The following is a 47,345-nucleotide window of genomic DNA, read 5'->3' on the forward strand; positions in this document are numbered from 1 at the left end:
GTCCACAGGGGACTTGCACCCCCAAGTCATCCGGCCAGCACCACCTGTACCGGAACAGCGCCCGTCAAGGCGCTACGCGCCATGCCTGGCGCACAACAAAAAAGGCCCGCAGAGCGGGCCTTTTACAGGTTTCACTGTTACCGAAACCTTAGATCTTGCCAACCAGGTCCAGTGACGGAGTCAGAGTCGCTTCGCCTTCTTTCCACTTGGCCGGGCAAACTTCGCCGGGGTTGTTACGAACGTACTGAGCCGCTTTTACCTTGCGCAGCAGGTCGTCAGCGTCACGGCCGATACCTTCGGCAGTGATTTCCATGGCCTGGATAACACCATCCGGGTCGATCAGGAAAGTAGCGCGGTCTGCCAGGCCCTGGCCTTCACGCATCACACCAAAGTTGTTGGTGATGGTGCCGGTCTGGTCGCCTACCATGAAGTAGTTGATCTTGCCGATAGTCTCGGAGCTGCTGTGCCACGCCTTGTGGGTAAAGTGCGTATCGGTGGATACGGAGAATACTTCCACACCCAGCTTCTGCAGCTCTTCATACTTGTCGGCAACGTCGCCCAGCTCGGTCGGGCATACGAAAGTGAAGTCGGCCGGGTAGAAGAAGAAGACAGACCACTTCCCTTTTACGTCGGCTTCAGAAATTTCAACGAACTCGCCGCCTTTAAAGGCGGTGGCGTTGAACGGTTTAATTTCGCTGTTAATCATACCCATAGTAGATATCTCCCGTTGGTTGAGTTTAGGCATTGGCTAACTTGAGTTGGCTAAAGTATTGATTTGATCAAAAACATTCAAATTGATTGTTTTTAGCCGTTCGATAGGAAACCGCTATTTTATTTTTGGGAAGGCTGCAGAGAAGGACTAATCCGTGTTATCGGGCTCGAAGGCGCCCTTATGAAAATCGATGGCAGTGTCCACTTCTTCCATGCCGCAGACCCTTGGTTCCGCCAACGTGCCACCGGCCAGTGCCCGAAGCACTGCGTGCACGCCATGAGACAATGATTCGGTATTGTAACCGCCCTCCAGCACCATGACCAGCCGGCCGTTACAGTGCTTGTCCGCAATTTCCTGCACAATGCCCGTCATGGCTGAGAAGCCTTCGTAGGACACATTGAGCGCCAGGTCGTACCAATGGGCATCAAAGCCGGCGGAAACCAGTACCAGGTCCGGTTTGAAGTAGTCTGCGGCGGGTACCAGTATCTCCCGCAGCGCTTTCAGGTAAGCGACATCGCCCGCGCCACCGGGCATGGGCACGTTAATGGTGGTGCCCTCGCCCAGGCCGGCGCCTACGTCGGTTAACGCGCCACTGCCTGGGTAAAATGGTGCGGCCCGGTGAATATCAAAAAACATGGTGTCCGGATCCGCCCAGAAGATGTCCTGGGTACCATTGCCATGGTGGGCGTCCCAGTCGACGATCAATACCCGTTCACAGCCCAGCTCCGCCTGCGCGTGTGCAGCCGCAACGGCAACATTATTGAAGAGGCAGAACCCCCTTGCGCGTACTGGCTCAGCATGGTGACCAGGCGGCCTGACCATTGCGAAGGCGCTGTTCGTTCGGCCCTCAACCACCGCTTCCACGGCTGCGATGGCCGTGCCTGCAGCCACTTCGGCAGCTTCAACACTGCCCGGTGAAACGGCTGTGGTATCCACATCCAGCCACGCACTTTCGTCCCGCAATGAGAATATGTCGTCCAGGAACGAAGTCGTATGAACCCGGCTCAACTGATCCGGCGTTGCCGCCTTACCAGGCTCGATCCGGACACCGGGAATGGGATCACGGGCGAGCAAGTCCATGATCGCGGTAATACGGCCTGGATGCTCGGGGTACTTCCACTGCACATTGAGGCCTGAAAGAATGGAACGTACCCGTTTGTCCAGGCGGCCGGGCAGGAAATCCATGTTGGTATCGGGGTGATGGGCCAATACCCGTTCATCGTAAAAGACCGTGACGTCCCGTTGTTGTGCCAAGGCGATGCTCTCCTCTGCCGGGCCTTAGCTCAAGCATAGTCTTCTCAGGGCAAATCACAACGTTGCTCACAACCGCCAACGCGTCGGATTCGAGTGTTTGAGCACTCCGGCATCGTCCCAGTCATTCCAGCCAGTAAAGGGAATTGGCGCGTCCTGTTCAATCCCCGACAACCGGTGCGCCCACTGGTCTTTCAGTGCCTCCAGATGGTCCCGGAACGCGCCTTCCTCCTGATAGCGGATGCCGCCACCCTGCACCCCATAGCTTATGTGCGGTGCCAGCACGTCATAGCCCACGTAATACAGTGAAGAATGAACCGGCCACAGCCATTCCACCATATTGCCAGCGCGGCCAAATGGCATGAACGCCTGCTCCGGCGAACCTGTGGTCACGGAACACATCGCCTGTTTACCGCGAAAATAGCCACGATCATAGCGCATGCTTCCCGAGTAAAGTCCGCCATAGACCAACACACGATCAAACCAGCCCTTCAATATGGCGGGTTGAGAATGCCACCATAGCGGAAACTGGAAAATCACCAGATCGGCCCAATTCAGCCTGGCTATCTCACGCTGCACGTCTTGAGGTAATGCATTGGCATCATAGTGAGCCCGCTGCTCCGTCAGCGGAGCAAAATAGCACTCATCCTGACGCTTGCCATACCACGACGAACGCTCCACCGGATCAAAACCTTCCCCATAGAGATCGTCTATTTCTACCTCGTGCCCCGCCAGATTCAGGGTTTCCGTAGCCACATCCACCAAACCCCCACTGAATGACCGCCTTTCCGGGTGGGCCAGTACAATCAGTACCTTCATGTCTGAATTCTCCTTCGTGTTTCAGTGAATTCAGACTACCCCTTTCAAAAACGAACAGATACTCCACAAATGTGATAGCTGTATTTGCATGAATGAACAGAACCTTCAGTGGAGAATCAACAGACTGGGGTTTCCCCAATGAGACACCTATCAAGTTAATGCCGCGGATGATTAACTATCCTTAATCAATTAACATCATACCGTGCACGACGCACGTGATGTGTGTGAAGAACGCCTGATCCGCGTTCAGTATCGTTGTCCAGTCACTTAAACAGGGAACGTTGTATGCGACATTCTCCAAAGGCGCTGAAAGCGTTCTTTCTGGTGTGTTTTTGCTTTTTTTCGACCGTTTCTCACGCTGCGCTGGTTGATATCGACCAGGACGATGGTGTGATTTATTTCACTTTCGCTGCCCCGAATAAAGTCGTCCGCTACGACATGGTGTCGCAATCCATGTTGTCGGATATTCCCCTCAATAACGTACCAACTGCCGCAGAAATTCAGGGTAACAATCTGTATGTGGCCTATCGGCGCAGTGCCTACGCAATAGATCTCGATTCGCAGACACCGACTTTCATTGCCAACACCGGCGAAGACATGACGGCACTCCATGCGGTAGGAAACGCCCTTTATCTGGTACAGGGTTTCAACCGGGTCATGGCTCGGAACCTGTCAGATTACACACTCATAGAAGAAAAAACGGTTTTCTACAGGGGGACCGGGTCTGTGGGATCACCAGCACAGTCAGCGCTGTACTATCGGTCAGACGGCATTTCACCGTCCGATATTGTTAAAATCCCACTCAATGCGGATGGCACAATGGGGAGCGATATGGACAGCCCCGCCCACGGGGATTATCCCAGTGCCAGTCAACTTTACCTGTTCCCGGATGAAAGTCGCGTACTCGACAATCAGGGCATCCTTTATTTCGCCAACGACCTGACCTACGCCGGCAGCCTTGCTGGCGCGTTTGACGATATGACTTTCTGGCAGGGCGACCTGCTGGTGCTCCGTGGCAATACCGTTCATCAATACAACAACGCCATGCTGGAAGTGGCTCAGATGGGCCTCAACCAGCAACCTCTGAAAATTGCCAGCTACGGTGACGCTGTCTTTGCTTTCTACGAGAACAGCAGTCAGATCAGTGTTGAAGTATTGGACCTCGACAGTCTTGCCACGCCATCGCCAGGCGAGCCCCCCAATCCGGAAACTTCGGATTTCATCCCGGATTTCATCGAGTTCGACAGCCAGGAAGGCCTGTTGTATCTGGCCGACCGGGAGACACTGGCCATTCACATCTGGTCGGCGGAAACGCAAACCTATGTTGACAGCATCGGCCTGCTGAACCCACCCACGTGGATGACGTATTCCCCAGCCCATGGGCGACTTTACCTGGGCTACACTGGTGGAAAGATCAGCCAGATAGTCATGTCCACCGGGACACTTCAGGAAACTCCGTTCACCAACCTACCACAAAGTGTTCTGGGTCTGGAATCCGCAGGCGATTATCTCTTTGCGGTGGATGCCTCCGGTGCCTGGGAGCGGTTCTACAGCTTTGACGCATCCGGAACAATGGTGGACTCCGTTGAATGGCGGCACGCCAGCTCAGAATACCTATGGAATCCTGTCACCGAGCGTATCTATCACTTCCGGTCCGGAACATCGCCCAATGACATTGAATGGTCCGAGCTGAGCTCAACCACCGGGCTTTTGGGCAGCAAGGGCGACTCCCCCTATCACAGCAGCGGCTACGCAGCCGCACCATTGCACTTCGACCCTGCAGGCCAATTGCTGCTGACCGGCGGAGGCAAGCTCCACGACGCCTATTCCCTCGCCGAACTCAACTATCTGTCCAATGAAATAACAGACGCCGCCTGGACGGGAGATACCCTCCACACCATTGCAGCAGTTGATGGCAATGCCGTGCTGCAAACCTGGTCCGACAACTACGAGCTCCTTGAAGAGAACTCTATATTCGATGCCCTGGACACCCGTATTCTGGCCTATGGCGCCCACCTGGTGGCGATTGAAATGGCCGCAAGCGGGGGGCCTGACATCTCACTACTCGATTTCACAGCGGACACTGACGACGACGGGCTGTTTGACCTCGAAGATAACTGCCCCAACACCGCCAATGCCAATCAAGACAATCATGATGGCGATGAGTTTGGCGACGCCTGTGACAATGATTCCGACAACGACGGCATCCCCGACACAGACGAACTCGCAGTGGGACTGGATCCCTTTGACAGTGCCGATGCCCAGGAAGACCTGGACGCAGATGGTTACAGCAATCTGAGCGAGTACCTCAACGGTACATCCATGACCGATGAGGAGGATTATCCTGCAGGGGATCCCAACCGCGATTCCGATGGAGACGGCCTGCCAGACTCGCTGGAAGACCAGTATCTGGCGCTCGACCCATACAATCCCGATGATGCGTCCCAGGACTATGACGGTGACGGCGCCACGAACGCCTCAGAAGTCGCCTCCGGTTACAATCCCGACGTTTCTGACGACTTTCCCACCCACAATACGATGGACTTTTTCCCCTTGGGGGACATCACCTGGGTTTTCTCCGACCCATCGGATGGCTACCAGTTCCGAAGCGAATCCATAAGCGGCGCAGGTATGTTCAAGTTCATTTTCCCAAATGGCGATGACCGCCTGGTACGTCGTACTACTGGCGTCTATCTGCTTGAAAGCCGGTTTGTTGATTCGGAAGGAGATCGGATTCGAATCACCTACGGGGATGGTCTGCTAATGATCCCCAGCTCGCTTGAGCTGGGCACGAGTGTCACTTCACGTGCCACCCTCTCCAGCTACATCAATGGCCGGCAGGGCAATCAGGTCAATTTCACCACGACCATTGAATTGATTGAGGAGTCCACAACCAGCGTAGACGGGGAGCCGCGTGCCGTGTTGGTCACACTCAGACAAACCCGTATCACCATGGATGGACAGCTTCTGGACAATACTATTGAAATTGAGGCCTTTGCGGAGGGTGTGGGGCGGATCTACAGCTCCCTTGATCCGGACGCCGAGCTGTCGGCCTACAACGTCCAGCAAGTGGACAACTCCATTTCCTCCGGCTCGGCCTCTGACGACTCATCGTCAGGCGGCGGTGGCGGTAGCATGTCCTGGCCGATATTGGCCCTGCTGTTTATGATGGGATGGGGTCGGCGCCGGTTCAGGTTCAGCACCAACTAGGCATCGCAAACATCACTCATCCGTTCTGGGAGGTGACCACAAGGGCACCTCCTCACGGCTGGGCGGCTCCCAGTCCTGCTGCATCACGTCACTCAGGGTGTCCTCCAGCTTCATGAACAGCTCACCATAACGGGGGCTAAAGCGGATACCCTCTTCGATTTCCTTCCAGGCGTCGAACAGTTCGTCCTCGTGGGACTTCTCATTATTGATAAATGCCCAGGTCATCTGCCGCGACCGCAATGGGTGAACGCCAAATGCGGTCAGTGCATGGCCACCCAGCTCCACCGCAGAATGGTAGGTTTCGCTCACGACGTCGTCAGCGCCGGCCTGGCGCAACTGATATCCATGGCCCCGATCGAACGCCCGTGCCAGTACCCAGACGCCGGGGTAGTGTTGTTTGACATGGTGCACCAGGGCCACGGCTCTATCCCGGTCGTCAATCGCAACCACGAGCAAGCGCGCGTGGGCGATGCCCGCCGTTTCCAGTAACCCCGTATGGCTGGCGTCACCGAAATAGCTTTTGATGTTGATACGTCGCAGGTTTTCGATCTGATCCAGGGCCAGATCCAGCGCGACAATGGGAATCTTGTTGGCGCGCAACAACCGGCACACAATCTGGCCAAATCGTCCAACCCCGGCCACGATCACTGGCGCCTGCTCCTCGATCACATCGGCTTCCCGCTGCTCATTGCGGGCTTCACGATACCGCGGCAAGATCAGCCGGTCGTAGGCAATAAACAACAGCGGCGTCAGGAACATGGACAGCGCCACCACCAATCCCAGAAGCTGGGCGATGTCCGCGGGGATCACACTGTTCTGCATGCTGTAGGTCAGCAGCACGAAGCCGAATTCGCCGGCCTGGGCCAGCCCGAGGGTGAACAGCCAGCCATCACGGCCCCGCAGCCCGAATAACAATGCCAGGAGCAGCAGAATTGCTGCCTTGACCAGGATAACCGCCAGCGCCAATGTGATCACTGTGCCCCATTGCGCCGCCAGCACCTCAAAGTTGATACCGGCACCCACCGTGATGAAAAACAACCCGAGCAGTAGCCCTTTGAAGGGCTCGATGTTGGCCACGAGTTCGTGACGGAACTCGCTGTTGGCCAGCACCACACCGGCGAGGAAGGCCCCGAGCGCCGGCGACAGATTGACGATGCTCATCAGCGCGGCGATACCGATCACCAGCATTAACGCGGTGGCCGTAAAGACCTCCCGCATACCGGACTGAACCACGTAACGAAACAGGGGCCGGCTCAGGTAATGACCGCCGACGATCACCGTAGTCACAGAGCCGATCACCACCAGGGCGTGAGCCCAGCCTGGCAGATGCGCCACCAGGCTGAAACCGCCCTGGTGCCCGGGGTCCGTCGCCCCAACGCCCGCCAGTTCGGATATCGCCAGCAGGGGAATCACCGCCAGCATGGGAATGACCGCAATATCCTGGAACAACAGCACCGAGAAAGCGCCCCGGCCCCCCTCGGTTTTGCTAAGTCCTTTCTCGTTCAGGGTCTGCAGCACAATGGCGGTGGAAGACAACGAGAAGATAAGGCCAACGGCGACGGTGGTCTGCCATTGCAGCCCCATCCACCAGGCAATCGCCATTCCGGCAGCGGAGGTGAGCACCACTTGCAGGCCGCCCAGGCCCAGCAAACGAATCCGCATGGCCCAGAGGGATTTCGGGTCCAGCTCCATGCCCACCAGAAACAGCATCATGACCACACCAAACTCGGCAAAATGCTGAATGGTTGCGGTTTCCTGGCCCACCAGCCCCGTCACCGGCCCGATGACGACACCCGCCACCAGATACCCCAATACCGACCCCAAACCCAGGCGCTTCGCCAATGGCACCGCGACAACAGCGGCGGTCAGATAGATAAACGCCTGGATAAAGTATTCGGTCATTACAGCCCCATCAGGTCAGCGAAGGATAAACACCTTGATACTAGCTGGATTCCCCCGTGTTGCCATCCACCGGAACCGCAAACCGCTGGGACGCAGGACTGTTAATTACGCCTCCACTGCTGTTCAAGCAACGCACGCTCCTGGTTCGGCCCAACGGGGGGCGTGGCCATCAGCCGGTCCAGTTCCTCGTCAAGCACACTGCCACCGCTCGCTGTCTGGTATACATCAGGTGCCAGGGAAGGCTCTGCTTCGGCAGTGGCCACCTGTTCCCAGGAACCCTCGCCAGTGCGACAGGCAATTTGCTCCGACGCGGACGTTTGCGTCTCCAGGCGGAACTGGCGGCACCATTGGCCGGCCTGGCTTTGGAACGTCAGTCTCGGCGTCAAGCTTACCTGGTCATTAACCTGGTAAACTTCGCCACTGGGCTGGCTATCCAGAACGTTCGCCACCGCGGGCGACATCGGATCGCCGTCCGTTGCTACCGTCAGCCATTGCGTCAGCGCCACCCCCGCGATGATAGCGGCGGCGATCGCTTTACCCGTGTGGCCGGGCAGCCTGCGCCACCACGGAAAAGTGACCACATTGTCCTGCGCGGGCGCAGCACTCCGGGAGGCCTTTTCCTCCAGCATTCGGGTAATTGATGCCGGCATGGGACGGTCATCGATCGAGCCGTAATGGGCCTGTAGTTCGGCATCCACGGACGCCATCTCGGCCAGTCGATCTGCCAGCGTTGGATCCTTCTCAATCTGGTCCCGAACCGCTTCCATCTCCGCGTCGGTCAGTTCGTTATCGAGGAAAGCCGACAGGGTTTCATCAGTCATCTTCATGAATCGGTCCTCATGGTTACAGGCGCCAGGGCCTCGCTTAATGCCGCCCTGGCTCGGGCCAGCCGGCTCATCACCGTACCCTTGGGCACTTCCAGAATCTCAGCCACGATTTTGTAGGGCATGCCCTGGATTGCCACCAGGGAGATAATCTGGCGTTGGTCCTGTGGCAATCTTGCCATCGCAGCGTCCACTCGGTGCCATTCGATCTCTTTGGTGGTCTGGTGCTCGCCATTGATCACCTGGCCATCCGTCAACTCCGGATGTTCCGCGGCGTCCCGCCGAACCTTACGCGCGCGACACTCGTCTATCCAGACGTTACGGCAAACCCGGAATGCCCACTTGGTAAGGTCGGCGTCGTCCGGCATGTCCCGGGTCAACAAACGCTCCACCGTATTCTGTAGCAGGTCGTCGGCGTCTGACAGGGAGCCGGTCAACGAGTAGGCGAATCGTCGGAGCCTTGGTAATAGTTCGGTGATTTCCTCTTTCATAGCCTTCCATTTCCAAAGGTGCTATCGGTAAAACGGTCGTGAAACCGATTTATTCCATGAACGAAGGAATTTTTTTTCCGCCGGGCCGTTGTATCGTATGACACACATCTTTAATCGGACGGGCACGATGAAACCTTTTCTCTTGAGACACTTGTTCCCTGCAATCGCTCTTTGCACGCTTTCCGCACCGGCCTTGTCCATCGGTGTCGGTGACGTAACCAGCGGCCAGATAGATCCAATAACCCGCCAGGTTGAACAGAAGACACAGCGCATGGTGGAGCAGGCCATGGACCGTCGCCTTGAGAAGCAGATCAACACACAGGCCACAGAGCTCATGGAACAGCTCGAAGCGTTACCGTCAGTCCTTTCCATTCTCACGCGTCAGGGACAGAAAGCGTTCAATGATATCCAACTGGACGACGGTTTCCGTGCCGTGGAAGGTCAGTGGCTGGTGACCGGTACCGCTGCGGAACTCGCCCGCCTTGACCAGCCGGAGATCACAGTTCTCGAACGCCGAGAGCTGACCGGCCTGGGAATGACCGTGGTGCGCTTCCGGGTCACTGCCGAGCTGGATTCCCATAATGCCCTACAGGACGCCCTACCAGAACTCGCGGATCGGCTGGACCGCAACCATATCTATGCTCCGCAAACGGGTGCGAAAGAGCCCCTGTCAGAGACCAAAGTGCCACAGTGGCGTAGCCTCTGCACCGCCCCGGTTCGCGTTGGAATGGTGGATACGTCGATTGCCACAGACCATCGGGTATTTGAAAGTGCACAGGTTGTGCAGGAGCGTTTTCTGGCATTGGCGGAAATGGAAGGAAGTCTCGCTGAGCCTATGATTCACGGCACGGCCGTCGCCAGCCTGCTGGTGGGCAACCGGCCTGGGCAATGGCCTGCCCGGCTGCCGCAGGCTACGATCTTCAATGCCTCGGTGTTCTATGACCGGGATCGCACCCTCTCAGGCGCCACACTTGGTCATTTACTGGAAGGCCTGAACTGGCTGGCCGGTCAGGATTTGTCGGTTATCAACATCAGCCTGACCGGCCCGGACAACCAGCTTCTCGCTGCGGCGGTGAGCCGCCTCAGGGAGCGCGGCGTGCTGATGGTTGCGGCGGTAGGCAATCAAGGGCCCTCTGCCCCGCCATTATATCCGGCCGCCTACACGGAAGTGATCGGTGTGACGGCGGCTGATAGTTCCGGGAAGCTCTACCGCTGGGCCAATCGGGGTGAACAGGTGATGTTTGCCAGCAACGGCGTCACCGTTCCGGTAGCACACCCTGATGCCGGCATGGTTGCAGACAGCGGCACCTCGCTGGCGTCGCCAGTGGTTGCCGCTGCACTGGCCTGCCAACGTAATGAACTTTCGGAAGACAAGGCCATTGGTGCCCTGATCAATGCAGCGAAGGATCTTGGCCGTCCTGGCCGAGACACCGAATTCGGTCACGGCTTTCTGGATTTCTGACTGTCGGGTTTCAGAAATCCGCCCTGAGCGTCACCCCCGCCACCGTCTTGTCGTAATCCGCAGAATCCACGTTCGAGGTGTACTGGCCCCAGGAAACACTGGGCTCAACACTAAACACCTCGTTGAGTCCAATCCGCCAGCTGGCCTCCAGAATACGGGCTTTGTCCGCCCGCTCATTGCTTGAGCGTTCGGTAAGGTCACCGGTCAGAGGGTCCGTCAGAACCGGGCTGGTACTGGTGACGGTCACCTCTTCATACTCCCTGTCCTCGTAACGCCAGCCAAACCGCAGGCGGTTTTCCTCGCCGGCCAGGGTAAACCGATGCACCAACGCTACCCGAACGCGAAGCAGGTCATTGTCGTAGGCTTTCGCCTCCGCATCTTCGCGATCACCGTCAAGGCCGAGTAGAAAGTGGCTCTGGGCCTGGTTGAAAAAGAAGAACGCATCCAGACTGGCGCCTTTTATCTTGGCATCCCGCGCATCACTGTCATCAAATTCCTTGTGCTTGTCCTGCAGGCTGCCCCGCAGATAAACGTCCTCCGCGAGCAGGCTGCCCAGGTAGACACTGGCACGCCGGAAATCGAGGAACGGATCTGACCCCAGGGTTGCGTGGGAATAGTAATAACTGGTGCCAACGGTGACCGGGTCGAAGTCATAACTGACATCGGCCGACAGCAGGTGAATGTTCTGATCGAATTCATCAAGGTTCTGGTACTGTCTGCCCGAGAGCGAATAGCCGAGTGTCACGTTTAACCGCTCGGTGGGTTTCAGGATGCCTTCCAGACCGGCGTCGAAAACCCAGGCCTGATCGCTCTCATCGGCGGACGTGTTCAGTTCGTCCACGGTCACGTTGCTGTCGTGCTCAAAACCGCCTTCAAGATATCCGTTCGCCGACGCTTTCTCCTGCGCCTGAGCCATCAATGCCGGTGACGCCAGGCCAATGGCCAGGGGCAAGGTCAAAATACGTTGAATCAACTGCATGTCTGCTCCTTTCACTTGGGCGTCCAAAAGAAAGCCGGGCCCTATGGCCCGGCGAGTCTGGAGGAGTGGTTATAGCAGGCCGCCACTGCCGGACCCTTTCACGGTCCCCTTGACGGTGTTCTGCACTTCACTCCGGACGCTCTCAGATACAGACGTTCCGATCTGCTGATTGGTTTCAGCGCGAATTTCAGCATTTCGGGTCTCGTTCATGCGCTCTTGCGCCTGTTCGCGCTTCTCACCAGCTTCATCGCGAGCCGTGTCCGCTGTAGCATCCGCGGTTGCTCGCACCTTCTGGCCGGTTTCAACGCCAGCGCTGACCGCCTGATCGGCCCTTCCGCGGGCTTCTTCACTGGCCGCCTGGCGTTGGTCGGCAGCTTCGTCTCGAGCGGCTTCGCCGTTGACACTGCCCTCTGCGCTTGCAGAGGCACCACCATTCGCGGAAACACCGTTGCGGGTGCTGGCTTCCGCACTCATGTTGGTTTCAGCCTGCGCGTTTGCATTGGCCGCGCCAGACCCTTCTGCGGCGAAAACGCCGGTGGAAAGAATGGAACAGATTGCGAGTGTCAGTACATGCTTTTTCATGGTTACGTCCTCCTGATTTACCCGTTTCGGGTGGCTTTCATCAGGGAGACGGCTGAGCCTGGCGTTTATTCCAAAAAAAATTTCACCGCCTATGTTTTTGGCACATAGGGTCGAACATCCCAGCAGAAATAGCGTTTCAATGCACTGTTTGCCTCATGGTCTTTCTGGCGCCAGCCATAGACCTTGGGTTTGCTGGTTTCAATGGCGAGTGTGCCAAACACCAGCCAATCGTAGATCGCCAGCGTGGAGGTCACATTCTTGGCTGAATTGGGCCCGCGGGCGTGATGATGGTGGTGCTGAGTGGGAAAGACCAGAATATGCGCCAGTGCCCACATGGTCTTGCGAACCCAGGCCCAGCGGTGGTTGTGGAAATACAGGTCATAATTCCAGTTCACATGAGTATGGGCCGCCCATAGTCCCTTGAAGGCGGTGGCAATCAGGAACACCTCTACCAGCCCCAGATAAAGACACAGCAACTGGAAGGTGTAGTTGGGCATGATCAGCCACCAGGCCCAGCCATTGACGAAGGTCTGCGTTACCGTCAATTGGCCCTTGTTGTCCTGGCCGCCCGACATGTGGTGCGGGCGGTGGCTCATCTTGTAAAATGCCTGAACCCATTGCAGAACACGGTTATTGGGTCGGCGCCGGTGGGCAAACAGGTGGAAACTGCCGTGGATAAACTCTTCCACGCAGAAAAACACGATCAACGTGGGCCAGAAATAGGCCTGCTCGAGCCAGGCCAGTGAACCGGCGCTGCCAGGAATCAGCGTTGACAGACCCAGCGTCAGCAACAGCAACACCAACGGCCTTTGCACCGCCACCATCATGAACGTGGCAAGAAATGCCATGCGCCAGTCCTGCGTGTTCTTGCGACCTTCACGGGTACGGCCGCTGACTACCTCCCAAAGGGCGGTAACCACAATAAAAGCCGTAACCAGCATCGTCAGTTTCTGATCGTCCATTATTGTTCTCCGAGACGAGGGTTTGTACGTCTTCTGAGGCTACTCGGGAGAGCTATATTTTCCTATTCAATATTTGGTATAAGTATTATCCATGAAGCTGAATTTACGAAGCGTCGACCTCAACCTTCTTCCGGTGTTCGACGCCATTATGGAAGCCGGGCAACTGTCCCGCGCCGCCGATTCCCTGGGCATGAGCCAGCCGGCGATCAGTGCCGCATTGCAGCGCCTGCGTCATACCCTGGGTGACCCCCTGTTTGTGCGTACCCATCAGGGCATGGTGCCGACACCCCGCGCCCGTGAGCTGCACAGAAGCCTCAGCCAGCAACTCGGCGCCATGCGCGACACACTGGACCCGGCCAATCGCTTTGTGCCTAGCACCAGCCAGCGACGCTTTCGCGTGCTCAGCAACGATTACTTCGAGATGGTAGTGTTACCAACGTTACTGACACGCCTGAGAAGCGAGGCGCCCAATGTGGTGGTGGAGGTCGCCCTGGCCGGCGATGACATGCCCCAGAGGCTGTATACCGCCGAAGCGGATCTTGCCGTGGATGCCTTTGCAACGGAGAACGATCGATTACGGCGGCAAGTGCTTCTCGCGGAGAGGCTTGCGGTGGTGGCACGACAGGACCACCCAGACCTGCAGGGCGATTGCAGCAAACAGCAGTTTCTGGACGCCGAACACGTCGTACTGCCGGATCGGAACCGGCGCTTGCCCCTGGACCAGATCCTCAACGAACCGGGGTGGCAACGGCGAACCGGGGCCAGGGTCACCCAGTTCGCCAGTATGCTGGCCACCTGCAGCGGCTCCGACATGATTGCCACGGTGCCCGAACGTCTGGCCCAGCAGTACGCCCGGGCATTCGGGCTGAAGACCCTGCCGTTTCCGGTAGAGGTACCCTCGTTGCCGGTCTACCTGCTGTGGGCACCGGTGATGGACAATGACCCGGCCCATATTTGGTTCCGCCAGCGTCTGATGGAAAGTGTCACGGGCTAATGGGCCGGTTTTCACGATCGATGTCATCAAGAGTCTCAAACAACCACACACCGGCAAGAGCCTCCAGCGCCTCTGCAATCACCAGCTCTTCCTCCCGGTCCTTGCGCCAGATAAAACTCAGGGCACAGGGGATACGCACGCCTTCCACAACGACCAGCCCCCGTTCCTGTCGCTCTGCCATCGCCAGGGCATCCCGGGCCAGGCTGAGCCCGACGCCCGCCCTGACCAGGTCCAGCATGCAGGCTTCCTGGTCGACCTGTGCAACGCCATTTGGAACCAATCCATGAGGCTCCATTGCGTCAGCCAATAACCGATTGTGCACTGAATCCGGCGGTGTCACGATCCAGGGCAGCCCGGCGAGGCTCGACCAGCGACTGTCCGCCACCCGTGACGCCCATCCCGCCGGTGCAATAACGTGATAGTCAAACCGGGTCAGCTCTCTGTACATTAATTCTGGCGATGACTGTCCAGCGCCCAGACCTGGCGGGGCAAGAAAAAAACCAACGTCCAGGCTGCCATTACGGACCTGTTCCAGAACCCGGCCACTCATTCCCTGATGCAGCTCGGTTTCAAGTTGGGGCGCGCGAGCCACCAATTGGTGTAGAAACGACCCCAGACGGATAAATTCGGGGTCCACGATGGTGCCAATCTTAAGGCGTCCGCGAACAGTGCTGTGCAATGCCTGGGCGCTTTGCTCAAATGCAGCTATCCCCGCCAACGCCTTTTCGGCCACCGGCAACAGGTTGTGACCATCAGCACTCAGCACCAAACCCTGCGGCTTACGCCGAAAAAGCCTGAGGCCAAGATCATCCTGTAACTGTTTCAGCTTCAGGCTCACGGCCGGCTGTGTCAGATGCAGTCGCTCGGCAGCCCTGGAAACACTCCCCTCACGAGCCACAGACACAAAGGCACGTAATCCCTGCAAGTGTTGCATAGCCGTCTTTCCCTCCTGAGCTCCAATATAAGCATTACTTATATCATGATTTAAAATAACTCAATTGCTTCGGTACCTGACCGACCGTAAATTAACTGTTCAATTCTTATCCAGCGGCGACGAATGCCCCGAATAAAGGCATCCAGAACCCTTACAAAAAACTGAATCAAAAACAGGAAAAGACAACCATGAGCAATCCAACGATCCAGCATTATATCAATGGGCGAATTTCAGAAGGCAGCTCCGGCCAAACTCAGGACGTATTCAATCCCGCTACCGGCAAGGTCTCAGGCCAGACCGCTCTTGCCAACCGCGATGATGTTGATCAGGCCGTGGCCGCTGCGTCTGCTGCCTTCCCAAGCTGGGCGGACACCCCGCCGATTCGTCGCGCACGTGTCATGTTCAGGTTTCTGGAACTGCTTAACCAGCACAAAGACGAACTGGCCGAAGCGATTACTCGCGAACATGGCAAGGTCTTTACCGACGCTCAGGGGGAAGTTGCCCGGGGGATTGATATCGTGGAGTTTGCCTGCGGTATTCCCCAGCTTCTCAAAGGCGACTATACCGAACAGGTCAGTACCGGTATCGATAACTGGACGACCCGCCAGCCCCTGGGCGTGGTCGCTGGTATTACGCCGTTTAACTTCCCGGTGATGGTGCCCATGTGGATGTTCCCGGTGGCAATCGCTGCCGGCAATACCTTTGTGCTCAAGCCCAGCCCGATCGACCCCAGTGCGTCTCTGATGCTCGCTGATTTGCTCAAACAGGCTGGCCTGCCCGACGGCGTGTTCAATGTGGTGCAGGGTGACAAGGGTGCGGTGGAAGCGCTCATTGAGCACCCGGACGTCATGGCGCTGAGTTTTGTCGGCTCCACTCCGATTGCCAATCTGATCTATGAAAATGGCGCCCGTCACGGCAAGCGCATTCAGGCCCTCGGCGGCGCCAAGAACCACATGGTGGTTATGCCCGATGCCGATCTGGACAAAGCCGTGGATGCGCTCATTGGCGCGGGTTACGGCAGTGCCGGCGAACGTTGCATGGCCATCAGCGTGGCGGTTCTGGTCGGTGATGTCGCTGACAAACTCATCCCCAGGCTGGCCGAGAGGGCACGCAGCCTGAAGGTCAGGAACGGCATGGACCTGGACGCCGAAATGGGTCCGATTGTCAGTGCCAGCGCTCACCAGCGCATTACCGGTTATATTGATAAAGGTGTGGCTGAAGGCGCTGAACTGGTGGTCGACGGCCGCGACTTCGATGCAACGTCAACGGGCGAAGGCTGCGGCGAAGGTTTCTGGATGGGTGGCACGCTGTTCGATCACGTCACTCCGGAGATGACAATTTACCGGGAAGAGATCTTCGGCCCGGTGCTGGCCTGTGTGCGGGTTCCCGATGTTGCGACTGCCATCCGCCTGATCAATGATCATGAATTCGGCAACGGTGTCAGCTGTTTCACCGAGAGCGGCAGCGTCGCCCGTGAATTTGGCCGTCGCATTCAGATTGGCATGGTCGGTATCAACGTGCCCATTCCGGTTCCCATGGCCTGGCACGGATTCGGTGGCTGGAAACGCTCAATGTTTGGCGACACCCATGCCTACGGTGAAGAGGGCGTTAAATTCTATACTCGGCAGAAATCCATTATGCAGCGCTGGTCAGACTCCATCGATGCCGGTGCCGAGTTTGTGATGCCAACCGCCAAGTAACACGCAAACCAGTCCGGGAGACAGACCATGTCCAATAACAACAATGCACACGGGCAGCACGAGTTTGATTACATCGTCGTCGGGGCCGGCTCTGCCGGCTGCCTGCTGGCCAACCGTCTGAGCGCCGACCCGGCCAACCGGGTGCTGCTGATCGAGGCGGGCGGTCGTGACAATTACCACTGGATCCATATTCCAGTGGGCTACCTTTATTGCATCGACAATCCGCGCACGGACTGGCGCTTTCGCACCGAGCCGGACCCCGGCCTGAATGGTCGATCACTGATCTACCCCAGGGGGAAAACCCTGGGTGGCTGCTCCAGCATCAATGGCATGCTCTACATTCGTGGCCAGGCCCGGGATTACAACCACTGGGCCGATGTTACCGGAGAGCAGGCGTGGTCATGGGATAACTGCCTACCCGACTTTATGCGTCATGAAGATCACTACCGGTTGGACGAAGAAGGCGACGCCGATCCGGAACACGGGAATTACCACGGCCACGGCGGTGAGTGGCGGATCGAGCATCAGCGGCTGAAATGGACCGTTCTGGAGGATTTTGCCAGCGCCTGCGTTCAGGCTGGCATTCCCCGAACCCGGGACTTCAACCGCGGCGACAACGAAGGCGTTGACTACTTCGAAGTCAACCAGCGCTCCGGCTGGCGCTGGAGCACCTCGAAGGCGTTCCTGCGGCCAGCCAAGACGCGCCCTAACCTGACACTGTGGCATTCCACCCATGTCATGGCGCTGGACATGGCGGCCGGTGAAAAGCCCCGATGCACCGGCGTACGTGTTGAACGACCGGGAGAGGGGGAAATTACCGCCCACGCACGCCGCGAAGTCATCCTCTCAGCCGGCGCTATCGGATCCCCCCAGTTGCTGCAGCTGTCGGGCATTGGCCCCGCGGATCTGCTTCGGGAACACGATATCCCGGTTGTTGCCGACTTACCCGGCGTCGGCGAGAATCTTCAGGATCACCTTCAGATTCGATCGGTCTACAAGGTTCGGGGCGCGAAGACCCTGAACACCATGGCCAACTCACTGATTGGCAAGGCACGAATTGGGCTGGAGTATCTGCTTACCCGCTCCGGCCCCATGAGCATGGCCCCCTCCCAACTCTGTCTGTTTACCCGCAGTTCCGAAGAATATGAGTACGCCAACATCCAGTACCACGTTCAGCCATTGAGTCTGGAGGCATTTGGCCAGCCTTTGCATGACTTTCCAGCCATTACCGCCAGCGTTTGTAACCTCAACCCGACGAGCCGCGGTACCGTGCGTATTCGTAGCCGGGACTCCAGAATCAAGCCCGCCATTGCCCCCAACTACCTGAACACCGAGGAAGACCGCAAGGTCGCAGCGGATTCCCTTCGGGTAACGCGCCGCATTGCAGAGCAACAGGCATTGGCCAAGTACGAACCGGAAGAGTTCAAGCCGGGCCTTCAGTACCAGACCGATGAGGAACTTACCCGGTTGGCGGGAGACATTGGCACCACGATTTTTCACCCTGTGGGAACCACCCGCATGGGGCGGGCAGACGATGACATGGCAGTCGTCGACCCTCACCTCAGAGTTCGTGGCGTCGCCGGCCTGCGCGTGGTGGATGCCGGTGTCATGCCGACCATCACCAGCGGTAATACCAACTCCCCCACACTGATGATTGCGGAGAAGGCGGCAGGCTGGATTCTGAACGGCACGTAAGTGCCGGCCAGCCCGCCGGACTGAAGGTCAGTACGTTGCTACCACTCCAACTGCGCGCCGGTCTGATACTCGATGACCCGGGTTTCAAAGAAGTTTTTCTCTTTACGCAGGGTGGCCTGCTCATCCAGCCAGGGTGAGACGTTCTTCGCGCCCGGGAACGGTTCGTCCAGGCCAACGGTTCTGGCCCGGCGATTGGCCACAAAACGGAACTGCTCGCTGTGGTACTCGGCGGAATAGCCCAGGATCGGGTCCCGCAGGATGTAGTTGGCGTAGGCGGTTTCAGCGGCTTCGGACTCGTCCCACATATCGCGCACGGCTTTGGGGTCCAGCGTGATGTTTTCCTCTTCCAGGATCTGGTTCACCACTTTCAGCCCGAACGAGAAGTGCATGGCTTCGTCCCGCAGGATGTACTGCAGTTGCTCACCGGTGCCCCGCATCAGGCCCCGACGCTGCAGGGCGAAGATGGGGCTGAAACCGTTGTAGAACCAGGCACCCTCAAAGACCGCTGCGAAGAACAGGTAGGACATAATGAATTCCTGCAGGTCGTCCTTGTTGCGCAGGTTCATGTCAGAGCGCATGGCGGCATCCAGCCGGCGGTTGGCCATCTGGATCTTGCCGTTGATCGCGGGGACCACCCGATAGCGATTGTAGATCTCGCTCTGGTCCAGGTTGAGGGTTTCAATGCAGTGCTGGTAGGCCCAGGTGTGCATGGCTTCCTCGTACACCTGCCGCGCTTGGTAAATCTGCAATTCCGGGGCACTCATCTTCTCCATCACCGCCAGGCCGATGTTGCGCATCGCCAGGATGTCGGAGGTGGTGAGGTAGGCCAGCACGTTCTCATACACGTGCTTTTCCGGCGCAGACAGGCGGTGATGGTAGTCGTGAACGTCCTGAGCCATGTTCACGTCCAGCGGCGTCCAGTGGTTCTTGTTGGCATTCATGAAGTATTCCCAGGCCCAGGGGTACTTGAAGGGTGCCAGCTGATTGATGTCGGTTTCGCCGTTGATAACGCGCTTGTCATCGACATTGACCGGGGCCGGACCCTCCTGGGTAGCCGGGCGGGTTTGGGTGTTTGGTTCGTCGTCCCAGTTGAGCATCTTTTAACCTCTAGAATCTTGGTGGCGGTCGGGTTTACTGGCAGGCTTCGCAGTCCGGCTCATCAATGCTGCATACCTGTGGTTGCGGTGCTGCTACCGGCGCGGTTTTCTCGGCACCCGTGGCCCCCAGCGAGCGCAGGTAATAGGTGGTTTTCAGTCCACGTTCCCAGGCCAGCTGATACAACTCATCCAGCTTTTTGCCGCTGGGTTCCGCCATGTAAAGGTTCAGGCTCTGGGCCTGGTCCAGCCATTTCTGGCGCCTGGCCGCCGCCTCCACCAGCCAGCGGGCATCGATCTCAAAGGCGGTGGCGTAGCGGGCCTTCAGTGCTGCCGGTATACGATCAATCTGCTGCACGCTACCATCGAAGTACTTGAGATCGTTCACCATCACGTTGTCCCACAGACCCTCAGCTTTCAGATCACGAACCAGAGATGGATTAACCACCGTGAACTCGCCGGAGAGATTCGATTTCACGAACAGGTTCTGGTACGCCGGTTCGATGGATTGAGAGACACCGACGATGTTGGAGATGGTCGCCGTTGGCGCAATGGCCATCACATTGCTGTTACGCATGCCATTGCGGGCGATGAGTTCCCGCACCGCCGTCCAGTCCAGGCGGCTGCTGGTATTCAGGCTCAGGTCGCCGTCCTGACGGGCCTCTTTCAACAGGTTGATGGAGTCAATGGGCAGAATACCCTGATGCCACAATGAGCCTTCGTAGGTCTCGTAGGCACCGCGTTCACCGGCCAGCGCAGCCGAGGCCCGGATCGCGAAATAACTGATCTGCTCCATCGCCACATCGGCAAACTCCACCGCTTCCGCGCTGGTGTAGGGCAGATTGAGCCGATACAACGCATCCTGAAAGCCCATCAGGCCAAGACCAACGGGCCGATGCTTGAAATTGGAACTCTTCGCCTGGGGCACTGCGTAGTAATTGATGTCGACCACGTTATCGAGCATGCGGACCGCGGTATTGACCGTGCGTTCGAGGCGCTGGACATCCAGCTCACCGTTGTGGACATGGGCCGCCAGGTTGATGGACCCCAGGTTGCACACGGCGATCTCATCCGCACTGGTGTTCAGGGTGATTTCGGTACACAGGTTGGAGCTGTGCACCACGCCCCGATGCTGCTGCGGTGAGCGCAGGTTGCAGGGGTCCTTGAAGGTGATCCACGGATGACCGGTCTCGAACAGCACGGTCAGCATCTTGCGCCAGAGCTGTTTGGCGGACACCGTATTGAACAGAGTGATCTCGCCCCTGGCCGCCATAGCTTCGTATTCCTGGTACCGCGCCCGGAATGCGTTGCCATAGAGGTCATGCAAGTCCGGAGTGTCGTTTGGCGAGAACAGGGTCCAGTCCTGATCACTGCGCATGCGCTCGATCAGCAGGTCCGGTACCCAGCTGGCGGTGTTCATGTCGTGGGTACGACGACGCTCATCGCCGGTGTTCTTGCGTAGCTCCAGGAACTCCTCAATATCCAGGTGCCAGCTTTCCAGGTAAGCGCACACGGCGCCCTTGCGCTTGCCGCCCTGATTCACCGCCACCGCCGTGTCGTTCACCACTTTCAGGAATGGCACCACACCCTGGCTGCTGCCGTTGGTACCCTTGATGTGGGAGCCCAAAGCCCTGACTGGCGTCCAGTCGTTACCCAGGCCGCCGGCCCACTTGGACAGCATGGCGTTGTCACGGATGGCACCATAGATACCCTCCAGATCATCCTGAACGGTGGTGAGGTAGCAGGATGAAAGCTGGGAATGTCGGGTACCACTGTTGAACAGGGTTGGCGTGGAGGCCATGTAGTCGAAGGACGACAACAGATCGTAGAACTCGATGGCCCGGGCATTGGGGTCATCTTCCTGCAACGCCAGGCCCATGGACACGCGCATGAAGAAGACCTGGGGCAATTCCAGCCGGTCACCTTTCCAGTTGAGGAAATAGCGGTCGTAAAGGGTCTGCAGGCCGAGGAAACCAAACTGGTGGTCCCGCTCCGGCTTGAGGGCAGCACCCAGCCGCTCCAGGTCAAACGCCGCCATGGCTTCGTCGAGCAGTTCGTAGTGGATACCCTGCTCAATGAAGGTGCTCAGGGCCTGCGGGTATATTTCCGCCAGCGGCAAACTTAGGGGCAGGCTCAAGGCGGCCGCGGTTTCCAGCCTGAGTTGTTCCAGCAGCAGACGAGCGGTTACGGCACTGTAGTCCGGTTCCTGCTCGATGCGGCCGCGGGCGGTCATGATCAACGCAGACAGCACCTCTTCCTCAGCGATACCGTCGTACAGGTTCCGCAGCGCCCCTTCCACCAGGGACTCGCCATCGATGCCCTCCAATTCCTGGCTGGCACGCTCCACCTGGACTTTCATCAGCCCCAGATCCAGCGGCGCGACCTCACCGTTGGCTTTTTTCACCGTGAGCGTGGGATGGGCCTCCACCGGCGCCAGGCTGGCCCGCTCCTGGGCATGAGCCTCCCGGTAGAGCACATAGGCGCGGGCCACTTTCTGCTCCTCCGCCCGCATCAGCGCCAGTTCCACCTGGTCCTGGATATCTTCAATGTGCACCTTGCCGCCGGCTTTCAAGCGTCGGCTGATGGCCTGCATGACCTGATGGGTAACCTGTTCCACGGAATCGTGGATACGGGCCGAGCCTGCCGCTTCATCGCCTTCGACGGCAAGAAACGCTTTGGTCACGGCAACACTGATTTTGCTGACATCGAATCCAACCAGGGCGCCATTACGTTTAATAACCTGTAGGGAGGCGGTGCTGGTTGAGGCAGATTGGCCGGGCTCGGCCAGGATGGCAGTGGACATGTCGGTTCTCCTGAGTACGCGTTTATGCCAAGACCTTCGCGTACGCAGGGGCGAGCATTGCTCTGAACAGAGACAACGCAAAACCGATCTGCTCACCTTGATACGCGAAGGTGCAGTTGTATTCCCTGGCAGGTCTTCGGACTCAGGGGCGTGAACCTGTTGGCTCGGCCTTGCGTGGCGACTTCCCGGCATTCGCCAGTGTCTTTATGCCACGCTCGTTCCCCAATACCGCTGCGCGTCAGTTCCGGAGTCTCACCGGATTCCCGGTACCACGATCATCGTGATGAGGGCGATCTGTGATTGATCAGCCTTTGATCACTATATCTGGTACTAAGCCAAGGATATAAACACTATATAGACTAAGATAAATCGCAACAAGGCACTTTTTCGACGGTTACCGGTCAGTAAACGAACCCATAGGAGCATCCCATGACACCGCTACCGAGATACCTGACGGCCGCCCTCGCACTTTCGTTGATGGCCGCTTCGGCCCAGGCTGACAGCACGGAAAACTCACTGATCACCGCGTTTTCGACCATAACGTCCCTGGAAGATGGCTGGGAACCGATGGAGTTTCCGAAGATAGACCGCCACAGTCGCTATCAGTTGACCGACGACGACGGCGAGCAGGTGGTCAAGGCCACCACGGACAACAGCGCCTCCGGGCTGATAGCCAGGGTGTCCGTCGAACCCGGGGATTCATTGATCCTGCGCTGGCGGTGGAAAGTGTCGAACGTCTATGAGCAGGGAAACGCCCGTAAAAAGGAGGGCGATGACTACCCTGCGCGAATCTACGTGGCCTTTGAGTTCGAGCCGGACGAAGCCGGCTTTTTCGAGCGCGCCAAACGCAAGACCGTGGAAGTGGTGTTCGGGGAGGAACTGCCGGGCAATGCGCTGAACTACATCTGGGCCAACCGGCTGCCGGTTGGCGAAATCATTGCCAACCCGTTCACCGATACCACGATGATGGTCGCCGTGAACTCCGGCGTCACCAACACTGGCGAATGGGTCACGGTAGAACGGGATATCGTTGCGGACTACCGCAAGGCCTTTGACCGCGAGCCACCGAAGCTGGTGGGCGTCGCCATCATGTCGGATTCCGACAACACCGGAGCATCTGCCACCGCCTGGTATGGCGATGTCAGCTTGGTCAAACCAGATTGATGACGCAAAACAGGCCCACCGCACCCATCACGATGGTATAGGGAAACGCCATCACAACCATCCGCCCGTAGGACAATCGCACCAGCGGAGCGATTGCAGACGTCAGCAGGAACAGAAACGCGGCCTGGCCGTTGGGGGTAGCCACACTGGGCAGGTTGGTGCCGGTATTGATGGCGATGGCCAGCTCCTGAAAATGCTCGTAGTCGATACTGCCGGCGTCCAGCGCCTGTTTGATTTCACTGATATAAACGGTGGCTACAAACACATTGTCGCTGATCATCGACAACAGCCCATTGGCAATAAAGAACATGCCCGGCTGCTGGTCCTGCGGCAGGCTGAGCACAAAATCGATGATCGGCTTGAACAGGTGTTGCTCGTGAATCACCGCGACGATGGCGAAAAACACCACCAACAACGAGGTAAATGGCAGCGACTCCTGGAAGGCCTTGCCGATCTGGTGCTCATCGGTAACGCCAGTGAACGAGGTGATCAGGATAATCACCAGAAGACCGATCAATCCCACCTCTGCCAAGTGAAATGCCAGCCCAACAACCAGCACCAGGGCCGCCATTGCCTGCACCCACAGAGCAGCCTGGTCGGCTTTCGTGCGCTTGGTGCGCTCGTTGTCAGCAAACTCTTCCAGTACCTGGCGGACAGGCTTGGGCAGCCGGGCGCCATACCCAAACCAGCGCAGCTTTTCCAACAGCCAGCAGGTGGTCAGGCCGGCCACCAGCACCGGCAGACTCACCGGCGCCATGCGCAGGAAGAAACTGACAAAGTCCCACCCTACTACCTTGGCGATCAGCAGGTTCTGGGGCTCGCCCACCATGGTGGACACTCCCCCCAAGGCCGTTCCAATGGCGCCGTGCATCAGCAGGCTACGCAGAAAGGCCCGGAACTTGTCCAGGTCTTCCCGGTGCAACTCAATCACGTGTTCGTCGCTGTTGGCGTTGTGATCAGAGTGATGATAACCCTTGCCGGAGGCTACCTTGTGGTACACCGAGTAAAAACCGACAGCGACACTGATGATGACTGCAGTGACGGTAAGCGCGTCCAGGAACGCGGATAGAACGGCCGCAGCAGCACAGAACAGCAGTGACAATGCGGACTTTGACCGCACACCCACCAGGATCTGGGTAAACGTCACCAGCAGCAGCTCTTTCATGAAGTAGATGCCAGCCACCATGAACATCAGCAGCAGGATGACCGGGAAGTTCACCAACACCTCGTGGTACACCGCGTCCGCTGACGTCATACCCACCAACAGGGCTTCAATCGCCAGCAACCCACCCGGCAACAGTGGATAACACTTCAACGCCATGGCCAGGGTAAAAATAAACTCTCCCACCAACGCCCAACCGGCCACGGCCGGGCCAAGGGTCCAGACAATCAGCGGGTTGGCAATCAGGAAAAGCAGGATGACCTGTTTGTACCAGGCGGGTGCATTACCCAGGAAGTTGTGGGTAAAGCCGGAGAGAACGGTTGTGGGCATTGCGGGAATCTTCTGAGTAAACGGTTTGTTGGAATTGTGTGGCAGAAGGCCCGCATCTTCCTTGATATTTGTGTAACCGGTAATCCCCCAAAGGTACAGGGTGAGTGCCTATTTGGTCTTACATGAAACAAGGAAGAGTGGCCGGACGACCACTCAAAAGAGTTTCGTAATATTACTTAAAAACAGAGCCGGAATCGACTCTGTTTTCAGCACTCAGGGTTTATTATGACCGCTATCACTTCCCGCTTACGTGTCAAAACCGGTAAGAAACCGACGCCGTAACGTTACGTTCTGCCCCGAAGTAACAGAAGTCCAGACTGTTGTAGCAGGACGCCACGTATTCCTTGTCCAGCAGATTGTTCACGTTCAGCCGGGTAGAAACGCCTTCCAGGCCGAGCTTGCTGAAATCGTAGCCCAGTGCCAGATCCACCAGGGTGTAGTCCGGCACCTTTTTGGTGTTGGCATCATCGGCGTAGATGTCTGCGTTGTGACGGACACCCAATCCCGCGTTTGCCCCATTAAGGACTCCCTGCGTGAACCGGTAACCGGCCCACAGGGTCAGCTGGTGTTCCGGCACCTGGCTGGCGGCATTGCCCTCGCGATAGGCCTCGGACTTCTCAAAGGTGACGTCCGTGAACGCATATCCGGCCTGGACATTCAGGTTCTCCGTCAGCTGCGCCTTGGCTTCCAGCTCCACACCCTGGGACTCAATCTCACCAATACTGCGGTAGAAGGACTCCTGTGGCTGCTTGGTGGCCAGATTCTCCTGGTTGATGCGGAACAGAGAGAGCGTATACAGGTCCGTGGTTCCCACCGGCTGGTACCTAAGCCCGGTTTCTATCTGCTTGCCTTCACTCGGGGCCAGCAGGTCGCCGTTCTCGTCGGTATAGGCGCTGGGCGAAAACGACGTGGAGTGGGACACGTAGGGTGCAATGCCGTTGTCGAACAGGTAGAGCAGCCCGGCACGGCCACTGAACTGGGTTTCGTCCAGCTCTGTCACTACACCGGTGTCACGATTGGTGTTCTCGATCTCCACCCAGTCGTAACGGCCACCCAACGTCAACCGCCAGCCACCGGTGGCCAGCTGGTCCTGCAGATAGACCCCGGTCTGTTTCTGCTTACGGAGATTGCGTTGCGGGGGGTATAGGGCAGAGGGATCGGCCCCGTACTCAGGATTGAAGGCATCGATGGCCGGAAAGGCGCCCGACGGCCAGACCACGTCGTTCTCACGCTGCTGATAGTCCACCCCCACCAATACGGTGTGATCCACCGCGCCAGTCGTCAATTCCCCCTGAATCTGGTTATCAACGGTGAGTGCCTGCAGATCCTCATCGCCACCGGAGTAGTAGCGGTTAAGCTCAGTGGCCGAGGCCCAGCCGTAGGCATAAACCTGTTTCAACTCAACGTCCGAATCCAGGTAACGGGCTTTCTGCAAGGCGGACCAGTTACGATTGATTCGATGCTCCAGATCGTATCCCACCATGGTCATGTCGCGCCGGAAAAGGTCGTAGTCCGGTTCGCCCTCAAAAAAGGTGTTGTCGATTTTCTGGCCGTCGCGGGACTCCACCGTGCCCTCGTACGGCAAACCGCTGTGGTAGCCACCTTCCGGATCACGTTGAAGGTAGGCCAGCAGAGTCACGCTGGTCTCGTCGGTCATGTCCCAGGTCAGCGACGGGGCAATGGCGCGACGGTCCAGTTCCACGTGGTCCTGTTGCGCGTCAGCAGCGGAAGCAATGCCGGTCACACGATAGGCAACCCGTTGCTCATCATCCACCGAACCGGTGACATCAAAGGCAAAGCTGCGCTGGGCGTTGTTGCCGAGCGAGACACGGATTTCACCCCCATCCCGGAACTCCGGACGCTTGCTGGTGAGGGCAACAATCCCACCAGGGGAGCCCTGGCCGTAGAGAACGGAGGTCGGGCCTTTAACAATCTCAATACGCTCAAGAAACCAGGGATCAATGGCAAAGGAGCTGTAGGAGCCACCGTCGTTCATCACCCGCAGGCCATCCAGATAGGTGTTATTGATACTGCCATCGGAAAAACCGCGGAGAATCAGATAATCGTAGCGGTTGGAAGACCCCACCTGGTTCGTACCCACACCCGGGGTATAGCTGGCGGCGCGCTGCACCGTACGGGCGCCTTTTTCTTCCCAGTCTTCGCGGCTGACAACAGATACTGATTGCGGGGTTTCAATCACCGGGGTATCGGTTTTCGTGGCGCTGCGGGTCGCTGTTACGTTTAGCGCATCCAGCATTTTCGGTTCGCCCTGTTCCTGGGCAACGGCTAATGGCGCGCCGGTGACACCGACAAGGGCCATGGCAACCGCAAATGACAAACGGGAATGTCGGAACATGAAAACCTCACTTGGGTCTAACGATAATTTAATGCGAATTATTCGCTTTTAGATCCAGCATTAGATATGCCAAGTGACAGAATTTATATGCGGAATGATAAATACCGTGATTCAAACGACGGTTTTGGGAGAAACACCGAACTGGCGCCGGAACGCGGTCGCAAAGTTAGTGGCATGTCGATAGCCGGACCGGTGGGCAGCCTGCTGAACGGAGTATCCCTGCTCCAGGTAATGCCAGGCCAGGTTCAACCGGCACTTCCGCAGATAACCGAACACCGACAATCCGTAGGTCGCACGGAATTTACTACGCAAACTGCTGGGACTCATTGCGGCACGGCTGGCGAGATCCGTCAGGGAGTAATTGTCCGTCGGGGCGAATTCCATCAGCTGACGAATGGCCTCCAGGCGCTGGTGTTCCTGGGTGGACGCGCGACTTTTCCGTTCAATCGCTGGCACCGGCTCCGGAAGACCATAACCCACCAACTGCAGAGCCAGACCTTCCAGCACCAGTGTTTTCTGAAGCTCAGGCAGCCCGACGCCAAGGGGTTGCTCAAGAGCCGTCATGAGACCCGGTGGAACGTCCCACAGCACCACTGGGTCCTGCACCCCCCTGAGCAGGGCTCGCAGAGACCCCTGTTCGGTCTGCGCCGGCAACGGGCCACCGGGATCAAAAGCCAACACAATGGTTTTCAAACGTTGACCAGCAGGCTGATAGGCTGCCAGTGCATATTCCGGTCGTAATTGCAGGCTGGCAGCCATGCCACTCCCAAGCTCCCGCTCGACCGCACCAACCGACAGGCGGATGCGTCCTTCGAGCACGATCACCATCAACAGGGGCGCATGGCCCAGCGACACCGATTCGTAGCTGTGGGAGATCGTCAGGTCGGAATGAGTGAAGCGAAACCCCGACGGTAGCGGGGTTTCATCAATCCACCCCCGGGCGATGGTTGAATCGTCATCGGGGGCGTCATGGCCGTCGACGCCGGGGAAGCGGTAGCTGATTCCGTACTCGCGGCCAAAAGCCAGGAACTCCTGCCTGCCGAACGACGTTAGTTCGGCACGATCTCCCAACACTAGCCGGCTGTACTCGCTGTTGTGCCTGACACCGCGGACGCAACAGCATCCGCCACCATCTCGGCAGTGATTGCAGACAGGGTCCAGCCCAGATGACCGTGACCCGTGTTATAGAACACGGTGGGCAACCGGCCCGGACCGACTCGCGGCATCATATTGGGCAGCATGGGGCGCAGCCCTGCCCAGGGTACGACGCGGCGGGTGCAAACCCCAGGGAAACACTGCTCGACCCATCGGGTGAGCGGCCGGATTCGGTCATCCCGGATATCACGGTTATAGCCGCTGAATTCCGCCGTACCCGCAACCCGGAACCGATCATCTCCCAGCCGGCTGGTGACTATCTTGGTGGCATCGTCCAGCAAACTGACCGTCGGTGCCGCTTCCTGGGAGGCTTGGTCGTCCAGCTCAACGGTGATGGAATACCCCTTCACCGGGTAAATGTTGACTCGGTCCCCCAGCTTGGCGGCCAGTTCCCGGCTACCCACGCCCGCACAGATCACCACACCATCAAAGGTGTCACGAGTTTGCTCTTCACCATCAAACGAGGTGACCCAGGCGTGGGACTGATCCGCACTCAGTTCCGTCACCGAGTGCTCATAACAGGTTTTGACGCCGAGGCGAAGAATGGCCTCCGCCAAGCCATTGGTGAACTTATGGATATCACCGGTTGAATCGCTTTCGGTGTAGAAACCGCCGTAATAGGTCCCCGCCAGCGTGGGTTCAATAGCCCGCATTTCCTCGGGAGTGACCGCCCGACGTTCCAGGCCGCCGGCAGCCAGCAACCTGGAAACATTCGCCGCATGGTCGAACCCGGCCTTGTCACGGTAGATATGGAGGATGCCCTGTTTCTTCAGATCAAAGTCGATCCCTTCGTTCTGCGCCCAGGCAAACAGGTGATCCCGGGCGGCAATCGCAAGGCGTGCGGTTTCCGTGGTGTTCTGTTCGTACTGGGGAATCGCGGCGATGAACTCGGCGAACCAGCTCAGTTTGTGCCAGGAAGGCTTGGGGTTAACCAGCAGCGGCGCATCCCTCCGGGACATCCACTTAAGGCCCTTGATGATGGTCTGCCAGTTGTTCCAGACCTCAGCGTTGGAGGCGGACAGTTGGCCACCATTGGCGAAAGAGGTTTCCATCGCCGCATAACGGTGTTTCTCGTAAACGGTGACATCCAGGCCGCGCTTGGCCAGGGTGTATGCGGTGGTGATACCCGTGATACCACCGCCAATAACTGCAACTCGCTTCATAATACTCTCCAGGGGCGTCCAGGGTTTCCTTTCTCCACAGCATGGTAGAAAGCACCCCTTCCGTCACTGGACCTGAGAGATTCACGCACCGCTCCAACGGAACCGGCCGCTTGCTCCTTCGGTGTGCCAACGGACGCAGTCGTTGGCAACTCTTCGGAAAGTCTTCATGTCAGCGGTCCTTTTGCCTGAGAGTTTCCGGGGCAGTTGCTCCTTCGGCGCCGGGCGCACGATTGTGCGACTCGGTCTCTCCCGCTGACATGTCTGGTTTATTATCTAAACCAATCAGCTTCGCACAATAGCAAATATCTCGTTTTCGCGACACTGATCATGGTCTGACTAGTGAAGGAGCTGGCTCTGTTAGCCAGGCCAACGGGTGGCAATGGCCAGTTCAGGTAGTCAGCGAAAAAATCCGGCTGGCGCGATCACCACAGTAATGCAGCATCTGGGAGACCAGGACGGCGGCAAGCGTCATTTCGCTCCTGCAATGGCAGGGGCAGGGGCAGGGGCAGCCGGATTATCTGTTGCATGTTGCCACGGTATCGTTAACTATTTCCCCACCTGCCACCCGGTTCAAGCCAGTCGGTACAGTGAGCTCAAATTGTGGATAAAGCCTTTACCGGTACCTATGCCCGGATGATCAATCCGGTTCTGATCGCGGGCTGCATCATCATTCTCGTCAGTTTCGCGGTTCGCGCATCCTTCGGGCTGTTCCAGTTGCCGATTGCCCTGGAATTCGCCTGGCCGAGGGAATCATTTTCCCTGGCTATTGCAATCCAGAATTTGTTCTGGGGCATAGGGCAGCCAATTTTCGGAGCTCTCGCTGAACGCTTTGGGGACCGCAAAGCAATTCTTGGTGGTGGTGCGTTTTATGTGACCGGACTGGTGTTGTCGGCGTTTGCCATCACCCCTGGCCAACACCAGTTGCTGGAAATGCTGGTTGGTTTCGGCATTGCCGGTACTGGCTTTGGGGTGATTCTGGCTGTGGTCGGGCGGGCAGCGCCTGACAAGCACCGATCCATGGCGTTGGGGATAGCGACGGCGGCGGGTTCTGCCGGTCAGATCGTCGGGCCGCCGGTGGCCAATGCCTTGCTGAGCCAGATGCCCTGGCAGTCGGTTTTTATTGTCTTCGCAGGTTTTATCCTGCTGTCCATGTTGGCGTTGCTGCTGATGCGGGCACCAAAACCGCAGCAGCCGACCGGCAGTGAAGAGCCGATGGGGGTGGTGATCAAACGGGCGGTTAAAGATCCTTCTTTCGTGCTTATTTTTATCGGCTTTTTCTCCTGCGGTTACCAGTTGGCCTTCATCACGGCCCATTTCCCCGCTTTTATCACTGAAATGTGCGGCCCCATTGCACCGGACAGCCTGCTCTATACCCTCGGGGTGACATCGGCATCCGGGCTGGGCGCCATTTCCATCGCACTCATCGGTTTTTTTAACATTGGCGGAACCTTGTTCGCCGGCTGGCTGGGCAACAGATACTCCCGAAAATACCTGTTGGCTGTCATCTATCTACTAAGGACTCTCGTGTCGGCGGCGTTTATCATGACGCCGATAACACCAGAGACGGTAGTGCTGTTTTCCGTTTCCATGGGCTCACTCTGGCTGGCCACGGTACCACTGACCTCCGGCCTGGTGGCGCATATTTACGGCCTGAAATACATGGGCACGCTGTATGGGCTGGTGTTCTTCTCACACCAACTGGGCGGTTTCCTGGGGGTGTGGCTGGGTGGGGCCCTATACGATATCTACAACAACTACACTCTGGTGTGGTGGGTTGGCGTTGGGGTGGGCGCCCTGTCAGCGGTGATTCATTTGCCGGTCAAGGAATATCCGTGGGCTCAGCGGAGAATCATAGCCACGGGGGCCTGAAAACCATACCTCGGCGGTGGGTTCTCCTGTCGGTGGACAATAATGTTTGATAAAAACCGGCCTCATTTTCGCGCATTTTCAGCTTCACCAAGCTCAAAAGTTTGATATTTTCTTTGGCTCTCCAGAGTTGTGACCTGCCCCCAGTCTTTAATCCAACCGCGCCCTAGTAATGTCCGTTACTTGACCCTGACCCTGTATTAGGTCCACCCAGAGTTGGAAAAATCCGGCTCCAGTTGGTGCTGTTTTCGCCGAGAAACCGCATGTTTCCTGGCGTAGTCCGAAGGCGTGGACCACTCCAATGCGGAATGGGGTCTGACTTGGTTATAGAACGTCCTCCACGCTTCGACTTTCTCCCGGGCATCGGCCAGTGACAAGAACCAATTTTCATTCAGACATTCCTGCCGGAGCCGTCCATTGAACGATTCTACCGTTGCGTTGTCGGTTTTAAGGACGTCCGGGTCCGGGTTGCCCCGGAAGCGCGCAATCGCCGTCAGGGCTTCTTGAACATCGTGGCCCTTCAGGCTCTGTCCAACAACAATGCCAAGGCACTCCCGGGTGAATAGGTCGATGATCGTCAGCAGGCGTAGCCTTCGTCCATCAAAAAGCGCATCCGAGACAAATCCATGCCCCAGATGTGATTGGGATGGTTGGCTTGTTGAAGTGGCTGACGGTTCTTGGCTGCCTTGTTGCGCCTGGGACGCTTGAGGCGAAGCGACAATCCCTGGTCACGATACAACCGGTAAACCCGTTTGTGATTGTCTCGCCAGCCCTCTCGCTGCAATTGGACATGCACGCGCCGGTAACCGTAATGAAGCCGCGTGAGAGTGATCTCGCGGATCTTCATCGACAATGCCGATGAATCCCTCGCCACCGATTGGTATCGACAAGACGCCCGGGAAAACTGCAAGACCGCACACGCCTGGCGCTCGCTGACTCCGTACCGTGCTTGTAAGTCAGCCACCAGTTGGCGTTTACGAGGCGGTCTCAGAGCTTTTTTGCCACCACGTCCTGAAGCATGGCCTTGTCCAGGCTCAAGTCGGCCACCAGCTTCTTCAGTAGCTGATTTTCCTCCTCCAGCTGCTTGAGCCGCTTCAGCTCTGACGGGCCGAGGCCACCGTACTTCTTACGCCAGTTGTAGAAGGTGGCATCCGAGACGCCCATCTTTCGACAGACTTCCGGAACCGGCGTACCCAATTCGGCTTGCATCAGGGCAAAGGCAATCTGCTCTTCAGTGTAACGGGATCGCTTCATGGCATGATCTCCTGCTCAAGGCTCAATCATGCCGGATTTTCCAGTTTTTAATGGACCGAAATTCTGGGGTAGGGTCAACACCGAATATACTCAACATGACCGCTAACCGGCTAAATTCGAAGGTAGACTCCGATATTGTACTGTTCAAGACTTAGTTCCCAGATGTTCAGCAGATAACACAATGTCCCAAGGCTGAGCATTCAGGCCTTGGACCCTCGGTATCAGCCAGGTTTGTTGGTGGGCAACAGACCCGTCAGTATACCCAGGCAGTGCAGCAGGAAGTAGTCGCCCCAAATCAGCTCATGCTCGGTGGCTACACCGCGCATTGGGTCGAAGCAGCCCCTTGTCAGCACTGCGGGCGAGATGGCACCAGTGGTCTCTTCTGCCTGGCCCCGCGGCACGACCGCGACATAGTCACGACAGAGGGTTTTGACGGTGTTTCGAGCCTTGCGTTGATATACCCGCGCGGCTTGGCGGTCGTCAAGGACGGTAGCCAGTGTCAGCAAGGCATAACAGGCGATAGAAGTGGCGGACGTGTCCTTCGGAGTGTCGGCTTCCTGGGGCGCATCGAAATCCCAGTAAGCCACCCCGTCATCGGGCACATTCTGGGTCCACCATCTACACACTTTTTCGGCGTAGTCACGGATTTCACGATTCTCCGGGTAAAGTACCGATAGATAAGCGTAACTCATCATGGCCCAAGCCTGCGCACGGGCCCAAGTAGAATTCGCGCTGAAGCCCTTGTGGGTGTATGTTTTGATCACTTTCCCGGTCTGGCTGTCAAAGCTGGCAGATTGGCACACCGAACCATCCTCGCGTACACAAAAGTGGGCGTTGGTAAGGGCATGGCGGATGGCCACATCCTTAAATTTGTCGTCGCCAGTTTTCTCCGCTGCCCAAGCTAGCACCAAGCTCGCTGATAAGCTGTCGATGTTGGTTTCGTTCTCGCCTACCGTGTGGGCTTCCTCCGCCGTTGTGCCCAACGGCATAAGACCAATATTGGAGCGAAAGGTTGCACAAAGGCTGCGGGCAGCGTCTAACGCTAGTGTCTCGGCTTTCTTGCTGCCCGCAAGATCCGCCCCGACAGAACACCCGAAATAGAACAGGAAGCCCCGAAACACCGAGTCAGAGTTAACCCTCGGCTCCAGGCGCTCCACCCATTCCTCGGCTGCTTGCCAGAGTGTTAAATCGCCGGAAAAAAAGCCGCCCAGCCAGAGTACACCGGGCCAGAATCCCCCGGTCCAGAAGCCATCTTCCGTGGTAGTCCACTCCCCGGTCCTTGTGTCGGCATAGTGGGGAAAGCCTTTTAACGGTTGCTTCAGGGTGTGACGCGCCCGCTCTGTCAGACTTACAACGGTGTGGTCAAATAACCGGTCTTCGTCATTGATATATGTCGATTTGCTGTTCATTAAGTGATGCCTCTCTGTATTGTGTGGTTGTCAATCAGGCAATGACGCCACGTTCCTGGAAGTCCCTGATCTCGCTTTCGGAGTAATCGAAGTCGCTCAGAATCTCACGTGAAAATTCGCCCAGAGCGGATGGTGGCCGTGGCTTGTCTTCACCCTGGCCAGCCAGTTTTACTGGATTGCCAACCAGTTGAACTGTTCCATGGCCGGGGATTTCTACCTCCCGCAAAATATCGTTTTGCAGGGTTTGCGGGTGTTTCAATGTGTCGTCCAGATCCATCACCGGGGCACACAGAATGTCAGTTTTAGATAACCGCTTTACACACTCATCGGTGGTATAACGTTCCATCACAGGCCCGAATTTTTCTTGTACTTTGCTGGCATGCTTGCGTTGCAGAGTGGCGGTGGCCAGCAGCGGGTCTGCGCTCATGTCGTCTTCGTTAAACGCCTTGCACATAAGTTGCAGCGGGTTGTCCCGAAACAGAGTGAGAACAGTGATCCAGCCGTCCGAGGTCTTGAAGATCATGGCGTACTGAACCCAGTCGGTGCGGTAGTCGTAAAGTGCTCGGCTGGAGGTTTCCAGCAGTTGCATGGCAATGGCGACATCAAACAGAGAAGTAGTTACCAGGTCACCTTTACCGGTGCGTTCCCGTCCCAAAAGTGCCGCCAGCACCCCCTGAGATAACGACGCCGCAGTGGCATAGTCGACCGTAGGGGTGGCAGTAAGACGGGGACGGCCACCGGACTCAACCCCATTCATGGCAAAGCCGCTGAGAGACTGCGCCAGCATATCCTGGCCCGGCATACCTGATAACGGGCCCTTTGCGCCAAAGGCGTAACCAACCGCATACACCAGCCGGGGATTGCGCTTAGAAACTTCCTCGTAACCAAAGCCGAGTCGCTCCATGGCACCGGGCCGAAAGTTGTGAATCAGCACGTCGGCTTTATCAATCAGCTTGCCAAGGACTTCTCGGCCTTCATCCTGCTTGAGGTCGAGGCACAGGGTCCGCTTATTACAACCAACCGCAGCGTAATAGCAGCTCATATCTTCGCGGGCGGTGCCGACCTCGTCGAGATCCCGCATAATATCGCCTCGGGGCGGCCGTTCAATCTTAATCACGTCGGCACCGTAATCCCCAAGCATCTGCCCGGCAAGTGGCACCTGCATAACCATGCCAAGCTCTAGCACGGTGATCCCAGAAAGTGGTTTCATTGGTTTCCTCCATCATTCCATATTACTTACTGACCGTATAGTATTTAATTAATATACACAAGCCAGTTTGACAAGTACTGATCGTTATTTTATTTCTCAAGGCACGCCTTGATAGCCGGAGACGCTTTATGGTTCTAAATGAACAATTACCTGCATTCGCGATTCCCGATTCGCTCTCTGAGTGGACATTACCCAAAGTGGCTGCACGGCGCTTGAAGGCCTCACCCGATGCAGTTTTTGCCCGCGAGGTCTCGGGTAATCGAGAGACTTATGGCCAGTTTATGGCCCATGCGGAGGCGCTAGCAGCGCATTTCCTTCAGGTAGGTATTGAGCCCGGTGACCGTATCCTGATATTTGCTGCCAACAGTATTGCCGCATTGCACGCATGGATGGCTGCAGCGCTAGTTGGCGCGGTCGATGTGTCGGCGAATACCGGCTATCGCGGTAACTCTTTGGCCCATGTCCTCAACCTGGCCAAACCCAGCTTGATTGTCAGCGATGCTGAATTAATGCCGTGTCTTACCGAACTGACTTGGGACTTTTCCTGCCTCCGGCAGATTGTCGTTATCGACAACACGGAAACTGGTCCTAGCAAACTGGTCAAAGCATTTGAGGCAAAAGGGAATATCCGCGTGAGGCACCACCAAGAGCTCATCGCCAAGCCAACACTATTGAAGCAGCCTTGGCCAGAGATTCAGCCCTCCGATGCAGCGTCTGTGGTGTTCACATCTGGCACCACTGGTCCCGCCAAGGGCGTGGTGATGCCCCATGGCCATGTCTGCCTGTTGGCTAACACCACCGCAGGGGAAACAGACATGACCGCGTCTGACGTGTTCTACAGCGCCCACCCTCTGTTTCACATTGCCGGTAAGTTCATGGGAGTACTTGCCATCTTTGCCGCCGGCGGAACACTGGTTCTTGACCGAAAGTTTGACGCTAAACGCTGGCTGGATCGCATCCGGGAAAGTGGAGCAACCATCAGTATTGCCCATGGACCGATGATAGAAATGATCCAGGCAGAGCCGCCACGGTCCGAAGATTCAGATAACGTTCTTACCCGTCTGATGTGCTGCCCATTGCCCAAACGTCATGGTGATGCCTTTCTGGAGCGGTTTGGCGTCAAGGGTATCGAAATGTGGGGTATGAGTGAAGTTGGCTGCCCATGTTGGACGTCACGGCAATCCCCGGCGGTTGCTGGCTCCTGCGGCAAAGTACTAACGGAATGGTATGACGTGGAAGTCGTCGATCCGGAAACAGACCGTCCGGTACCGGACGGCACCGCAGGTGAAATTGTGGTCAGGCCCAGGCACCCCTGGACTACCATGTTGTGCTACATGGGTATGCCGGAAGAAACCGTGAACGCATGGCGAAACCTTTGGTTTCATACCGGAGATATCGCCGTCAGGGATAACAATGGCAACATGTTCTACATCGATCGCAAAGGCGACCGTATCCGCCGCCGGGCCGAGAATATCTCCTCGTTTGATATCGAAGCTGCAGTGGCTGACTTTGCTGGTGTGAAGGAATGCGTGGCGGTGGGTGTTCCGTCGAGCTATGAGAACGACGACGATATTCTGGTTTATATCGTAACCATGGAGAAAGCAGTAGTTGAACCACTGGCGCTGTTGAGTTTCCTGGCACGCGCACTGCCCCATTTCATGGTGCCACGCTATATAGAAATCATCGACGAACTACCGAGAACACCCACCAACAAGGTGAAGAAAAAGCAGCTATCACAGCGCGGCATTCAAACCAGCACCTGGGACCGCAAAGGCGCCGGTGTCAGCCTAAAGGAGCTTATCTCCCAGAGATAAACAGCATTAGATAAACCCAATGGGATAGCTTAGCCGATACCGTGCAACAACATGCGCCGCACATTTTTGACCAGATCGGGGCCGCTAATTTCAGCGCCACGCAGGTGCCACTCCAACATCATGCCATCGTGGACCGCCACGATCATGGAGGCGAACGAGCGTGCGTCAATGTCTGACTGCATCGAACCAACGGCCTGGGCCTCGCTGACCACCGCCTCGACAGCGGCGTGTACATCTCCGTATAGCTCCCTGATTTCCGTGGCGATGACATTCTCCTGGCGAGCGAATTCGATGGCTATCTGGATCATGAAGAGCAGCTCGTTGGGCCGTTCCGCGCCAAAATCAGCACCCTTGTGGATATAGCGGATGATGCGGTCCACATGGCTGCCGACAGGATTTCTCAAAGTGGCCACCAGACCATCCACAAGATCCTCACGAAGAACTTCAAACATGTGCAGGATCAGCTTTTCCTTGCTGCCAAAGTAAAAATAAACCGAGCCTTTAGTGAGGCCGGCTTTTGATGAAATAGCCTCCAGGCTGGTGGCATGGTATCCGCGTATCACAAACAATTCGAATGCAGCCTGTATCAACCGATTCATGCTGCGTTCACGAGATATTTCGTTCTTGTTAAGTTTCTTGCCCGTCTTAGTCAACTTTGTTTCCTAAATGAATTCAAACTCTCGAATAAATGGTTTCCAGCTTGCGCACAGGTTCATTCGTATATAATACAGTAAATGGAAAGTGCCGCTAAATCGTGCTTTTTATCTGCTCGGCACGCTCTAGCGGCCGGGCCCATCACCCTAGCTTGTCACATCTATGCTTCCCGCTCACCATCCAACAAGCGGTGCAGCCTATAAGGGTTTGCCTCCTTCAGGGCATGCGGGCGCAGGGCGTCGGGGAAATTCTGATAACATACTGGCCGGAGAAAGCGTCGAATAGCCGCGCTGCCTACCGATGTGGTGCGGCTATCAGAGGTGGCCGGGAAAGGCCCCCCATGAACCATGGCATGGCAGACTTCTACACCTGTCGGCCAGCTATTGACCAATATCCGGCCAGCCTTCGTTTCCAATATTGGGAGTAGTGATTGCGCAGCCCCCATGTCGCCCTCATCCATGTGCAGAGTGGCTGTGAGCTGTCCTTCGAGGCTCTCGGCAACGCGCTGCATCTCCTCCAGTCCCTCACACTCGATAATCAAGGACGCGGCCCCAAAAACCTCCTGTTGCAATGTTTCATCTATGAGAAAGTCGCTGGCATGGGCGGTAAATAAACGGGGTTGGCAGGCGTTCGAGACTACGCCTTCCTCTCCACTCGCTAGACACTGGACGTTGGCATTGCCGGATAAACGCTCAATACCCTGCGTATAGGCTGCATGAATATCCGATGTCAGCATGGTCTGAGCATCCGCTTGCGCGACAGCATCCGTGGCAGCTTGTTTGAAGGCTTCAAGGGCTTTGCCACGACAGCCAATGATCAGCCCCGGGTTGGTGCAGAATTGACCTGCACCCATACTAAGGGATACTGCGAATTCCTTGGCAAGGCTACCAGTACGGGCCGCAACAGCTTCTGGCAGGATGAATACCGGGTTAATACTGCTCATTTCAGCGAACACCGGAATCGGTACGCTGCGCTGCTGCGCAATCGCTGCCAGGGCTAACCCGCCACGCCGCGATCCTGTAAAGCCAACCGCCTGGATGCAGGGGTTCGCCACCAGAGCCTGGCCGATCTCGTTACCGACACCAAACAACAATGAAAATACGCCATTCGGCATCTGACAGGCTTTGGCCGCTTGTTGGATTGCCCGGCCTACCAATTCCGATGTGCCAGGATGGCCAGGGTGGCCCTTGACCACCACCGGGCAGCCTGCTGCCAGCGCTGAAGCAGTATCGCCACCCGCTACCGAGAACGCTAGCGGGAAATTACTAGCCCCGAAAACCGCAACTGGCCCCACAGCAATGTGTCGCTGGCGCAGGTCAAGCCGCGGCATTGGCTGGCGATGCGGCAATGCCGGGTCCACCCTGACATCCAGCCACTCACCGGCACGCACTACCGCGGCAAACAACCGGAGCTGACCACAGGTACGACCACGTTCGCCTTCAATTCGGCCCTTCGGCAGGCCAGTTTCAAGCATCGCCCGCTCAACCAGCCCAGGGCCAAGGGCCTCAATTTCAATGGCGATAGTTTCGAGAAAATTGGCCCGTGCTTCCAGAGAAGTTTCGCGGTACTCACCAAAAGCCTCCAGAGCCAAGCTGCACGCTTGCTCGATATCTTTTCTACTGGCGCCCGGGAAGTCTGGCTCCAGGCGCTTTCCAGTAGCCGGGTCGACCGGTTCAAGGGCGGCTTGGTCGCCCTGGTGGCTGGTCTGACCAATCAATTGATGTCCTGATACAGTCATAATGATCTCCTTCGTATGTTCCGGTGGCTGATCGTCACCGGTGGTTGGATTATTTCCAAAGTTTTAGCTCCGGCCACTTAACCCAGCAGCACATCTGGCAACCAGGTCGCTAACTCCGGGAATACCAGCACCACCGCCAAGGTAATGATCTGGAGGATAATGAACGGAATAACTCCGCTGTACATATGCCGTAGGGTGATCTCCGGCGGCGCCACCGCTCGAAGATAGAATATTGACGGTGCCATGGGTGGAGTCAGATAGCTGGTTTGCAGTACCACCAGGAAGGCGATACAGAACCAAATCGGGTCAAAGCCAAGGTTCAGCACAAGAGGCATGGCAATCGGGATGACGATCAGCACCACCGAAATCAAGTCAAGGACAAAGCCAGCTACAAATGTCAGAAGCAGAATCAATGCAATCACACCCCAGGCTGGGATACCCAGGTCGTTTAGCAGCGTCTGGATTGCCAACATCCCACCTGATGCAAAGAACACCCCCGCAAACATACTGCCGCCCAGAACGATGAGCAGGATCATTGTAGTTATTAGCAGGGTTTTCATGAGGGCGTTGCCAAACAAGGACCAGGTAAACGTGCGATAGATAGCCGATAAACCAACCGCTCCCAGCGCACCCCATGCAGCTGCCTCCGTGGGTGTAGCAACACCCATAAGGATGCTGCCGAGCACGGCGAAGATAAGTATTGAGGGCGGAATTAGCGCTACTGCAGTTATTCGCAGTTTCTGTCCAAGGCTGTACTTGGGGCCACCCTCCATCGTGCGGGGAGCCATGGCCGGTTTGGCAACAGCAACACCAACCACGTAAAGACCAAACAGCACAGCCATGATCAGGCCAGGCAACAGCAGACCGGCAAACAGCTCACCCACCGAAACATTAGCAACCGGACCCAGCACAATCACTGTGATGGAAGGCGGAATTACCGTGCCCAGCGACCCACTGGCGCACACGGTGCCGGAAATCAGCCGTTTGTCGTAGGCGTGTTTCAGCATAACCGGGACGGTTAGCAATCCAATCACGGCCTCTGTGGCGCCTACCACTCCGCTGATGGCAGCAAAGATGGCACCCATGATAATGGTGCTAAGAGCCATGCCGCCGGGAAGTCGCCATGTCCAGATATGGATAGCCTCAAGCAACTTGGATGCAATACCGCTTTTCTCCAGGAAAGCTCCCATGAAGACAAACAGGGGCACTGCGGCCAGTACCGAGTTGCCTGCCACGCTATCAATCTGGGAAATCAGCTGGAATGATGCCGAAGCGCCGAACTGCATAACACCAAAGATAAACGCGGTGCAGATCATCGATAACGCAATGGGGAAACCGCCCAGCAGGAAAATCAGGAGGACCGGGAACATCCAGAATCCGATGTATTCACTCATGCCACACCTCCGGCCCCTCGTCGCCCGTAATTAGGACGGCAATGGAGCGTACCAGCTCGACGGCGGTTTGCGCCGTTAAGATACCGAACCCGATAACCCAGACTGTCCGGAACGGCCAGATCACGGGATTCCAGCCTGAAGCTCCGGAGGTTTCCTGGTACTCGTAGGCCTCCAGCGCATACAGAAATAACGCGTCAACGATCCAGACCAGCGCCACTAACAAGATGGCCAGGCCGATCATGTCCATGGTCGCTTTGCCTCGCGGCGGCATAATGGCATAAAAGAGATCTACGTTGACGTGTTGGCGGACCTTCAGCGCGTACGCCATGCCCAATAGAAAAATTGAGCCCATGAACATGTAGCTCATTTCGTAGGCCCAGGCTGTTGGTGAGTTCAGGATATAGCGGCTAACGACCTCATAGGTCAGCGAGCCGATCAGCGGCACGATCAGCAATGCACCGATTAGCGCAGCGGCTTTCGAGAACGCATCCACAGTTTTTCCGAGGAAGCTGAAAACTTTCATTATGCATGCCTTGTTGCTGCCGATGACCCCGGCCCGGGAGCAATTTGGCTTGGGCCGGGGGCATCGTGTCTCTTACAACGTAGGGCCTCGTACATAGAAATAGAGGCCCGGGTAACACCCTGTTGTTACTGCTTACCGCCGATGGGAAAGCGATACTCGGGCCAGACTGCCAATTGATCCTCGAAGTCCCTCAGGGAATTAAGCACCCTGGCAAACCACTTATTGTCCTCGGCCTGCTCGTCTTCCCACTTGTTCGTGGCTTCTTCAATTGTCGCCATGAAGTCCGGATCAAGGTGCACAATTTCATTGTCACCTTCGGTCATCTCCTTGAATGCGGAGAGATCAGCATTGGCACCGGCACTCCAGCTTTCATACATGGAGAGCCTTGCCGCCGTGGCGATCGCCTGCTGGTCTTCCTCGGACAGGCCAGTCCAGACGTCCTTGTTGATTTCGCACTCAAGGACGCCGCCGGGCTGGTGCATGCCAGGTACGACCACATACTTAGCTATATCGGTGAAACCGGTCGGCTTGTTGATTTCCGGACTACCCCATTCAGTGGCGTCGATAACCCCCCGGTCAAGCGACGTATAAACCTCGGCTCCAGGCATCACAATGGTGGAGGCGCCAAGGTCTGATGCAATCTCGGCCCAGGCGCCGGAAGTACGCAGCTTCAGACCCTTGAAATCTTCGTGGGTCTGAATTTTCTTATTTGAGTGCAGAAAAATTTCCGTGCCAATAATCGCGCAGGGGAAGGACACTACATTGAACTCTTTATCACGGTACTCTTGCCAAAGTTCGAGGCCACCACCCTCGTAAAGCCACATCAGATAGCCTTCCGGAGTAGGAGAACCCGCGTAGCCAGCAAACAGGGCAGTGGTTCGGTCCCTGCCCCAGTCATAGGCCATCCAGTTGTGGCCAATCTCAACAACACCGCGGTTGACAGCCTCGGTGACTTTCAGGGCGTTGGAAAGTGTACCGCCCGGAAAGACATTGATTTTTATGCGTCCACCGGTAAGGTCCTCCACATTCTTGGCAAAGCCTTTAGCATCCCTCTCCAGCCAGGGACCGCCGCCCCAGGGCGTGGCCATTTTCCAGGTTACTTCCTCGGCCATGGCATTACCGGTAGCAAGGGTTAGGCTGGCGGCAATAATAGCCACCTTGATAGGGTTTTTAAGCGTTTTCATTATTGAACTCCTCTCAGTCTTGCGTAATTGGCCGGTTCACCCTGACGGTGATCCGTCCAGTTCTTGTTGTTATGGGCTGTTGTGACGGCTTGGCTCTGCAGCCTCAGGGTTGACTGGGTTTAACCGGTGGCCACTCCAGTCCTGTCACGTTCGAGGTTTCAGGAACAGCTTTGTTGATCTTCGCTTCTGACAGACCTAACGCTCGGAGGACCGCATACGAATCGTCCGTGCCATCAGTAACACCTGGCATGGTCGGGGTTCGGGAATAGTGGGGAATAGCCGGAGTAGCGTAGCTGTCGCTGCCAGGGAATCGAACCTGCACATGCGGGTGTTCGAACACCTCATCTGGCGCTAACACCGGTGAAACGCAGGCATCCCGGCCCTCGAAGTGCTTCACCCAGGCGTCCCGGGACCGGCTGGCGAATAGTCGCTCGAACTGCTCAGTCATGGCGGGCCAAGTATCCGGCCGCATGTGATCTGGCATTGGTTGCTCAAGGTTCAGCCCCCGCCACAAATTTGTGAAAAATGCGCCTTCCAAAGCCCCGACCGCTAGGTATTTGCCGTCGTTGCAGACGTAGCACCGGTAGAAAGGAGCCTCTCCGGTCAGCAGTCCTTTGCCACGAGAAGGCAGCACTGGTTTACCCCAGTCCGAATAGTGCATTGTCATCAGGGAAAGACAGCCATCTACCATGGCGACATCCAGGAACTGGCCTAGTCCCGAGCGCTCCCGCTCCAGCAGGGCTCCGAGAATAGAATAGGCAGCGTAAAGCCCGCCCGCGGCAAAGTCCGCAATAATATTCAGCGGCAGTGCTGGTGGCCCATCGAGCGGGCCCATGGCACCAAGGGCGCCAGAAAGACCAACATAGTTGATGTCGTGGCCTGCCTCCTGAGCGAGTGGACCATCTTGGCCGTAGCCGGTCACCGAGCAGTACACCAGTTTGGGGTTGTCTTGCCTGAGTGCGTCATAGCCGAGGCCCAGGCGATGCATAACACCAGGACGAAAACCTTCCATCAAGACGTCCGCATTGGCAGCCAACAGGCGGAAGGCATCAAGACCTTCTTCGCTTTTCAGGTCAAGGTTTATAAAACGCTTGCCACGTCGGTAGCTGTCAATTGGTAAGCCGGAGCGACCGCCGCCAACAACAATAACCTCTGCCCCCATATCCGCCAGCAACATTGAGCCGTATGGGCCTGGTGCAAGGCGAGTCAGGTCCAGTACCCGCGTGCCTTTCAAGATTGAATTCTGGCCAGTCATATCAAACTCCTCACGGTCACAATCTCAGCCCATGGTTTCTTTCAGCATGGCGAGGAAGTCCTCAGCCGACGCTGGACGCGGATTGGTGGCGGTGGAGTGGTCTTCTTCGGAAAACTGGGCCATATCCTCGAGCACCTCGTCCGGCACACCCATTTCACGAAGATTCTTCGGCATGCCAAGCTCGGCATTCAGACGCTCGAATTCTGCTGGCAAATCGGCATCGGCCGCTAGGCCCATGGCGGCCTTGAGGTGGTCAAATTTGTCACCGCAATGACTCTGGTTAAAACGCAGTACCGGGGGCAACAACACCGCGTTCAGCGTGCCATGGTGGAGCTTAAGCTCCTTCAGGCCACCAAGGGCGTGGGACATGGAGTGAACCCCCCCCAAGCCCTTTTGGAATGCCAGCGCGCCTTCAAGGGCCGCAATCATCATTTCACTGCGTGCTTCCATATCGGTTCCGTCGTTGACAGCACGAATCAGATACTTCGAAGCTCGGCGCAGACCGTCCAGCGCAATGGCATCGGCCGGCGGGTTGATCTTGGGGCTCAAGTAAGTTTCAACGCAATGGGCAATAGCATCCATCCCGGTTGCGGCGGTTAGGTTGGCCGGAAGTGAGCGTGTCAGTTCCGGGTCGCAAATGGCCAAGTCTGGGATCAAGTATGGGGAAAGAAATCCTAGCTTGCGGCCGTCCCGCAACGTTATCAGGGATGCCCGGCCTACTTCGCTACCGGTACCTGCGGTGGTGGGTACTGCAACCAGGGGGACGGTTGGGCCGATTTTGGCAACGCCACCATCGATAGCCGCATATTGGCGCAGTGGCGGCTTATGGGTTGCGAGCAAAGCTACGGCCTTGGCAAGATCGATACTGGAGCCGCCTCCGATGGCAACAATACTATCGCAATTGTTAGAACGATAAGCTTTCAGGGCCTCTTCCACCGCCACTTCAGTTGGGTTGGCAGGTGTGCCATCGTAAATGGCAACATTGTCCGGAAGCTTGGCAGTTGCCTTCGCCTTATCAAGCAGGCCGGTTGATGACAAGCCGGCATCGGTGATGATCAGCGGCTTGCTTACTTTCAGGTTTGCCAGCTCATCATTCAGTGAAGCTATTGCGCCTGTGCCTAAGCGGATATTGGTCAGGTAGTTAATCTGGGCAATCATGGTTTTCGCCTTAATCTGAAAGCATGGCTTTAGCGACGATCAATTTCTGGATCTCGCTGGTTCCTTCGTATATCTGAGTAATTTTCGCATCACGCATCATGCGCTCGACGGGGAAATCGGTCAGATAACCTGCACCGCCATGGAGCTGTACGGACTCGGTGGCCACTTTCATGGCAACATTGCTGCAAAATAGCTTGGCCATAGAGGCTAGGGTGCGGGCCTCGGGCTCTTTGTTTTCAACTGCTTCACAGGAGCGATAAAGTAGTTGGCGGGAGGCTTCTATTTCGGTTGCCAGGTCGCCAATGGTGCCGCGGATCATTTGAAAGCGTGCCACTTGCTGGCCAAAAACCTCCCGCTCCTTAACGTACTTGATGGCAGCATCAAGTGCCCCTTGGGCAATACCGAGCGCCTGAGCCCCAATTAACGGCCGGGTATAGGCCAGTGAATCAGTGATGTACTGGCGGCCTTCTTTCGAGTCACCGAGGAGCCGGTAATCGTCAACCCGGCACTCTTCAAAAATTACATCGGCAGTGGGGCTGCCCCGCACACCCATCTTCGATTCCAGCTTGCCGAAGGAGAGACCGGGGTCAGATTTATGCACAGCAAACACACCAAAGCTGTTTTCACCGGTACGTGCCAGGACCGAGTACCAGTCGGAGCGGCTGGCATTGGTGATGTAGCGCTTCTGGCCATTGAGCACCCACTGGCCATCCTTGTACTGGGCGCGAGTGCGAGCACCCCAGACATCAGAGCCGCCGTGAATTTCAGTCAGACAGATGGAGGCCACGATGTTTCCATTGATGGCCGGCTTCATCACCTCTTCGACCAACTGCGGCGAACCAAACGAGGCTATCGGGCCAAGCCCGGCCCAGATCACCATCAGCGTCAGTGACGAGGTGGCACAGACACGGGCGATTTCCTCCAAACAGATACATTGGGCCAGCACGTCCCCAGACTGGCCACCGATGCTTTCATCAAAAGGCAGCGCAATCAGTTGTAATTCCTTGAATGCGTCAAGTGCCTCTTCCGGAAATCGCTTCTTTTCGTCAACGTCCGCAGCATGAGGCTGAATTTTGGTTTCGGCCAGACGCCTCACCGCCTTGCGAAACTCTTCGTAATCCTGTCGTTCAAGCATCGTTCTTTCTCCCACGTTTTTTGTTGGTAGTGAGTGCGTGTTTTGACCAATAAAACACATACTATCCGGATGGTCAATAAAAATAGATAAATAAATCGACCGCAAAATTATGAATTTTGATGGGCCAAGCACTTGTACTAAAGACAGCCCTCACACGTACATACTTCAGATTTCCATCCGGCTGCATATGTTGGGGCCTGATGTGAGCGCTGCGGGAAGAAGGGCATAGTTCTGACCATTTTCACTCATAGATGAAATGATATGCACTTCAGGTTACCGTCCTCCGGAAAATGTGCGGAGTAGCCTGCGATCCTAATGACCGCCTGCAGTGACACACAGCCCTTTGCCTTCAGTAATCAACTTGCAAAATCGGCCTTTTCAAGCCCCCATCTGGATGCCGGAGGTATTCAAACCAGAATTCACCCTCTGGATTGAGCATAAAACAACCAAAAGGTAGCCAGGTTGTGCCACTTTTCTCGAGGCCAAAGAAGTTAGGCTAGCTTCTTCAAAACTCTCCTCAAATTCAGACCCCCGCCACACAATACTGCGTGAACCTGGTTCCCGGGGAAACCACCGTGATAGCATCGCGTCATCAACCCATCACTTTTCAAATGGCCAATGATTGGGTCAATGCTGTTGCGACATTGCTGGTTGGTGGTTGGTGGTTGGTGGTTGGTGGTTGGTGGTTGGTGGTTGGTGGTTGGTGGTCTAAGGCTGGTCGCCGAGGACAATAAGTGCAAGAGACCTTCTTTCGAAATACTGAGGAAGGTCGGGGCATTTGTCAGCGCCACGCCAAAATTCGCGAGACTTGTCTGGTCGACTCCCTCGCGTCACTCGGCATTGCCCGCGAAGACATACATCGGATCGCTCGCGCTCAATGTGCCGTGCCCGGGCTTTGCGATCATGTCAACAACGGTGAGTTTTGACCGCTTTTTATCAGTTTAGATTGTCCGGTTTTCATCAGTTTTCAGTGACCGCTTTTTGAGTGTCTGGGTCGTCAGATTCCT

34 protein-coding genes, 2 pseudogenes and 2 riboswitches are annotated in these 47,345 nt (G+C 56.8%); of the genes and pseudogenes, 8 read left to right on the plus strand and 28 right to left on the minus strand.

The window, feature by feature from the left end; translation table 11 throughout:
* Positions 1-148 precede the first annotated feature (148 nt).
* The 3 genes from ahpC to AXW11_RS11755 all read right to left on the minus strand — a co-directional run bounded on the left by ahpC (position 149) and on the right by AXW11_RS11755 (position 2,782).
* The gene (gene ahpC, locus AXW11_RS11745; protein ID WP_007153032.1) at positions 149-712 is read right to left on the minus strand and encodes an alkyl hydroperoxide reductase subunit C; all 564 of its coding nucleotides are present in this window, start codon (positions 710-712) and stop codon (positions 149-151) included.
* Positions 713-859: 147 nt separating this feature from the next.
* On the minus strand, positions 860-1,966 hold the full coding sequence (locus AXW11_RS11750) for a histone deacetylase family protein (RefSeq protein WP_036211650.1): 1,107 nt from the start codon (positions 1,964-1,966) through the stop codon (positions 860-862).
* Between the two features lie 66 nt (positions 1,967-2,032).
* On the minus strand, positions 2,033-2,782 hold the full coding sequence (locus AXW11_RS11755; RefSeq protein WP_036211652.1) for an NAD(P)H-dependent oxidoreductase: 750 nt from the start codon (positions 2,780-2,782) through the stop codon (positions 2,033-2,035).
* A 285-nt stretch (positions 2,783-3,067) separates the two neighbouring features.
* Here AXW11_RS11755 and AXW11_RS11760 point away from each other — a divergent pair, with 285 nt between their 5' ends.
* Complete coding sequence (locus tag AXW11_RS11760) at positions 3,068-5,992, plus strand: YncE family protein (RefSeq protein ID WP_091644446.1); 2,925 nt, start codon at positions 3,068-3,070, stop codon at positions 5,990-5,992.
* A 12-nt stretch (positions 5,993-6,004) separates the two neighbouring features.
* On the opposite strand, the gene AXW11_RS11765 is transcribed toward AXW11_RS11760, so the two are convergent.
* From AXW11_RS11765 to AXW11_RS11775, 3 genes are all read right to left on the minus strand, one after another.
* Positions 6,005-7,894: a monovalent cation:proton antiporter-2 (CPA2) family protein gene (locus tag AXW11_RS11765; RefSeq protein ID WP_075196432.1), complete on the minus strand. Its 1,890-nt coding sequence runs from the start codon at positions 7,892-7,894 to the stop codon at positions 6,005-6,007.
* Positions 7,895-7,995: 101 nt separating this feature from the next.
* Positions 7,996-8,721, minus strand: coding sequence for an RT0821/Lpp0805 family surface protein (locus AXW11_RS11770; protein WP_091644443.1), 726 nt, complete (start codon positions 8,719-8,721; stop codon positions 7,996-7,998).
* Positions 8,718-9,209 carry an RNA polymerase sigma factor gene (locus AXW11_RS11775; protein ID WP_041332886.1) on the minus strand — a complete coding sequence of 164 codons (492 nt, stop codon included), beginning with the start codon at positions 9,207-9,209 and terminating at the stop codon, positions 8,718-8,720. The genes AXW11_RS11770 and AXW11_RS11775 overlap by 4 nt, the downstream gene beginning before the upstream one ends.
* Before the next feature lie 127 nt (positions 9,210-9,336).
* Between AXW11_RS11775 and AXW11_RS11780 the strand changes: the two genes are divergently transcribed.
* Positions 9,337-10,671, plus strand: coding sequence for a S8 family serine peptidase (locus tag AXW11_RS11780; protein ID WP_169052495.1), 1,335 nt, complete (start codon positions 9,337-9,339; stop codon positions 10,669-10,671).
* A 10-nt stretch (positions 10,672-10,681) separates the two neighbouring features.
* On the opposite strand, the gene AXW11_RS11785 is transcribed toward AXW11_RS11780, so the two are convergent.
* The 3 genes from AXW11_RS11785 to AXW11_RS11795 all read right to left on the minus strand — a co-directional run bounded on the left by AXW11_RS11785 (position 10,682) and on the right by AXW11_RS11795 (position 13,194).
* Positions 10,682-11,650: a surface lipoprotein assembly modifier gene (locus AXW11_RS11785; protein WP_091644438.1), complete on the minus strand. Its 969-nt coding sequence runs from the start codon at positions 11,648-11,650 to the stop codon at positions 10,682-10,684.
* A 69-nt stretch (positions 11,651-11,719) separates the two neighbouring features.
* A complete protein-coding gene (locus tag AXW11_RS11790) occupies positions 11,720-12,232 on the minus strand; it encodes a hypothetical protein (RefSeq protein ID WP_091644436.1) in 513 nt (170 codons plus the stop codon).
* Between the two features lie 89 nt (positions 12,233-12,321).
* Positions 12,322-13,194, minus strand: a complete 873-nt coding sequence (locus AXW11_RS11795) for a sterol desaturase family protein (RefSeq protein WP_085678273.1) — start codon at positions 13,192-13,194, stop codon at positions 12,322-12,324.
* A 91-nt stretch (positions 13,195-13,285) separates the two neighbouring features.
* On the opposite strand from AXW11_RS11795, the gene AXW11_RS11800 reads away from it, so the two are divergent.
* Positions 13,286-14,188: a LysR family transcriptional regulator gene (locus AXW11_RS11800; RefSeq protein ID WP_091644432.1), complete on the plus strand. Its 903-nt coding sequence runs from the start codon at positions 13,286-13,288 to the stop codon at positions 14,186-14,188.
* Here AXW11_RS11800 and AXW11_RS11805 read toward each other — a convergent pair.
* Complete coding sequence (locus AXW11_RS11805; protein ID WP_075196428.1) at positions 14,178-15,122, minus strand: LysR family transcriptional regulator; 945 nt, start codon at positions 15,120-15,122, stop codon at positions 14,178-14,180. The two genes, AXW11_RS11800 and AXW11_RS11805, sit on opposite strands and share 11 nt — an antisense overlap.
* Before the next feature lie 188 nt (positions 15,123-15,310).
* Between AXW11_RS11805 and AXW11_RS11810 the strand changes: the two genes are divergently transcribed.
* Positions 15,311-16,822 carry a CoA-acylating methylmalonate-semialdehyde dehydrogenase gene (locus tag AXW11_RS11810; protein ID WP_041332875.1) on the plus strand — a complete coding sequence of 504 codons (1,512 nt, stop codon included), beginning with the start codon at positions 15,311-15,313 and terminating at the stop codon, positions 16,820-16,822.
* A 27-nt stretch (positions 16,823-16,849) separates the two neighbouring features.
* A complete protein-coding gene (locus AXW11_RS11815; RefSeq protein ID WP_075196427.1) occupies positions 16,850-18,517 on the plus strand; it encodes a GMC family oxidoreductase in 1,668 nt (555 codons plus the stop codon).
* A gap of 38 nt (positions 18,518-18,555) precedes the next feature.
* On the opposite strand, the gene AXW11_RS11820 is transcribed toward AXW11_RS11815, so the two are convergent.
* Positions 18,556-19,614: a ribonucleotide-diphosphate reductase subunit beta gene (locus AXW11_RS11820; protein WP_075196426.1), complete on the minus strand. Its 1,059-nt coding sequence runs from the start codon at positions 19,612-19,614 to the stop codon at positions 18,556-18,558.
* A 34-nt stretch (positions 19,615-19,648) separates the two neighbouring features.
* Positions 19,649-22,414 carry a ribonucleoside-diphosphate reductase subunit alpha gene (locus AXW11_RS11825; RefSeq protein WP_091644429.1) on the minus strand — a complete coding sequence of 922 codons (2,766 nt, stop codon included), beginning with the start codon at positions 22,412-22,414 and terminating at the stop codon, positions 19,649-19,651.
* Positions 22,415-22,524: 110 nt separating this feature from the next.
* Positions 22,525-22,718: riboswitch (cobalamin riboswitch) on the minus strand.
* Positions 22,719-22,843: 125 nt separating this feature from the next.
* Here AXW11_RS11825 and AXW11_RS11830 point away from each other — a divergent pair.
* Positions 22,844-23,578 (plus strand): DUF3047 domain-containing protein, encoded by a 735-nt coding sequence (locus AXW11_RS11830; protein ID WP_041332872.1) that lies wholly within the window; start codon positions 22,844-22,846, stop codon positions 23,576-23,578.
* Here the strand turns inward: AXW11_RS11830 and nhaB are convergent.
* The 4 genes from nhaB to AXW11_RS11850 all read right to left on the minus strand — a co-directional run bounded on the left by nhaB (position 23,565) and on the right by AXW11_RS11850 (position 29,744).
* Entirely contained in the window at positions 23,565-25,070 is a 1,506-nt protein-coding gene (gene nhaB, locus AXW11_RS11835) for a sodium/proton antiporter NhaB (RefSeq protein ID WP_036211681.1), read from the minus strand. The genes AXW11_RS11830 and nhaB overlap by 14 nt on opposite strands.
* Positions 25,071-25,323: 253 nt before the next feature.
* On the minus strand, positions 25,324-27,426 hold the full coding sequence (locus tag AXW11_RS11840; protein ID WP_041332871.1) for a TonB-dependent siderophore receptor: 2,103 nt from the start codon (positions 27,424-27,426) through the stop codon (positions 25,324-25,326).
* A gap of 111 nt (positions 27,427-27,537) precedes the next feature.
* On the minus strand, positions 27,538-28,500 hold the full coding sequence (locus tag AXW11_RS11845) for an AraC family transcriptional regulator (RefSeq protein ID WP_041332870.1): 963 nt from the start codon (positions 28,498-28,500) through the stop codon (positions 27,538-27,540).
* Positions 28,500-29,744: a D-amino acid dehydrogenase gene (locus AXW11_RS11850; protein WP_075196424.1), complete on the minus strand. Its 1,245-nt coding sequence runs from the start codon at positions 29,742-29,744 to the stop codon at positions 28,500-28,502. Before AXW11_RS11850 ends, AXW11_RS11845 begins: the two co-directional genes overlap by 1 nt.
* Before the next feature lie 163 nt (positions 29,745-29,907).
* Positions 29,908-30,006, minus strand: a riboswitch (glycine riboswitch).
* 338 nt (positions 30,007-30,344) lie between these two features.
* Here AXW11_RS11850 and AXW11_RS11855 point away from each other — a divergent pair.
* Positions 30,345-31,613, plus strand: coding sequence for an MFS transporter (locus tag AXW11_RS11855; protein WP_226909991.1), 1,269 nt, complete (start codon positions 30,345-30,347; stop codon positions 31,611-31,613).
* Between the two features lie 197 nt (positions 31,614-31,810).
* Here the strand turns inward: AXW11_RS11855 and AXW11_RS11860 are convergent.
* From AXW11_RS11860 to AXW11_RS11870, 3 genes and pseudogenes are all read right to left on the minus strand, one after another.
* Positions 31,811-32,864 (minus strand): annotated as a pseudogene (locus AXW11_RS11860) (IS3 family transposase).
* Positions 32,865-33,085: 221 nt separating this feature from the next.
* Positions 33,086-34,273: a glycoside hydrolase family 88 protein gene (locus AXW11_RS11865; protein WP_091644427.1), complete on the minus strand. Its 1,188-nt coding sequence runs from the start codon at positions 34,271-34,273 to the stop codon at positions 33,086-33,088.
* A 34-nt stretch (positions 34,274-34,307) separates the two neighbouring features.
* The gene (locus AXW11_RS11870) at positions 34,308-35,483 is read right to left on the minus strand and encodes a CaiB/BaiF CoA transferase family protein (RefSeq protein WP_091644424.1); all 1,176 of its coding nucleotides are present in this window, start codon (positions 35,481-35,483) and stop codon (positions 34,308-34,310) included.
* A 128-nt stretch (positions 35,484-35,611) separates the two neighbouring features.
* On the opposite strand from AXW11_RS11870, the gene AXW11_RS11875 reads away from it, so the two are divergent.
* Complete coding sequence (locus AXW11_RS11875) at positions 35,612-37,297, plus strand: AMP-binding protein (protein ID WP_052479392.1); 1,686 nt, start codon at positions 35,612-35,614, stop codon at positions 37,295-37,297.
* Positions 37,298-37,326: 29 nt separating this feature from the next.
* Here the strand turns inward: AXW11_RS11875 and AXW11_RS11880 are convergent, their stop codons facing one another.
* The 9 genes and pseudogenes from AXW11_RS11880 to AXW11_RS11920 form a co-directional block, all read right to left on the minus strand.
* The gene (locus AXW11_RS11880; protein ID WP_143071181.1) at positions 37,327-37,896 is read right to left on the minus strand and encodes a TetR/AcrR family transcriptional regulator; all 570 of its coding nucleotides are present in this window, start codon (positions 37,894-37,896) and stop codon (positions 37,327-37,329) included.
* A gap of 215 nt (positions 37,897-38,111) precedes the next feature.
* The gene (locus AXW11_RS11885; RefSeq protein WP_091644422.1) at positions 38,112-39,689 is read right to left on the minus strand and encodes an aldehyde dehydrogenase (NADP(+)); all 1,578 of its coding nucleotides are present in this window, start codon (positions 39,687-39,689) and stop codon (positions 38,112-38,114) included.
* Positions 39,690-39,766: 77 nt separating this feature from the next.
* The gene (locus tag AXW11_RS11890) at positions 39,767-41,083 is read right to left on the minus strand and encodes a TRAP transporter large permease (protein ID WP_041332862.1); all 1,317 of its coding nucleotides are present in this window, start codon (positions 41,081-41,083) and stop codon (positions 39,767-39,769) included.
* Positions 41,076-41,606 (minus strand): TRAP transporter small permease subunit, encoded by a 531-nt coding sequence (locus AXW11_RS11895; protein ID WP_052479391.1) that lies wholly within the window; start codon positions 41,604-41,606, stop codon positions 41,076-41,078. Before AXW11_RS11895 ends, AXW11_RS11890 begins: the two co-directional genes overlap by 8 nt.
* Positions 41,607-41,731: 125 nt before the next feature.
* Positions 41,732-42,790 (minus strand): TRAP transporter substrate-binding protein DctP, encoded by a 1,059-nt coding sequence (gene dctP, locus AXW11_RS11900; RefSeq protein WP_091644419.1) that lies wholly within the window; start codon positions 42,788-42,790, stop codon positions 41,732-41,734.
* 103 nt (positions 42,791-42,893) lie between these two features.
* Positions 42,894-44,045 carry a CaiB/BaiF CoA transferase family protein gene (locus AXW11_RS11905; protein ID WP_091644416.1) on the minus strand — a complete coding sequence of 384 codons (1,152 nt, stop codon included), beginning with the start codon at positions 44,043-44,045 and terminating at the stop codon, positions 42,894-42,896.
* Positions 44,046-44,069: 24 nt separating this feature from the next.
* Positions 44,070-45,200: a 4-hydroxybutyrate dehydrogenase gene (gene gbd / locus AXW11_RS11910; protein ID WP_091644449.1), complete on the minus strand. Its 1,131-nt coding sequence runs from the start codon at positions 45,198-45,200 to the stop codon at positions 44,070-44,072.
* Between the two features lie 13 nt (positions 45,201-45,213).
* Positions 45,214-46,338 (minus strand): acyl-CoA dehydrogenase family protein, encoded by a 1,125-nt coding sequence (locus AXW11_RS11915; RefSeq protein WP_091644414.1) that lies wholly within the window; start codon positions 46,336-46,338, stop codon positions 45,214-45,216.
* A gap of 494 nt (positions 46,339-46,832) precedes the next feature.
* A pseudogene (locus AXW11_RS11920) lies at positions 46,833-46,988 on the minus strand (IS5/IS1182 family transposase); the annotation flags it as partial.
* Positions 46,989-47,345: the final 357 nt, after the last annotated feature.

This window comes from Marinobacter sp. Hex_13, assembly GCF_001566815.1.
GTDB classification, from domain to species: Bacteria; Pseudomonadota; Gammaproteobacteria; order Pseudomonadales; family Oleiphilaceae; genus Marinobacter; species Marinobacter salarius.

Excerpts from the sequence above, each read along its gene's own strand:
- ahpC (WP_007153032.1), bottom strand. The coding sequence starts at position 712 with ATGGGTATGATTAACAGCGAAATTAAACCGTTCAACGCCACCGCCTTT.
- AXW11_RS11755 (WP_036211652.1), bottom strand. The coding sequence starts at position 2,782 with ATGAAGGTACTGATTGTACTGGCCCACCCGGAAAGGCGGTCATTCAGT.
- AXW11_RS11760 (WP_091644446.1), top strand. The coding sequence starts at position 3,068 with ATGCGACATTCTCCAAAGGCGCTGAAAGCGTTCTTTCTGGTGTGTTTT.
- AXW11_RS11765 (WP_075196432.1), bottom strand. The coding sequence starts at position 7,894 with ATGACCGAATACTTTATCCAGGCGTTTATCTATCTGACCGCCGCTGTT.
- AXW11_RS11770 (WP_091644443.1), bottom strand. The coding sequence starts at position 8,721 with ATGAAGATGACTGATGAAACCCTGTCGGCTTTCCTCGATAACGAACTG.
- AXW11_RS11775 (WP_041332886.1), bottom strand. The coding sequence starts at position 9,209 with ATGAAAGAGGAAATCACCGAACTATTACCAAGGCTCCGACGATTCGCC.
- AXW11_RS11780 (WP_169052495.1), top strand. The coding sequence starts at position 9,337 with ATGAAACCTTTTCTCTTGAGACACTTGTTCCCTGCAATCGCTCTTTGC.
- AXW11_RS11785 (WP_091644438.1), bottom strand. The coding sequence starts at position 11,650 with ATGCAGTTGATTCAACGTATTTTGACCTTGCCCCTGGCCATTGGCCTG.
- AXW11_RS11790 (WP_091644436.1), bottom strand. The coding sequence starts at position 12,232 with ATGAAAAAGCATGTACTGACACTCGCAATCTGTTCCATTCTTTCCACC.
- AXW11_RS11795 (WP_085678273.1), bottom strand. The coding sequence starts at position 13,194 with ATGGACGATCAGAAACTGACGATGCTGGTTACGGCTTTTATTGTGGTT.
- AXW11_RS11800 (WP_091644432.1), top strand. The coding sequence starts at position 13,286 with ATGAAGCTGAATTTACGAAGCGTCGACCTCAACCTTCTTCCGGTGTTC.
- AXW11_RS11805 (WP_075196428.1), bottom strand. The coding sequence starts at position 15,122 with ATGCAACACTTGCAGGGATTACGTGCCTTTGTGTCTGTGGCTCGTGAG.
- AXW11_RS11810 (WP_041332875.1), top strand. The coding sequence starts at position 15,311 with ATGAGCAATCCAACGATCCAGCATTATATCAATGGGCGAATTTCAGAA.
- AXW11_RS11815 (WP_075196427.1), top strand. The coding sequence starts at position 16,850 with ATGTCCAATAACAACAATGCACACGGGCAGCACGAGTTTGATTACATC.
- AXW11_RS11820 (WP_075196426.1), bottom strand. The coding sequence starts at position 19,614 with ATGCTCAACTGGGACGACGAACCAAACACCCAAACCCGCCCGGCTACC.
- AXW11_RS11825 (WP_091644429.1), bottom strand. The coding sequence starts at position 22,414 with ATGTCCACTGCCATCCTGGCCGAGCCCGGCCAATCTGCCTCAACCAGC.
- AXW11_RS11830 (WP_041332872.1), top strand. The coding sequence starts at position 22,844 with ATGACACCGCTACCGAGATACCTGACGGCCGCCCTCGCACTTTCGTTG.
- nhaB (WP_036211681.1), bottom strand. The coding sequence starts at position 25,070 with ATGCCCACAACCGTTCTCTCCGGCTTTACCCACAACTTCCTGGGTAAT.
- AXW11_RS11840 (WP_041332871.1), bottom strand. The coding sequence starts at position 27,426 with ATGTTCCGACATTCCCGTTTGTCATTTGCGGTTGCCATGGCCCTTGTC.
- AXW11_RS11850 (WP_075196424.1), bottom strand. The coding sequence starts at position 29,744 with ATGAAGCGAGTTGCAGTTATTGGCGGTGGTATCACGGGTATCACCACC.
- AXW11_RS11865 (WP_091644427.1), bottom strand. The coding sequence starts at position 34,273 with ATGAACAGCAAATCGACATATATCAATGACGAAGACCGGTTATTTGAC.
- AXW11_RS11870 (WP_091644424.1), bottom strand. The coding sequence starts at position 35,483 with ATGAAACCACTTTCTGGGATCACCGTGCTAGAGCTTGGCATGGTTATG.
- AXW11_RS11875 (WP_052479392.1), top strand. The coding sequence starts at position 35,612 with ATGGTTCTAAATGAACAATTACCTGCATTCGCGATTCCCGATTCGCTC.
- AXW11_RS11880 (WP_143071181.1), bottom strand. The coding sequence starts at position 37,896 with ATGAATCGGTTGATACAGGCTGCATTCGAATTGTTTGTGATACGCGGA.
- AXW11_RS11885 (WP_091644422.1), bottom strand. The coding sequence starts at position 39,689 with ATGACTGTATCAGGACATCAATTGATTGGTCAGACCAGCCACCAGGGC.
- AXW11_RS11890 (WP_041332862.1), bottom strand. The coding sequence starts at position 41,083 with ATGAGTGAATACATCGGATTCTGGATGTTCCCGGTCCTCCTGATTTTC.
- AXW11_RS11895 (WP_052479391.1), bottom strand. The coding sequence starts at position 41,606 with ATGAAAGTTTTCAGCTTCCTCGGAAAAACTGTGGATGCGTTCTCGAAA.
- dctP (WP_091644419.1), bottom strand. The coding sequence starts at position 42,790 with ATGAAAACGCTTAAAAACCCTATCAAGGTGGCTATTATTGCCGCCAGC.
- AXW11_RS11905 (WP_091644416.1), bottom strand. The coding sequence starts at position 44,045 with ATGACTGGCCAGAATTCAATCTTGAAAGGCACGCGGGTACTGGACCTG.
- AXW11_RS11915 (WP_091644414.1), bottom strand. The coding sequence starts at position 46,338 with ATGCTTGAACGACAGGATTACGAAGAGTTTCGCAAGGCGGTGAGGCGT.